51 protein-coding genes (1 of these 51 cut by a window edge) are annotated in these 57,671 nt (G+C 63.5%); 22 read left to right on the top strand and 29 right to left on the bottom strand.

What is annotated here, in order from left to right:
• Positions 1-301 precede the first annotated feature (301 nt).
• From CLU92_RS13360 to CLU92_RS13375, 4 genes are all read left to right on the top strand, one after another.
• Complete coding sequence (locus CLU92_RS13360) at positions 302-1,108, top strand: Crp/Fnr family transcriptional regulator (protein WP_101482271.1); 807 nt, start codon at positions 302-304, stop codon at positions 1,106-1,108.
• Between the two features lie 241 nt (positions 1,109-1,349).
• A complete protein-coding gene (gene hemP / locus CLU92_RS13365) occupies positions 1,350-1,547 on the top strand; it encodes a hemin uptake protein HemP (protein ID WP_101482272.1) in 198 nt (65 codons plus the stop codon).
• Between the two features lie 86 nt (positions 1,548-1,633).
• Positions 1,634-1,960, top strand: coding sequence for a hypothetical protein (locus CLU92_RS13370; RefSeq protein ID WP_101482273.1), 327 nt, complete (start codon positions 1,634-1,636; stop codon positions 1,958-1,960).
• A 29-nt stretch (positions 1,961-1,989) separates the two neighbouring features.
• Complete coding sequence (locus CLU92_RS13375) at positions 1,990-3,216, top strand: DUF2325 domain-containing protein (RefSeq protein WP_101482274.1); 1,227 nt, start codon at positions 1,990-1,992, stop codon at positions 3,214-3,216.
• Between the two features lie 32 nt (positions 3,217-3,248).
• Here CLU92_RS13375 and CLU92_RS13380 read toward each other — a convergent pair whose 3' ends face one another.
• The 6 genes from CLU92_RS13380 to CLU92_RS13405 form a co-directional block, all read right to left on the bottom strand.
• Positions 3,249-3,800, bottom strand: a complete 552-nt coding sequence (locus CLU92_RS13380; protein WP_101482275.1) for a glutathione peroxidase — start codon at positions 3,798-3,800, stop codon at positions 3,249-3,251.
• A 73-nt stretch (positions 3,801-3,873) separates the two neighbouring features.
• Complete coding sequence (locus CLU92_RS13385; RefSeq protein ID WP_101482276.1) at positions 3,874-5,238, bottom strand: sulfite reductase subunit alpha; 1,365 nt, start codon at positions 5,236-5,238, stop codon at positions 3,874-3,876.
• A gap of 12 nt (positions 5,239-5,250) precedes the next feature.
• Entirely contained in the window at positions 5,251-6,291 is a 1,041-nt protein-coding gene (locus tag CLU92_RS13390) for an FAD:protein FMN transferase (protein ID WP_101482277.1), read from the bottom strand.
• 29 nt (positions 6,292-6,320) lie between these two features.
• Positions 6,321-7,145, bottom strand: coding sequence for a DUF4198 domain-containing protein (locus tag CLU92_RS13395; protein WP_101482278.1), 825 nt, complete (start codon positions 7,143-7,145; stop codon positions 6,321-6,323).
• Between the two features lie 12 nt (positions 7,146-7,157).
• Positions 7,158-7,673 (bottom strand): DUF2271 domain-containing protein, encoded by a 516-nt coding sequence (locus CLU92_RS13400; protein ID WP_101482279.1) that lies wholly within the window; start codon positions 7,671-7,673, stop codon positions 7,158-7,160.
• Between the two features lie 31 nt (positions 7,674-7,704).
• Positions 7,705-8,358: a PepSY-associated TM helix domain-containing protein gene (locus CLU92_RS13405; protein ID WP_101482280.1), complete on the bottom strand. Its 654-nt coding sequence runs from the start codon at positions 8,356-8,358 to the stop codon at positions 7,705-7,707.
• Positions 8,359-8,621: 263 nt separating this feature from the next.
• On the opposite strand from CLU92_RS13405, the gene CLU92_RS13410 reads away from it, so the two are divergent.
• Both CLU92_RS13410 and CLU92_RS13415 read left to right on the top strand, forming a co-directional pair.
• Positions 8,622-9,119 carry a pyridoxamine 5'-phosphate oxidase family protein gene (locus tag CLU92_RS13410; protein ID WP_101482281.1) on the top strand — a complete coding sequence of 166 codons (498 nt, stop codon included), beginning with the start codon at positions 8,622-8,624 and terminating at the stop codon, positions 9,117-9,119.
• 87 nt (positions 9,120-9,206) lie between these two features.
• Positions 9,207-9,809: a DUF2239 family protein gene (locus CLU92_RS13415; RefSeq protein WP_101482282.1), complete on the top strand. Its 603-nt coding sequence runs from the start codon at positions 9,207-9,209 to the stop codon at positions 9,807-9,809.
• Between the two features lie 9 nt (positions 9,810-9,818).
• Here the strand turns inward: CLU92_RS13415 and CLU92_RS13420 are convergent, their stop codons facing one another.
• From CLU92_RS13420 to CLU92_RS13480, 13 genes are all read right to left on the bottom strand, one after another.
• Entirely contained in the window at positions 9,819-10,172 is a 354-nt protein-coding gene (locus tag CLU92_RS13420; RefSeq protein WP_101482283.1) for a hypothetical protein, read from the bottom strand.
• Positions 10,173-10,278: 106 nt separating this feature from the next.
• Positions 10,279-10,650 carry a KGG domain-containing protein gene (locus tag CLU92_RS13425; RefSeq protein WP_101482284.1) on the bottom strand — a complete coding sequence of 124 codons (372 nt, stop codon included), beginning with the start codon at positions 10,648-10,650 and terminating at the stop codon, positions 10,279-10,281.
• Positions 10,651-10,844: 194 nt separating this feature from the next.
• Entirely contained in the window at positions 10,845-11,519 is a 675-nt protein-coding gene (pdeM, locus tag CLU92_RS13430) for a ligase-associated DNA damage response endonuclease PdeM (protein ID WP_101482285.1), read from the bottom strand.
• A complete protein-coding gene (locus CLU92_RS13435) occupies positions 11,516-13,981 on the bottom strand; it encodes a ligase-associated DNA damage response DEXH box helicase (RefSeq protein ID WP_101482286.1) in 2,466 nt (821 codons plus the stop codon). Before CLU92_RS13435 ends, pdeM begins: the two co-directional genes overlap by 4 nt.
• Positions 13,982-13,988: 7 nt before the next feature.
• Complete coding sequence (locus CLU92_RS13440; protein WP_101482287.1) at positions 13,989-15,620, bottom strand: ATP-dependent DNA ligase; 1,632 nt, start codon at positions 15,618-15,620, stop codon at positions 13,989-13,991.
• Complete coding sequence (locus tag CLU92_RS13445) at positions 15,613-16,653, bottom strand: ligase-associated DNA damage response exonuclease (protein WP_101482288.1); 1,041 nt, start codon at positions 16,651-16,653, stop codon at positions 15,613-15,615. The genes CLU92_RS13440 and CLU92_RS13445 overlap by 8 nt, the downstream gene beginning before the upstream one ends.
• A 92-nt stretch (positions 16,654-16,745) precedes the next feature.
• Entirely contained in the window at positions 16,746-18,434 is a 1,689-nt protein-coding gene (locus CLU92_RS13450; RefSeq protein ID WP_257561082.1) for an ATP-dependent DNA helicase RecQ, read from the bottom strand.
• Positions 18,435-18,537: 103 nt separating this feature from the next.
• Positions 18,538-18,936, bottom strand: coding sequence for an MAPEG family protein (locus CLU92_RS13455; protein WP_101482289.1), 399 nt, complete (start codon positions 18,934-18,936; stop codon positions 18,538-18,540).
• A gap of 37 nt (positions 18,937-18,973) precedes the next feature.
• Positions 18,974-22,378 (bottom strand): PAS domain S-box protein, encoded by a 3,405-nt coding sequence (locus CLU92_RS13460; RefSeq protein WP_101482290.1) that lies wholly within the window; start codon positions 22,376-22,378, stop codon positions 18,974-18,976.
• Positions 22,375-23,499, bottom strand: coding sequence for a hybrid sensor histidine kinase/response regulator (locus CLU92_RS13465; protein WP_101484673.1), 1,125 nt, complete (start codon positions 23,497-23,499; stop codon positions 22,375-22,377). The genes CLU92_RS13460 and CLU92_RS13465 overlap by 4 nt, the downstream gene beginning before the upstream one ends.
• Positions 23,500-23,605: 106 nt before the next feature.
• A complete protein-coding gene (locus CLU92_RS13470; RefSeq protein ID WP_101482291.1) occupies positions 23,606-24,214 on the bottom strand; it encodes a chemotaxis protein CheB in 609 nt (202 codons plus the stop codon).
• Position 24,215: 1 nt separating this feature from the next.
• Entirely contained in the window at positions 24,216-25,061 is an 846-nt protein-coding gene (locus CLU92_RS13475; RefSeq protein ID WP_166674712.1) for a protein-glutamate O-methyltransferase CheR, read from the bottom strand.
• Positions 25,062-25,189: 128 nt separating this feature from the next.
• Positions 25,190-26,176, bottom strand: coding sequence for an aldo/keto reductase (locus tag CLU92_RS13480; protein ID WP_101482292.1), 987 nt, complete (start codon positions 26,174-26,176; stop codon positions 25,190-25,192).
• Positions 26,177-26,262: 86 nt separating this feature from the next.
• Here CLU92_RS13480 and CLU92_RS13485 point away from each other — a divergent pair, with 86 nt between their 5' ends.
• Both CLU92_RS13485 and CLU92_RS13490 read left to right on the top strand, forming a co-directional pair.
• Entirely contained in the window at positions 26,263-27,153 is an 891-nt protein-coding gene (locus CLU92_RS13485; protein WP_243857972.1) for a LysR family transcriptional regulator, read from the top strand.
• Between the two features lie 67 nt (positions 27,154-27,220).
• The gene (locus tag CLU92_RS13490; RefSeq protein WP_101484676.1) at positions 27,221-27,730 is read left to right on the top strand and encodes a GAF domain-containing protein; all 510 of its coding nucleotides are present in this window, start codon (positions 27,221-27,223) and stop codon (positions 27,728-27,730) included.
• Between the two features lie 4 nt (positions 27,731-27,734).
• Here the strand turns inward: CLU92_RS13490 and CLU92_RS13495 are convergent, their stop codons facing one another.
• Positions 27,735-28,322 (bottom strand): O-methyltransferase, encoded by a 588-nt coding sequence (locus CLU92_RS13495; RefSeq protein WP_101482293.1) that lies wholly within the window; start codon positions 28,320-28,322, stop codon positions 27,735-27,737.
• Between the two features lie 38 nt (positions 28,323-28,360).
• Positions 28,361-29,254, bottom strand: coding sequence for a DMT family transporter (locus CLU92_RS13500; protein ID WP_101482294.1), 894 nt, complete (start codon positions 29,252-29,254; stop codon positions 28,361-28,363).
• Between the two features lie 96 nt (positions 29,255-29,350).
• Between CLU92_RS13500 and CLU92_RS13505 the strand changes: the two genes are divergently transcribed.
• Both CLU92_RS13505 and CLU92_RS13510 read left to right on the top strand, forming a co-directional pair.
• Positions 29,351-30,130 carry a helix-turn-helix transcriptional regulator gene (locus CLU92_RS13505; RefSeq protein ID WP_101482295.1) on the top strand — a complete coding sequence of 260 codons (780 nt, stop codon included), beginning with the start codon at positions 29,351-29,353 and terminating at the stop codon, positions 30,128-30,130.
• An 81-nt stretch (positions 30,131-30,211) separates the two neighbouring features.
• Positions 30,212-32,674 carry a tetratricopeptide repeat protein gene (locus CLU92_RS13510; RefSeq protein ID WP_101482296.1) on the top strand — a complete coding sequence of 821 codons (2,463 nt, stop codon included), beginning with the start codon at positions 30,212-30,214 and terminating at the stop codon, positions 32,672-32,674.
• 137 nt (positions 32,675-32,811) lie between these two features.
• Here the strand turns inward: CLU92_RS13510 and CLU92_RS13515 are convergent, their stop codons facing one another.
• From CLU92_RS13515 to CLU92_RS13530, 4 genes are all read right to left on the bottom strand, one after another.
• Positions 32,812-33,144, bottom strand: a complete 333-nt coding sequence (locus CLU92_RS13515) for a hypothetical protein (RefSeq protein WP_180338515.1) — start codon at positions 33,142-33,144, stop codon at positions 32,812-32,814.
• Positions 33,145-33,277: 133 nt separating this feature from the next.
• On the bottom strand, positions 33,278-33,802 hold the full coding sequence (locus CLU92_RS13520; RefSeq protein ID WP_101482297.1) for a hypothetical protein: 525 nt from the start codon (positions 33,800-33,802) through the stop codon (positions 33,278-33,280).
• Positions 33,803-33,804: 2 nt separating this feature from the next.
• The gene (gene map, locus CLU92_RS13525) at positions 33,805-34,608 is read right to left on the bottom strand and encodes a type I methionyl aminopeptidase (RefSeq protein WP_101482298.1); all 804 of its coding nucleotides are present in this window, start codon (positions 34,606-34,608) and stop codon (positions 33,805-33,807) included.
• Positions 34,609-34,622: 14 nt separating this feature from the next.
• Positions 34,623-35,222, bottom strand: coding sequence for a TetR/AcrR family transcriptional regulator (locus CLU92_RS13530; RefSeq protein WP_101482299.1), 600 nt, complete (start codon positions 35,220-35,222; stop codon positions 34,623-34,625).
• A 112-nt stretch (positions 35,223-35,334) separates the two neighbouring features.
• Between CLU92_RS13530 and CLU92_RS13535 the strand changes: the two genes are divergently transcribed.
• A complete protein-coding gene (locus CLU92_RS13535) occupies positions 35,335-36,849 on the top strand; it encodes an AMP nucleosidase (protein WP_101482300.1) in 1,515 nt (504 codons plus the stop codon).
• 65 nt (positions 36,850-36,914) lie between these two features.
• Here the strand turns inward: CLU92_RS13535 and CLU92_RS13540 are convergent, their stop codons facing one another.
• A complete protein-coding gene (locus CLU92_RS13540; protein ID WP_101482301.1) occupies positions 36,915-37,385 on the bottom strand; it encodes a DUF1854 domain-containing protein in 471 nt (156 codons plus the stop codon).
• 2 nt (positions 37,386-37,387) lie between these two features.
• The gene (locus CLU92_RS13545) at positions 37,388-39,658 is read right to left on the bottom strand and encodes an ABC transporter ATP-binding protein (RefSeq protein ID WP_101482302.1); all 2,271 of its coding nucleotides are present in this window, start codon (positions 39,656-39,658) and stop codon (positions 37,388-37,390) included.
• A gap of 512 nt (positions 39,659-40,170) precedes the next feature.
• Between CLU92_RS13545 and cphA (CLU92_RS13550) the strand changes: the two genes are divergently transcribed.
• The 9 genes from cphA (CLU92_RS13550) to CLU92_RS13590 all read left to right on the top strand — a co-directional run bounded on the left by cphA (CLU92_RS13550) (position 40,171) and on the right by CLU92_RS13590 (position 54,844).
• Positions 40,171-42,348 carry a cyanophycin synthetase gene (gene cphA, locus CLU92_RS13550; protein ID WP_101482303.1) on the top strand — a complete coding sequence of 726 codons (2,178 nt, stop codon included), beginning with the start codon at positions 40,171-40,173 and terminating at the stop codon, positions 42,346-42,348.
• Between the two features lie 65 nt (positions 42,349-42,413).
• Positions 42,414-44,984: a cyanophycin synthetase gene (gene cphA, locus CLU92_RS13555; RefSeq protein ID WP_101482304.1), complete on the top strand. Its 2,571-nt coding sequence runs from the start codon at positions 42,414-42,416 to the stop codon at positions 44,982-44,984.
• A gap of 151 nt (positions 44,985-45,135) precedes the next feature.
• A complete protein-coding gene (locus tag CLU92_RS13560; protein WP_143452608.1) occupies positions 45,136-45,402 on the top strand; it encodes a hypothetical protein in 267 nt (88 codons plus the stop codon).
• 63 nt (positions 45,403-45,465) lie between these two features.
• Positions 45,466-46,365 (top strand): MurR/RpiR family transcriptional regulator, encoded by a 900-nt coding sequence (locus CLU92_RS13565; protein WP_101482306.1) that lies wholly within the window; start codon positions 45,466-45,468, stop codon positions 46,363-46,365.
• 79 nt (positions 46,366-46,444) lie between these two features.
• A complete protein-coding gene (locus CLU92_RS13570) occupies positions 46,445-47,767 on the top strand; it encodes an aspartate aminotransferase family protein (protein WP_101482307.1) in 1,323 nt (440 codons plus the stop codon).
• Positions 47,768-47,967: 200 nt separating this feature from the next.
• The gene (locus CLU92_RS13575; protein WP_101482308.1) at positions 47,968-50,202 is read left to right on the top strand and encodes a serine/threonine-protein kinase; all 2,235 of its coding nucleotides are present in this window, start codon (positions 47,968-47,970) and stop codon (positions 50,200-50,202) included.
• Positions 50,199-50,756, top strand: a complete 558-nt coding sequence (locus CLU92_RS13580) for a hypothetical protein (protein WP_101482309.1) — start codon at positions 50,199-50,201, stop codon at positions 50,754-50,756. The genes CLU92_RS13575 and CLU92_RS13580 overlap by 4 nt, the downstream gene beginning before the upstream one ends.
• A 357-nt stretch (positions 50,757-51,113) precedes the next feature.
• Positions 51,114-53,804, top strand: coding sequence for a DNA mismatch repair protein MutS (gene mutS / locus CLU92_RS13585; RefSeq protein WP_101482310.1), 2,691 nt, complete (start codon positions 51,114-51,116; stop codon positions 53,802-53,804).
• Positions 53,801-54,844 carry a hypothetical protein gene (locus CLU92_RS13590; RefSeq protein ID WP_101482311.1) on the top strand — a complete coding sequence of 348 codons (1,044 nt, stop codon included), beginning with the start codon at positions 53,801-53,803 and terminating at the stop codon, positions 54,842-54,844. Before mutS ends, CLU92_RS13590 begins: the two co-directional genes overlap by 4 nt.
• Positions 54,845-55,036: 192 nt before the next feature.
• Here the strand turns inward: CLU92_RS13590 and CLU92_RS13595 are convergent, their stop codons facing one another.
• The gene (locus CLU92_RS13595) at positions 55,037-55,582 is read right to left on the bottom strand and encodes a peptidylprolyl isomerase (RefSeq protein ID WP_099762773.1); all 546 of its coding nucleotides are present in this window, start codon (positions 55,580-55,582) and stop codon (positions 55,037-55,039) included.
• A gap of 93 nt (positions 55,583-55,675) precedes the next feature.
• Here CLU92_RS13595 and CLU92_RS13600 point away from each other — a divergent pair, with 93 nt between their 5' ends.
• The gene (locus CLU92_RS13600; RefSeq protein WP_101482312.1) at positions 55,676-56,797 is read left to right on the top strand and encodes a cupin domain-containing protein; all 1,122 of its coding nucleotides are present in this window, start codon (positions 55,676-55,678) and stop codon (positions 56,795-56,797) included.
• Between the two features lie 353 nt (positions 56,798-57,150).
• Entirely contained in the window at positions 57,151-57,405 is a 255-nt protein-coding gene (locus CLU92_RS13605; RefSeq protein WP_096237298.1) for a hypothetical protein, read from the top strand.
• 169 nt (positions 57,406-57,574) lie between these two features.
• Here the strand turns inward: CLU92_RS13605 and bamC are convergent, their stop codons facing one another.
• A protein-coding gene (gene bamC, locus CLU92_RS13610) for an outer membrane protein assembly factor BamC (protein ID WP_101482313.1) crosses the window boundary here: on the bottom strand, positions 57,575-57,671 show its final stretch. It continues 1,097 nt past the right edge of the window; the window shows 97 of its 1,194 coding nt (coding positions 1,098-1,194); its start codon lies off the right edge, out of view — the gene reads right to left on this strand; it ends in the stop codon at positions 57,575-57,577.

Below are 57,671 nucleotides of genomic sequence, written 5' to 3' on the forward strand. Positions count from 1 at the left end.
CAATCCTACATCAACTGCCACAGCTCCTACTGCCATATTCAGCCACCGCTGATATTAATTGCAGACGGTTGTTAGCATACTGAAACCAGTCATCAAGTTGCTGGGAAGTTATTTCATCACACAGCAAGTCTTCAGCGAATCGAGATTCACACGCCTGGACGCGCGCCGCCCTTTCCCTGCCCGCCGTCCTGTGCACCTTGTCATTCAACTCTGAACTACCTGTCACCAGGAGATGAACATGCTGTCCACGCAAACGCCTGAAACCCGCGCTGCCGCTCCATCACTGCCCCCCTCCTCTTCAATGGAAGCGGGGCGCCAGCGCCAGGGTCGGCTATGGTCGAACCTGAAGGAGGTGTGCGACCTGCTGCATATCTCCAGCGCCTGCACCATCGCCGCCGATGAACTGCTGTTCCAGCATGTGCAATTCAAGACTGGCCAGCGCGTGCACACCATCGGCCAGCCCTTCGACACTCTGTACATCGTCAATTCGGGCTTCCTGAAAACCGTACTCATCGACGAATTTGGCAATGAGCAGGTCCTCAGCTTTCCCATGAAGGGCGACATGCTGGGCGTCGACGGCATCCACTCGCGCCAGTACTCCTCGGAAGCAGTGGCCCTGTCCGACTGCGATCTGATCCTGCTGCCGTTCAAGAAATTGACGGCGCTGGGCAGAGTCCACCTGGAACTGGAAAATGTCATGTATGGCGTAATGAGCCGGGAACTGGTGCGCGAGCAAGCGATGATCGGCATGCTGGGCGCCCTCAGCGCAGAAGCCCGCGTGGCGCGCTTCCTCGTCTCGCTGGCCGAGCGCTTCGCGCAGATGGGCTACTCGAGCAAGCTGTTCAACCTGCGCATGACGCGCCATGAAATCGGCAGCTACCTGGGCCTGACCCTGGAAACGGTCAGCCGCACCCTGTCTGCCTTCAATGAAATCGGCCTGATCTCGGTCGACCAGCGCACCATCGGCATCAAGGACCCGGATGCCTTGAAAACCCTGCGCCGCCTGCCGCCCTCGCGCTCACGGGCCAAGCAGCTGGCCTCCGCCAAACTCAAGGCCAACACCACCGCAGCGGCCACCGCCTCCGCGCAATTGCTGGCCACCATTTAACGCCATCCCCACTCCTTCAAGCTTGGCACAGGCTTGACCCGGTCAAGGCGCGCACCGCCTTACCGGGTCTTTTTTGCTGCCGCGCCGCGCCTGCGGCCGCCTTTGCCCAGCGCTAACCTCCTCGCTGCCATCCCATCGTAAAAAAAGCGCGGATTGCACATAAATAAGCCTTGCTTTTCGGGCCACATTCAACAATAATGCAAATACGAATCATTCTCAACTGAGACAAAGAAAGCCCAACATGCAAAGCTCAAAACCAGCCTTGATCCAGGATGCCGCTAGCGCCCACGTCCGCCCTCCCGTCAGCACGGCGCAAGCGGCGCGGCGCATCACCAGCGAAGCGCTGCTGCAGCAGGGCCGCGAAGTGGAAATTGAGCACAGCGGCAAGATCTATCGCCTGCGCGTCACCCAATTGAACAAGCTGATCCTGACTGCCTGAAGCAGCACGGCAGCCAGTCACCATACTCGCCAGCCAGTCGCGCTCCGTGCGCGTAGCCAGCCAAACCACCCGCACAGGAGTGTTTGATGGCGAACGACCGACCTTCCCCGATGTTTCCTTCCCCGCAAGGCCAACAGCCTGAATTGCTGCTGTCGGCCGTGCTGCACCTGATGTCGCACTACCATGCGGGCACTCCATGCGAGAAACTGGCGGGCGTCATCGAACGCCATCTGCAAGTGCTGTCCAGCTCACCCGGCCTGGGTCCCGTGCTGCAAGCGACCTGCCAGCAACTGTCGCAGCAATGGGCCACCCTGGTGGCGCTGCACCGACCTGCACCGCCGAGTACCACTTTGTTTGAGCGCCTGGCACGCATGCTGAGCGCCAAGCGCCCTGCCTCGCCCCTGCCGCAATAAATCCCCCCACCGCCCAACAGGATATCGCCATGTGTGACAAAGACCAGTCCCTGCCCGTCATCAGCAATTGTGCCCCCGCCGACGTGGAATCGGCCGCCCTCGCTTCGCGTCGCCGCCGGCTGTGGGAACTCTCACACACCTGCCATTGCCCGCTGGTCGGCGTGGGCTTGCCGCTGGGATACCTGCGCAAGCTGGTGGGCAAGATGACGGGCGGGCGCGTGCTGGCCGACGACTACGAAGTCCATGTGGGTGCCGTGACGGAATGTGGCGCGCGCAACCGCCTGTCCGAAGCCCTGCAAAAGGAACTCGAACGCCGCTACGCCCCCGTGATCCTGCGCTTTCGCGGCGCCAAGACGACGCAGCAGGTGGCCGAACTGTGGCGCACGGCCGTCGCCAACGGCGACGTGTCGGGCGCCTTCTGGGCCGGCCTGACGCATCCGCGCTGCGACGCGGAACTGGAAGAGCAGATGTGCCGCGACCTGCACATGATCCAGCACCAGGCGGGCGCTTGCGTGCGGGCCGACATGGGAAAATTTACCGCCTTGCAGGAAGAAAATGCGCGCCTGGCACACGAACTAGCCAAGCTGCAACAGCGCAGCCAGACCGCACTGATGGAAAAAACGGGCGAACTGGAACGCCAGGAAGCCGTGCTACTGCGCGCGCGGGCGGAATCGATCGGCAAGGACAGCGTGATCGAGGGCTTGCGCTTTGACCTGGCGCAATTGCAGGCCGCCATCCCGGCGCTGGAATCGCGCACGCGCCTGGTCGAACGCCTGGCGCAAATGGATGAGCGCGAAAAAGAATTGCGCCAGCAAATCGCGGAATTGAAGCAGGCCCAGCCACGTCCAAGCGCCGCCCTGCCGGCACCGGCACCGAAGCTGGAAGTGCCGATGGGCGGCAAGCTGAAAATGCCGATCCGCCTGGTCGATCAAAGCGTCTTGTGCGTGGGCGGGCGCAGCGGCAATGTCGCCACCTACCGCGCCCTGATCGAGCGGGTCGGCGCGCAGTTCGCCCACCACGACGGCGGCCTGGAAGACAATGCCAACCTGCTCGATTCGAGCCTGGCGGCAGCCGACCTGGTGATTTGCCAGACCGGCTGCATCAGCCACAGCGCCTACTGGCGCGTGAAGGATTACTGCAAGCGCACGGGCAAGCGCTGCGTCTTCATCGACAACCCCAGCATCTCCAGCCTGGCGCGCGGCTTGCAGGAAGTGAGCGGCGAAATGGAACCAGCCACGCTGAACACGGCCGAGTAACAAAAGCGGCGCGGCAAGCGCCGCCGACACGCTCAGGCCTGCAGCTCGCGCGCGATGGCCTCGCGCAAGATCGCATCGTCGACCGTGGTATCGGGCGCAAAACGTCCCACCACCCTGCCATCCTTGCTGATCAAAAACTTCTCGAAATTCCACAGCACGTCGCTGGGCTGCTCCTGCGTGATGCCGTAACCGGCCAGCTTGGCGCGGAAATCGCTGCCCGGCGTTTCCTGCGCCCGCGGCTGCTCCTGCACCAGGCGCTGGTACAGCGGATGCTGGCCCGGCCCCTTGACGACGATTTTTTCAAACAGGGGAAATTGCACGCCGTAGGTGCCACGGCAAAAGTCGGCGATTTCGGCATTGCTGCCTGGTTCCTGTGCGCCGAATTCATTCGCGGGGAAACCGGCCACCACCAGGCCCTCGGCCTGCTTGTCGGCGTAGAGTTTTTCCAGTCCTTCGTACTGCGGCGTCAAGCCGCAGGCGGAGGCAACGTTGACCACTAGCACTACCTTGCCGCGATACGCGTCCAGGCTGCCAGGTTCGCCATTGATCTGGCGCAAGGGAATGTCGTAAATACTGTCGCTCATGATGCCTCCCTGGATGAATCAGTGAAACAGCCATGATAGCCGCCCGCGCGCGAACGCGCTGGCGGCGCAGGAATCAATACACGTCGCGCCGGTAGCGCCCTGCTGCCGCCAGTGCGTCGAGCGCGGGCCGGCCCAGCATTTCTTGCAGCGCCTGATCGACGCCGCCCGCCATGCCGGCCAGGCTGCCGCAAATATAGATGGCCGCGCCCTGCTCCAGCCACAGCCTGACTTCATCGGCATTGCCGCGCAGGCGGTCCTGCACGTACATCCGCTCGGGCTGGTCGCGCGAAAACGCCAGGTCCAGGCGCGGCAGGTCGCCACTGGCGTGCCAACCTTCAATTTCTTCACGGTAATGGAAATCGCGGGCCGCATTGCGTTCCCCAAAGATCAGCCAATTGCGCCGCTGCCCTGCCAGCACGCGGCTCTTCAGGTGGCCGCGCAGGCCGGCGATGCCGCTGCCGTTGCCAATCAGAATCAAAGGCCGTTGGGCATTGTCTTCCAGGCGAAAACGTTTGTGCTGGCGCAAGCGCAGCTGCACCACGTCGCCGACAGCCGCCTGCGCCGTCAGCCAGCCAGAGGCCAGTCCCAGGCTGCCGTCGGGATGCGCATGCTGGCGCACCAGCAAGTGCACGCTGCCATCATGCGGAATCGATGCGATCGAATATTCGCGCGGTTGCGCGGGGTCGAGCGGCGCGGCCACCTGCACCAGGTCGCCCGACTGCCAGTCAGGCAAGGCACCCGCCACGGGCGCCAGTTCCACATGGTAGATGGCGCCGCCCGCGCTGCCAGGATTAAGCAAATGCCGGCCCGTCAGGCGCCAGTCGCCGAAGGCGGGCGCGCTCCAGTCCGGTGCGTCGCTGGTACCGGCCAAATGGCTCAGATGCTGGAACCATTGCTCGATGGCGGCGCTGGCGCTGCGGTCTACCTCGATGCGCTCGAACAGGCGCGCGGCGCCCTGCGCGGCCAGCCAGGCATCGAGCGCGCGGCCGAAGCCGCAAAACTGACCATAGCTGCGGTCGCCCAGGGCAAGCACGGCGTAATGCAATTGCGCCAGCGCCAGGTCGCCCGTCATCAGCCGGCCCATGAAGGCGGCCGCATTGTCGGGCGCATCACCCTCGCCATACGTGCTGACCAGGAACAGGGCCCGTTCCGCCTGTTGCAGATCAACGGCTGTGAGTTCGGCCAGCGCGCACAGGCGCACGGGGATACCGGCCAGCTGCAGGCTCTGCGCCGTTTGCGTGGCCAGTTCCTCGGCATTGCCCGTCTGGCTCGCATACGCCACCAGCCAGGCGGGGCTATTCGCCAGCGCTGCCTTGGCGGCGTCGGACGCGCGGCGCTTGGCGCGCGCGCGCAGCCAGGGCGCCAGACACACGCCCGCGTAGCTGAGGGACAGGGCGACCAGCAAGGCCAGCCGAGTCGTATCGTGCGTAAAAATCATGGAATTAATGGTTCATTCGTCGAGCATGGCCAGCATCTGGCTGCTCAGCGTTTCGTGGTAGCCATGGCCGTCGCGTTGCAGGAAGCGCGCGGCCAGGCCCTGCTCTTCGGCCAGCGCCATGCCGGCATCCACACCCAGTACGGTCAGGGCCGTCGACCAGGCGTCGGCTGCCATGCACTCGGCGTGCACGACGGTGACGGAAGCGAGTTGATTGGCGATTGGCATGCCTCTGCGCGGATCAATGGTGTGCGAGAAACGAACTGTGCCGTCTTCAAAGAAACGCCGGTAGTCGCCCGAAGTGGCCACGGACAAGCCGTGCAGCGCCAGCAGCATTTCTGCCGGATGCTGTGTATTATCGGCACTATCGGCGGCGCCATCGACCTGTTCCAGCACCACCCACCACGGCTGGCCGTCCGGCTTGCTGCCGGCGCCGCGCAGCTCGCCGCCCACTTCCACCAGGTAATGGTGGATGCCCTGGCCGTCCAGGTAGCGGGCCAGGCGGTCCACGCCATAGCCCTTGGCCACGGCGGACAAATCCAGTTGCAAGCCGCCCGGCTGGCGCGCGCGGCGGGCCGGCAAGTCCAGCTCCAGGCGGCGGCGCTGGCGCTGCGACAGCAACAGGGCCACGGTATCGTCTTTCGGCGGCAGGAAGCCGGGCTCATCGTAGCGGTTGCGGGGACCGAAGCCCCACAGGTTGACGAGGGCGCCCGCGCAAGGGTCGTACGCGCCGCCGGATACCTGCGACACATGCATGGCAAAGCCCAGCACCTCGCAAAAGGCGGCGGGCAGGCTGTGCCAGCTACCAGGCTCGGCCCGGTTGAAGCGGCCCAGGTCGGACTCGTCGCTCCAGTGGCTCATTTGCGCCACGACCAGGTCCAACTGCTGCTGCAAGCCCTGCTGCAAGTCGGCGCTGCCCACGCGCCCCGGCATGGCGGCCTCCAGCAGGCGCACCGACCAGCTGGTACCCATGGACAGGCCGCGCAAGTCCCGGACCACGGCGCCCGGCGGCGCGGCCTGATCGGAAATATGCTGGGGGAGCAGGACCCGGCGCATTGGCACTCTCGTTGCTGAAAATGCGCCGCTTACTGCGGCAGCACTTCCACCGTGGCCGCGTAGGTCATGCGGCGTTCCGGCATCGCCGGCGGCTGGCCAGCCACGGCCGGTGCGGCCGCTGGCCAGGTGCTGCTCAGGTAATACATGCCTGCCGCCGGCACCGTAAACGTGATTTCGCCCTTGGCATCCGTGCTCTGGCGAATTTCCCCCAGCACGCCACGGTAGCGCACGCCACCGGGCACGAGGCTGAACGCCTGGTTGGCTGCCGGCTTGCCGTCGACCAGGAAGCGCCACGTGGCTTTCTCGCCCGCGCGCAAGTCATTCGGATGGGTCACTGGCACGAATTCCAGGCCCACGCCTGTCGGCTTGAACACTTCCGTGCTGGTTTCGCCATTGCTGAAGAAGGTTTCCAGGCGGCTTGCCGTGCGTGTGACTTTCACGTCCTGCGCATCGGCCGGCATGTCTTTCTTGAAGGTTTCCTCATTGCCACGGAAACGTTTCTGTTCACCATTTTGCTTGTAGCTGGCCATCACGTTTTGCGACACGATGGCCGCTTTATACGTGCCCGGCTTTTCCATCTTCACGTCGAAGACACTGCGCAAGCGGCCCGTGACGGTGTTCGCCGGCGTTACTTTCGCGCCATCCGGACCGATGACTTGCAGCGCGTCCAGGCGCAGCGGCTGGTGGTCGATCTCGAACAGGCCATCGGAGACGGCCGCATCCACCGTCACCCAGGCATCCTTGCTTTCCACCATCGTGCTCGAAGGCACCATCCAGCCGCGGTGGGCGTGGGCGTTCATGGCCAGGCCGGCAAGGGCCAGGGCGATCAGCGGTTTATTGAGTTGCTTCAACATGGTAGAGGCGCCTTAAGGTTTGAGTTGGACGACGACATTGCCGAGTTCTTCCTTGCCTTTGGCAGGAACGGACTGGGCCGATTTCAGCGGCCACTGGAACGGCACGCGCACCAGTTCGCGTCCGCCCGCTTCGCGCGCCGCTTCCACCACCACCTGGTATTCGCCAGCCGGCAGCTTGTCGAGCAAGGCCTTGGCGCCCGGGAAGGTCAGGGTATGTTCGCCTGGCGCGCGCGTGGCGCCGCCGACGCCGTCTACGGGCATGGAAAGATCGCGGCCGCTCTTGCGCCACCATTGGCGCATATCCTTCAGCCATTTTTCTCCCGCCTTGTCCTTCTTTTTCACGTCATACAGCACAGTCAGGTTGCCGACGACCTTTTGATCGGCCGTTTCCAGCCACGCCGCCACGTACGGACGGTGATATTCCGCCACGTTCAATTGCGGGATTTCAAGCTTGAGGGCCAGATCAGCCGCCATCGCCGAAGTGCCGATCAGGGGAAGGCCAAGCGCCAGGGAGTAGCGTAATTTCATGGTGTGCCTGTAAAAAGAAAAGTAAAAACGATCAGTGAATAAACAGCAAGGCGATCGCGCAAGGTATCAAGATACCGAGGCCAACCATCGGCCAGGTAAATGGGCGGTTGGCAGCGTGGAATTTCAAAATCAATAAACCCGTCAGGCAAAACACGATGCAGGCGCCGGCAAAAATATCGATGAACCAGTTCCAGGCCACGCCCGTGTTGCGGCCCTTGTGCACATCGTTGAGCCAGGATACCCAACCCCGGTCCGTCAACTCATATTCGGCAGCGCCGTCTTCCAGGCCGATGCGCACCCAGGCATCGCCACCCGCCTTGGGCAACGGCAGGTAGACTTCATCGACGTTCCATTCGGCTGGACGGCCGCCCGCATTGAGCGACCATTGCTGCTTCAACCAAGTTTCGGCGGCGGCCGGCATGGGCGCGTTGGCACCATCATGCTGGGCAGCATACGCGGCCAGTTCGGTGACCAATGGCGCTGGCAGCTGCGCCTTCTGGCGCGTGATCGACGGCTTGGCTTCGATCTGGCTGGCGTGGTTCAGGGTGATGCCGGTGATAGAGAACAGAAACATGCCCAACAGGCAAAGTGCCGAGCTGATCCAGTGCCATTGATGCAAATTCTTCAGCCAGACGGCGCGGCCGGCATTGCTTCTGGCCTTGTCTGCGGTGCCCGCCTTACCCATCGAGGGCTCCCGGCAAGGAGCGAGCCAGGTGGCGCGACAAGTCAGTGTGCTTCATTCCCATCCTTCAATCAAAGTTCATGCTCATGGCTTCAAACAAATGATAATGATTATCATTTATTAAGTCAATACATGGGCGCACCGGCCGGGCCAGCGTTTTGTAACAGCTTTGAAACAAAGCACCCCTGCTACGTAAGCTGCCGCACAGAGCCATATGCAGCATCCACCTATGCTGTTGTTCAGGACAACCATCAAGGGAGCACCCCATGCAATCGTATTCCAGCGAACAACTGGCCAGCATCGCGGCCAGGATCAAGGACGTCAAATTCGGCATGCTGACCACCAGCGACGACATGCGCACCCTCACCAGCCGGCCTTTGACGCAGCAGCAGGTGGATAAAGACGGGCAGATCTGGTTTTTTGTCTCGGACGAGGCTGCTTACACGCGCGATTTACTGAACAATCCGCAAGTCAATGTCAGCTTTGTCGACACCGGCGACAGCGTGTACGTATCCGTCTGCGGCCATGCACAGCTGCTGAAGGACCGCGCCAAGGCGGAGGAATTGTGGAATCCGCTGATAAAAACCTGGTTCCCGGGTGGGCTCGACGATCCGAAACTGTCGCTGATCAAGGTGACCATCCAGTCAGCCGAGTATTGGGATAGCAGCGCCAGCAAGATGATGCAATTCTATGAAATGGCCAAGGCCGCCATCACGGGCGAGCCGCCGAAAGACTTGGGTGAACACGGCCGGGTCGACCTGTAGCACGCCCCCATATTTTACCCGGGTGATATTGACTTTTAATTTAACCCGGGTAAAATTGCCTGCCTAATGACTCATTGGAGGCAAGACATGCACACACCCACCCAGCTCACCGCCTTTGCGGGTCCACACAAAGTTGCCTCCGGCACATTGCATGCCATAGCGCAAACATTGAAGGAACTGGTGACGCGCGATCCCGCTGCGCAAATCCTGATATTCGACGATACGAGCGGCAGTCAGGTGGACCTGAACCTGCACGGCAGCCTGACCGAGGTGCTGCAACGCCTTCCACGCGAACCCGCGCCGGCACCGAGAGAAGACGCGCCACCACCCGCGCGCACGGCAGGCCGCCCGAAGCTCGGCGTGGTGGCGCGCGAAATCACCCTGCTGCCCCGTCACTGGGAATGGCTGGCGACACAGCCGGGCGGCGCCTCGGTGGCCTTGCGCAAGCTGGTGGAACACGCGCAGCGGGGCAACAGGGAGCACGATGAACAACGCCAGGCGCGCGAAGCGGCCTATAAAGTCATGAGCGCGCTGGCCGGCGATGCGCCTGGATTCGAAGAAGCCAGCCGCGCCCTGTTCGCCGGCAAGCAGCCAGCATTTCTTGGCTGCATACAGGAATGGCCTGCCGACGTGCGCGAACACGTCTTGCAGCTAGCCCAAGGTGGATGGTCCGGGAGTGAAGAACGATAGGCGACCCGGTCAGACGCCCGTGCTGCCCGTGGTGTCAGGCGCATCGTCAGCGCTCTGCCGGTTCTGCCCGGCGGCGCCGGACTGACGATGGGGCAAGCGGTCAGCGCGACGTACTTCGCCGATGGAAAACAGATCGTCGCCGATATCGAGGCCTTGCTCGCTATCGACCAGCACAAAACTCTCGGCCGACTCGGCCGTGCTTTGCTTGCTGCCTGCCGTGGACGGCGTGCCACCCTGGCTATTGCCGGGCTGCGGCGTAGTGGAGTTGCCCATCATCTTCTCCCTGATCGTGAATGCGAGTTGATCGCGGATTAACTGCACCTTGGCCGTGGCCGGCGGCGCAGCTTTTTCATCATAGTCCATGCCTGCTGCATTGCATCAAAATTTTGCTACTGCGGACTAGCGCCGCGACTGGCCAGCGGCAATGCGCGATTCCCGCTGGCCAGACCTGCCTTGCTACCGCTGCCGCCTACTTGTTGCGCGAACCGGACGAGCCCGCCCCTGAACCTGGACCTGCGCTTTGCTTGTTGCCACTGTCGCGCTTGCTATCCTGCTTCATGCCGGAATTCTCACGCCCACCGCTGGAGCTGGCGGCACTTTGCCTGCTGGCATCGTTTTTGTGGCTCTGGCTGCCCGCGCGGCGCGCTTCTTCCGACGTGAATTCATGGGCCGTGCCCTTTTCATGCGCGGCACGTCCGCCTTCGCTGGCGATTTCGCGCTGCTGGGCGGGGTCCATGGAAGCGAAGCCACGTTTGCTGGTATCGCTTTGCTTGTTGCCAGCGCTGCTGCCGCTGCTACTGGTTTTATTACCCTGCTGTTTATTGTCGCTCGATGTGGCCATGATGATCTCCTTGATCGATGGAATGAGAAAACAGTGCAAACTATGCAATTCTTCCCCTTCGCACGGCAAGGGAACCATCATCTTAGTGCGCACATGGGGCGCAAGAAATAGGAGGATGGCAGGAGCGCATGTAGGATGAGTCCCGCCCACGGTAGCGCAGTTACTTTCAGTTTTCCACCAAAAGTACCAGACACTCAGCAGTTAGCGGGTATTGGGAAAATCGCCGCGTCCGCCGTCACATACACGCGCTCGCCAGCGGCTGGCTGCACCGCATGGCCGCCCGTAAAGGCGCCAAACGATGGCAAAATGGCACGCTGCCGGCCCAGCAGGAAACATGGCAGGCGCAAGCCGTTCCTGTCCGCGCGCAAGTGAAACACGGGATGCACGTGACCAGCCAGCACATAGCCAGGCGCGACGGTGTCCGGGTGATGGCAGAAGGAAAGATTGCCCACGCTGTGCGGTTCGTCCACCAGGCTGATACCCAGTGCGCTGGCCGGATCGCCCGCATGCGCATCGTGGTTGCCACGCACCACCGTCAGGCGCACATCCGGATGGCGCGTGCGCCAGGCCAGCATGGCCGCCACGGTGGCGTCCGCATGCGCGGCGCGCGCGTGCAGGAAGTCGCCGAGAAAGACGATTTCCTCGCAAACATGGCTGGCCAGCAAGGCGTCCAGCGCCAGCAGGTTTTGCGTGGTGGTGCCGCGCGGCACGGGCACGCCCAGCGCGCGAAACGCGGCCGCCTTGCCGAAATGGATGTCGGCGATAATCAGCATCTTGCGCGCCGGCCAATACACGGCCTTGTCCGCCAGCAGCCACACCAGCTCGCCAGCCAGTTCCACCACGCAATGCGCTGCGCGCTGGCCATTCATGCGGCCGCCTTTTCCAGCGCGCTCACCAGGCGCGCCACCCGGTCCGACAGTTTTTCCGTCGTCAGCTGTTCGCGGAAACGCTCGACCATGAGACCGAAGGCAAACGGCGAGGCGCGCTCCAAAGGCTGCAGGCTGATGCGCCGGCCGTGCAGCTCGCGCAAGGTGGCGCGCAAGCGCGTCAGTTCCAGTTCCTGCTCCAGCACTTCGCGCTGCGCCTGCGTGAGCAGCAAATTGGCCGCGTCGTGCTTGCGGAACACTTCAAAGAAGAGCGAGGACGACGCTTGCAGCTGGCGCGCGCTTTTCGGCTGTCCCGGATAGCCCTGGAACACGAGGCCGGCGATGCGGGCAATTTCGCGGAAGCGCCGCTGCGACATTTCCGTCGCGTTCAGGCTGGCCAGCACGTCCTCGAGCAAGTTGTCCGTGCTGAACAGGGGCACATCGGCGCCGCTGGCGGCCGTCAACAGCGGCGCAAATGCGATATCGTCCCCGCCCAGCAATTCAAAGCCGTAATCGTTGACGGCAATCGACAAGGTTGCCGGCTGCACGCGCGCGATGCGGTAGGCCAGCAGGGAAGCGAGGCCCAGGTGCACCGAGCGGCCCGCAAACGGATACACGAACAGATGCTGGCCTTCGCGGCTGGACAAGGTTTCCAGCAACAGGCTGGCGCGCGTGGGCAGGCTGGACCATGTCTGCTGGATGGCCAGCAGCGGCGCCAGCGCGCGCATTTCCGGCCCGCTGGCACGGCCTTCCTGCGCCAGCTGCAACTGGTCCAGCACGGCATGCGCCAGTTCCGACGACAGCGGCATCTTGCCGCCCTGCCAGCGCGGCACGGCGCCCCGGCTGCCTGTTGCGCGCCGCACATACGCCGTCATCTCGTGCACGCGCACGAATTCCAGGATGCGCCCGCCAAACAAAAAATGGTCGCCCTGCTTCAGGCGCGCAATGAACGATTCCTCGATGCTGCCGATGCGGGCGCCGCCCAGGAATTTGACCTGGATCGCCGCTTCCGAGACGATGGTGCCGATGCTCATGCGGTGGCGCCGCGCCAGGGCTGCATCCGGCACGCGGTACACACCGTCTTCATCGGGCAGCACTCTCCGGTATTCCGGATACACGGTCAGGCTTTGCCCGCCGCGGGCGACGAAATCGAGCGCCCATTGCCACTCGTCCGGCGTCAGGTGGCGGTAGGACCAGGCCCCGCGCACTTCGTCGTACAGGGCCGGCGACTCGAAGCCGCCGCCCAGGGCGATCGTCACCAGGTGCTGCACCAGCACGTCGAGCGGCTTGTCCGGCACGGGGCGTGCTTCCAGGTGGCCCTGCGCCAAGGCAGCGCGGGCAGCGGCCGCTTCCAGCAGTTCCAGGCTGTTGGTGGGCACCAGGGTGACGCGCGAAATACGTCCCGGCGCGTGGCCGCTGCGCCCGGCCCGCTGCACCAGGCGCGCGATGCCCTTCGCGCTGCCCACCTGCAGCACCCGCTCGACGGGCAGGAAATCGACGCCCAGGTCCAGGCTGGACGTGCATACGACGGCTTTCAGTTCGCCCGTTTTCAAATGCTGCTCGACCCACTCGCGCACTTCGCGGTCCAGCGAACCATGGTGCAGGGCGATCAATCCTGCCCAGTCCGGCCGCGCATCGAGCAGGTGCTGGTACCACAGCTCGGCCTGCGAACGCGTATTTGTAAACACCAGGGTGGTGGCGCTGCCCTCGATCTCGGCAATCAAAGGCTGCAGCATCTGGATGCCCAAATGCCCGCCCCAGGGAAAGCGCGTGGGGTTCACAGGAATCAGGCTGTCGACGAGGATGCGCTTCTTGACTTTACCTTCCACCAGCACGCCGGCGCTTTCCTCGCCCAGCAAGACATCCTGCGCCTGCTGCAGATTGCCCAGGGTGGCCGACAAGCCCCACGTCATCAGGTTTTCCTGCCAGCGGCGCAAGCGGGCCAGCGCCAGTTGCACCTGCACGCCGCGCTTGCTGCCCATCAATTCATGCCACTCATCGACGATCACGGTTTCCAGCAGGCTGAAGCGTGCCTGGGCGTCCATCTGGCTCAGCATCAGCGACAGGCTTTCCGGCGTGGTGACGAGCACCTCGGGCCAGGCTTTCGCCTGCCGCGCCCGCTGGGCGGCGCTGGTATCTCCCGTGCGCGCCTCGATGCGCCAGCCGGGAGCGAGATCCACGCCCGAGGCTTGCAATGCGCGCACGGTGTCGGCCGCCAGCGCCCGCATGGGCGTGATCCACAGCACGCGCAAACCCTGTTTTCGACTCTTGCGCTCCATCCGCCCCGCGCGTAGCAAGGCGCCGAACCAGACGGCATACGTCTTGCCGGACCCCGTGCTGGCATGCAGCAGGCCGGAGCGACCCTGTGCGGCGGTGCGCCAGACGGCGCGCTGGAAGGGAAAGATCGTCCAGCCGCGCCCGGCAAACCAGGCATCGATGCGCTGCGCCAGCGTGCTTTTGCTCATCGCTTGCTCATGCAGCGGTCGCCAGCATGGCCTTCAGGGTGGCCAGGGTGTCCGCGTCGGCGATGGCCTTGTCTACACGCCGGCGCAGGATGCGGGGAAAGCGCACGGCGATGCCCGCCTTGTGGCGGCTGGAGGCGGCGATGCCTTCGAAACCGATCTCGAACACCATGGTTGGCTGCACGCTGCGCACGGGGCCGAATTTTTCTATGGTGGTCTTGCGGATGGCCGCGTCGACTTGGCCAATTTCCGCATCCGTCAGGCCCGAGTACGCCTTGGCGAAGGGCACCAGCTTGCGTTCCTCGCCATGCTCGCCATCCCAGACGGCGAACGTGTAGTCCGTGTACAGCGACGCGCGCCGGCCGTGGCCCGCCTGGGCGTAGATCAACACGGCGTCGATGGCATACGGGGCTATCTTCCATTTCCACCAGGTGCCCACGTTTTTCGTGCGGCCTACGCCATATGCGGCCGAGACGGCCTTGAGCATCAAGCCTTCCACGCCGCGCGCCCGCGATTCGCTGCGGATGGCCGCCAGCGCGTCCCAGCTTGCCGCGGCGATGCGCGGCGACAGACGCAGCGTCGGCGCACCCACCTGCGCCACCAAGGTTTCCAGCAACGCACGCCGTTCCAACTGGGGCAGCTGGCGGACATCCACGCCATCCATTTCCAGCACATCGTAGGCGACGAGCACGGCCGGCAATTCGGCCAGCAGCTTGGCAGGCAGCGTCTTGCGGCCCATGCGTTGTTGCAAATCGGAAAATGGCGCCGGCACGTCGCCCGCCTGCCAGATGAGGATTTCGCCATCGAGCACCGTACCCTCCGGCAAGGCCAGCTGCGCCAATTCAGGAAACCGCTCCGTGATCAATTCTTCGCCGCGCGACCACAGCCAGTTGACGCCATCGCGGCGCAGCAGCTGGGCGCGCATGCCGTCGTATTTCCATTCGACCAGCCAGTCGGCAAGGTCGCCCAGTGTCTCCGGTGGCGCCTGCAAGGGGTGTGCCAGGAAGAAGGGGTAAGGCTGGCCGCCGCGCAACGCATGTTCGTCATCCGACTGCGCGCCGGTCAGCTTGAGGAAGCCCGCGCCCGTGGGGCTGACCTTGCCATCGGTCCAGCCCATCAGGCGCTGCGCGATCAGCTTGCTGTCCACGGCGGCGATGCTGGCGAGCGCGCGCGTCACCAGCAGTTTTGAGACTCCCACGCGAAAGCCGCCGCCGATCAGCTTGATCAATAGAAAACGTTCGCGCGTTTCCAGCTCGTCCCAGTACGCCAGCAGGGCCGCGCGGATGGTCTCGGGCGCCGCGCCGCGCAAGGGCGCGATGCGCTGCTCGACCCACTCGGCCAGGCCGATGTCGCTGCGCCTGGCGGGCGCGGGCAGGATCAGGGCGATGGTTTCGGCCAGGTCGCCCACGGCATGGTAGGCCTCGTCGAACAGCCAGGCGTCGAGGCCCGCGCGTTCGGTCGCGTATTCGCGCAGCAACTTGGTGGGCATGGCCTGGCGCGGCTTGCCGCCGGCCAGGAAGTACACGGCCCAGGCCGCATTCTCGGGTGATGCGTCCCGAAAATAGGCTTGCAGCGCCGCCAGCTTGCGGCTGGTGGACGTGGTTTCATCGAGTTCCGCGTACAGCCGGGCAAATTCACGCATGGGTGACGTCCTCCGCCGCCGTGGAAGCACCAGGCGCACTGTCATCGGCTTCGTCATCGCCATACTCCGTCTCAAAGCCGCCCGCCTGCCAGCCATTCTGCTGCAGCCAGCGCACCATCACGGGTATCGAGCCGTGCGTGACGATGATGCGTTCGGCCTGCGTGGCCTGGATGGCTTGCATCAGGCCTGGCCAGTCGGCATGGTCGGACAGCACGAAACCCCGGTCCACGCCGCGCCGCCGGCGCGCTCCGCGCAGCAGCATCCAGCCGCTGGCGAACGCATCGCTGTAGTCGCCGAAGCGCTTCATCCACGGCGAGCCGGCGGCCGACGGCGGCGCGATCACCATGGCCATCTTCAAGGCCGCCTTGTCGTTGGCATCGCCCACCATCACGGTGGCCGGCAAGGCCACACCGGACTCGCGATAGACCTGCGTCAATGCCTGCGCCGCGCCATGGCAGATAATGGGACCGATGGTGGCGTCCAGACCCGCCAGGATGCGCTGCGCCTTGCCAAAGGCATAGCAGAACAGCACGCTGGTGCGTCCTTCGGCCGCATTCCTGCGCCACCACTGGTTTATGTCGTCATGGATTTCCTGCGGCGCCTGCCAGCGGTAGATGGGCAGGCCGAAGGTTGATTCCGTGATAAACGTATCGCAGCGCACGGGCTCGAACGGTGCGCAGGTAGGATCGGGCTGCAGCTTGTAGTCGCCGGACGCCACCCAGACCTGGCCGCCGTGCTGCATGCGCACCTGGGCAGAACCGAGCACGTGGCCGGCCGGATGCAGCGAAACCTGCACGCCGTGGTGTTCGATGGTCTCGCCATACGCGAGACCCTGGATGGAAACGGCGCCCAGGCGCGCCTGCAGCACCTTGACGCCGTCGCTGGCGCACAGGTAATGCCGGTGGCCCACGCGCGCATGGTCGGCATGCGCATGCGTGATGATGGCGCGCTCGACAGGGCGCCACGGGTCGATGTAGAACTGCCCCGGCACGCAATACAAGCCTTCCTTGCGCACCACTACCATGTCCGCCATGCCCAGCTCCCTACGTTAAAAAAAAACCGCGTTGGAATGGGCTGATTCTAGCGCTCTTTCGCTCGATCACTGTTCGACAGCGCACAATGGATTCAAGCCGGCGCGACAAACTCGGCCATGAAGGTGCGCGTGGTGTTTTCCGGAAACGCAATCGTGACCTGGTCGCCCGCCACCAACAGGACGGTGCCGACCTGGTAACGGGGCACGCGCACGCGGCTGCCCACGGCGATCAGGGGCGACGTCGACTGCGCCTGAGCAGGCGCAGGCGGCAACTCGTCCAGGGTGATGGGTGCGGCCAGCGCGGGCGGCGACTGGCAATTATCGCAAGTGCAACAGCGCTTGAAATCATCCGCATCACCAAAATACTCGAGCAGCAATTTCCAGCGGCAAAAGCCGCTTTGTGCATACGCCACCATCTGCTCGAGCGCCTGCCTGTCGCGCTCCTGCTTGTCGACATAGATGTGCGCCAGTTGAGCGTATGACAGCGACTTGGCCGTGGGCGCTTTCAGGCTGTAGCCCAGCTTGCGGTCCTGGCGCAGCAACTTGCCGTCTTTCAACAGTTTCAGGCAGACCTTCAAGTGGCCATCGGAAAACTCCGGCAAGCCCGATGCCAGCGCAGCAAAAGCGAAGGTGGCCGGCAGCTCTTGCGCTGCCGCGACGATGGCGGCCAGTTCGCCTTCCGTGGGATAGTGCTTGGCCAGGAAGAATTGCTGGACCCGCTTGTCTTGCTGGAAGTACAGCAAGGTACAGTCGGCGGGCAAGCCATCTCGCCCCGCCCGGCCCGATTCCTGGTAGTACGCTTCCAGATTGGCCGGCACCTGCAAATGGATCACGAAGCGCGTGTCGGGCTTGTCGATGCCCATGCCGAAGGCGTTGGTGGCCACCATGATGCGGCGTTCGCCGCCCATGAACAAGTCCTGGTGGAGCTGGCGCTCGCGCGCCGCCAGCTTGCCGTGGTAGCACGTGACGCTCTCGCCCACATCCTCCAGCCGCGCCGTCAGATCCTCGACGGCCTTGACGGTGGCCGCATACACGATGCCCACGCCGGGTGTCTCGCGCAGCAGACGCAAGACTTCATCCTGTTTTTCTCCGGCATTGGTGACCTGGATCACGCGGTAGCGCAAATTGGCGCGGTAGATGCCCGTATTGATGATCTGCAGCTTGCGCGCTTCCAGTTGCGCGTCGATATCGGCCATCACTTCCCCTGTGGCCGTGGCCGTCAACGCCAGCACGGGCGGGCGGCCCAGCGCGCGCAGGACGGCGGCAATTTCCAGGTAGGCGGGACGGAAGTCGTGGCCCCACCGGGAAATGCAATGGGCTTCATCGATGACGACCAGGCTGGGCGGCGCGGCGCCCAGCAGGGACAGGAAGGCGGGATTGGTGAGACGTTCCGGTGTGCAAAAGATGATGAGCCGGCCACCCTGGGCTATGCGGGCGATGGCGGCATCGTCCTCGGCGCGCGACAGGCTGCTGTTGAGCTGCACGGCCGTGATGCCCAACTGCTGCAGCTTTTCCAGCTGGTCTTTCATCAGCGAGATCAGCGGCGACACCACCAGGGTCGCGCCGGGCAACAGCGCGGCGGGCAGCTGGTAGCACAGCGATTTGCCGCTGCCGGTGGGCATGATGGCCAGGGTGTCCCGCCCGGCCAGCACGCTGTCGATCACTTCCTGCTGGCCCGCGCGCAGCCGCGCCACGCCAAATACGGAGCGCAGCAGGCGCTGGATCTTGCGCTGCCGGGCGCTGCCCGACTCTTGCGTTGCGGAAGTGGTGCTCGTCATCATGGTCCGGTCCCTGACATGCCGGCGCCAGCCGCCAGCTTGCCCTCACTTTATGGCCGGGCCCGGCGCACCGCCATAGGACGGCTGCTACAGCCCGCGTAGGACTTCAGGAAGCGAACAGGATGGCCCAGAAGACCATCAGCAAGCCGGCAATCGACACGCACCACACCAGCGTGCGCACGACGGGCACGCCAAACGCGTACAGGGGCAGGTAGAGCACGCGGGCGGCAAGGTACAAAGCCGCGCCGTACAGTGTCAGCGCGCTTTCCTGCGCCGTGACATGGGCGATCAGCACGGCGGCAGCAAACAGGGGCAGGGTTTCAAACAGGTTCGCCTGGGCCCGCTGCAAGCGGCCCGTGATCTTGCCCACGGGAGGCCCGTCGCCGTCGCGCGCGCTCACGTTATACGCCGTGCCGGTTTCGCGCGTGCGGAACAGCGCGGGCAGCAGGATTTGCACCAGCGCCAGCACCAGAGTACAGCCCAGCATGGTCAGTTCAGGAGTCATGTGTGTCTCTGCAGGTAAGACAGGCAGGCCGTGCCCGTCAGGGTTGGTCGAGTGCTGCTTGTAATTCCGTCAAATCATAGGGTTTGCGCAAGACACTGGCGGAAAAGCCCAATTCATCCATTGACTCCTTGCCATAGCCCGTGGAAAAGATGATGCGCATGCCCGGCTTATCGCGCAGCACCATGCGTGCCAGCGCGATGCCGGACATGCCGGGCAAGCTGACATCGGTAAACAGGATATCGAAGTCTTGCTCGTTGAGCAATTCCCACGCCGCCTCGCCATCGGAGACGCCGCTGACCGTGTGGCCCAGCATGCCCACCAGCTCGCACACCATCAGCTGGGAATCGAGATTGTCTTCCACCACGAGTATTTTCATCGATGTCGGCATGTCACCCTGCGGTACCAAAGCGTGGCCCGTCAAATCGAGCCCTGGCGTGCCGCTCCCCAGCACGCTGGCCGCCGTGCTGCCGTTTGCCGCAGAGCTGGCCACCGGCGCGCCGGACCGTTCAAACTGGCGCGCACGCATTTGCTGCTGGCGGTTGGCCAGCACATGGCGCAGTTTGCGCGCCAGCTCTTCGCGCCGGTAAGGCTTGCTGAGCAATTCCACCCCCGCGTCGAGCCTGCCCTCGTGCACGATGATGTCTTGCGCATAGCCCGAGGTGAACAATACGGCGATGTCGGGCTGCAACTCGCGCGCCTGGCGCGCCATTTCCGTGCTGCTGACGGGACCCGGCATGATCACGTCCGTAAACAGCAAGTCGATCTGCGCACCGCTGTGCAGCACGGCCAGCGCGCTTTCGCCATCCTCGGCTTTCAGCACCGTATAGCCGAGCGCGCCCAGCATGTCGACCACGGTGGTGCGCACGCCCACGTCGTCTTCCACCACCAGCACCGTTTCCGTGCCGCCCGTGACGACGCCGCTCAATTCCAGTTCCTCGTCCGCTTCGGCCATGAGGGAGCGGGGCAAATAGATTTTGACTCCCGTGCCCACGCCAGGTTCACTGTAAATGCGAATATGGCCGCGGCTTTGCGTGACGAAACCATATGCCATCGACAGGCCCAGGCCCGTGCCCGCGCCTTCCGGCTTGGTGGTAAAAAACGGCTCGAACGCGCGCTGCAGCACGGGACCGCTCATGCCGCGGCCTGTGTCCGTCACCGACAACATCACGTACTGGCCCGCCGGTACGTCAACAAGCTTGTGTACATACTGTTCGTCGAGCACCACATTGCCCAGCTCGATGGTCAGCTTGCCCACGCCATCCATGGCGTCGCGCGCATTGATGGCCAGGTTGAGGATGACGTTCTCGATCTGGCTGCGGTCGACCAGGGTATTCCACAGCCCGCCGCCGCCCACCAGCACGATGTCGATCGCTTCGCCCAGGGCGCGCCGCAGCAGCGCATCCATGTTGCGCACCACGCGCGCCAGGTCGGCCACCACGGGTTTCAAAGGTTGACGCCGCGCAAACGCCAACAGGTGCGACGACAGCTTGGCACCCCGCTCGACGGCGGCAATCGCCGTGTCCAGGCGCTGGCGCATCAAGCCATCCGTGCCCGTCAGGTGCTGCAGCAAATGCAAATTACCGGAGATGATTTGCAGCACATTGTTGAAATCGTGCGCGATGCCGCCCGTCAACTGGCCCACGGCTTCCATCTTTTGCGCCTGGCGCAAGGCATCTTCCGCCTTGGTGCGCTCACCCACTTCCTGTTCGACACGGTGTTCCAGCGTTTCGTTCAACTCATGCAACGCCTTTTCCACGCGGCGCCGGTCCGTGATGTCCGTCTTGACGGCGATCAAGGAGCGCGTTTGCCCCTGCTCGTCCAGCAGGCGGCTGACATTGCTCGACACCCACACTTGCGAGCCGTCGGGCTTCAAATAGCGCTTTTCCAGCGAGAACGACTCGCCCGTTTCCACCAGGCGCTGGAACAGCACGCTGTTGCCAGGCACGTCCGCCGGATGCATGATGTCGTTCATGTTTAGGCTCAGCAGCTCTTCTGCGGAACGCCCCAGCATGCGGCACAGGGCCCCGTTGATGCGCTGGAAACTGCCATCGAGGCCCAGCTCGGACAAGCCCACGGAGGCCTGGCCGAAAATGGCCGACATGCGCTCCTGGCTGGCGTTGAGTTCATCCTCGATCTGGCGCCGCTCCGTCACATCGAACGACACGCCCACGTAGCGGCGCTGGCCCGGCACGCGGCCGGCCACCACCTCGCCCTGGCGCGCAATCCAGCGCAACGCACCATCGGCAGGGCGGCGGATGCGATATTCCACGTATTCGAGAGGATTGGGCGCCAGATCAAGCTTGCTGGGTCCGACCTTTTGCTGGTCGCGCGCATCGACCAGGCTCACCAGCAGGCGTTCCGTCACGTCCTCCTCGTCGGCAAGGCCCCACAGGCGGCGGAAGGTAGGCGACACCAGCATCGCGCCCGTCTCGGGGAACCATTCGAAGGTACCGATGCCGCCCGCCTGCTGGGCCAGGCGCAGCCGTTCCTCGGCTTCCATACGCTCGGTGACATCGATGCCCTCGACGAGGATGCCCGTCACCACGCCCTCGTCATCCTTGATGGGCTGGTAGATGAAATCGATCTGGCGCTGGCCCGTGCGCCCGTCCGCCGTCTGCAAATCCACCTTCACCTGCCGCCCTTCGTAGGGCTCGCCCGTGCGGTAGACCTGGTCGAGCAGTTCGATGAAGCCCTGCGACTTGACTTCGGGCAAGGCCGATTCGACGGTTTTTCCCAGCAGGTCCAGTTCGAGGCGCCCCACCAGGCGCAGATAATGTTCATTCGCCAATTCAAACACGTGCTGCGGCCCGCGTAGCAGGGCCATGAAACTGGGCGCCTGCTGGAACAGGGCGCGCAGCAGCGCGCGCTCCTCGCCCAGGCGGCGGTTGGCCGCGCGCACGGCCTCGCTCTCCGTCTGCAAGGTGGTGTTGAGTTGGCCCAGCTCGGCAGTGGCCAGCTTCAGCTGGCGCCCCTCTTCCATGCGCGCCGTCAATTCCAGCGCCGTGCACAGCACGCCGTCCACCTGGCCCTCGGCGCCATGCACGGGCGCATAAAACAGGTCGAAGCAAACATCCGTCGCTTTTCCATCACGCAACAGCGGCAAACAGCGCTCGCGGTGCACCTGCGTCTCGCCACGCAGTCCCGCTTCGAGGATGCGCGCGTTCCAGTCCCAGATTTCGGGCCAGACGGCGGGCACCGTGCCGCCCAGCGCCGCCGGATGGCGCTCCCCGGCGATCTGGATGTAGTCGTCGTTGTAAATCATGACGTGCTGCGGCCCCCACATCAGCACCATCGCCATCGGCGAATTGAGCATGATGTCGACGCTGGTGCGCAAATTGGCCGGCCAGTCTTCAAGCGCGCCCAGGCTGGTGGCGGACCAGTCATGCTGGCGCACCAGCTCGCCCATACTGCCGCCGCCGCGCGGCCAGGCTGGCGCGCTCATGTGGCCAGTCCCGCTTGCACGCGCACCTGGCACTGGCGCGGGATGCGCACCGTCGCCACCGTGCCCTGCGTGGCCGTCGAACTGAGCTCGACAGTGCCACCATGCGCCTTGACGAACATGTTCACCGTGTACAGGCCCAGTCCCAGGCCCTGCCCCGTCCTGCGCTTCTCGCCCGCTTGCTGGAACGGTTCGAACAGGGTCGGCAGCAAGGCGGCGGGAATCACGCCACGATTGGCAATGCGCAACTCAATACTGTCGGCGGCGCGCCCATCTATCGACAGCTGCACCGGCGTGCCCGCCTCGCCATGGGTGAGGGCATTGCACAAGAGATTCGAAATGACTTGCGATAGCAAGCCGGCATCGCATTGGCCGTGCAGCTCGCCAACACTGCTGACTTCGACAAGCGGGGCCTGGCCGGCCGTCTCGAATTCCTCGACGATGGCGCGCGCCAGCACCTGGTAGTCGTGCGTGCTGCTGCGCAACTCCATCGTGCCGGAACGGATGCGCGCCAGGTCCAGCAGCTGGTCGACCATGCGCGCCATGCGCTTGGCGCTGCTTTCGATGCGCTGCGCCGTGACGATGACCTTCGGGTGGTCGCTCATCATCGGCAACAACATGGCGCCATTCATTACCACCGACAGGGGGGTGCGCAAGTCGTGGCCCAGCACGGCCGTGAACAGTTCATTGAGGTGCAGCGCATGCTTGAGTTCGTCGAGCTGGGCCGCCAATTCGCGTTTCTGCTGGTACAGCTGCACCAGCACCGCCACCTTGCTTTGCAAGGCTTTCACGTCGATGGGCTTGTACAGGAAATCGACGGCACCCGCCTCGTAGCCACGGAAACTGTAGCTCGGTTCGCGCGATGCGGCCGTGAGGAAAATCAAGGGGATGCCGCGCGTGCGTTCGCTGCCGCGTATCAGTTCGGCCAATTCAAAACCATCCATCTGCGGCATTTGCACGTCGATCAGGGCAAGTGCAACTTCATGCGTCAACAGCAATTCCAGCGCCTGCGCGCCCGAATCTGCTTTCAGGATGACAATACCGGGCCTTGCCAGCACGGCTTCGGCGGCGACCAGGTTTTGCGCAATGTCGTCAACGACGAGGATATGGATAGGGGCGGTCACGGAATCATCTTCAGGCATCGCAACGGCAAGATGCCATCGTGTTTCGATATAGACATCAACATTGTTTCACTTTTCACATATATTACACGCACTGCTCCACTCCCACTCACTTGTGTTCGCCATCAACGAGCAAGGCCAGGCTGGCGGCCATCTGCGGCAAATCGAGCACCCGGTCGGCGCCGGCCCGCTTGAGCGCGGCGGCCGGCATGATGCCACAACTGGCCCGCTGCGGATCTTGCACCCAGGTGCTGCCGCCCAGCTGCCGCACGCGCGCCAGTCCCGCCGCGCCATCGGCCGAAGCACCCGTCAGGATGATGGCCAGCATGGCGCGCCGGTAGGCATAGGCAGCCGTTTCCAGCAAGACATCGATGGACGGGCGCGAAAAATACACGGGTTCTTCCTGCGACAGGGAAAAACAGCCATCGGGTTCGATTTGCAGGTGGTAGTCGGGCGGGGCAAAATACACAGTGCCGCCTTGCAGGGGCTCCTTGTCTTGCGCTTCGCGCAAGGGCAGCGCACAGCGCTCCGCATACAGCTGTGGCAAGCGGCTGGAGCGGCCGGGCGCCAGGTGCAGCACCACCACCACGGCCGCGCCGCAGGTGGCGGGCAAGGCGCGCAGCACGGTGCCCAGCGCTTCCACGCCACCGGCGGAGGCACCTATGGCGATCAGGCGCAGGCCGGCAGGGGGTGGCGCCACTTCGCAGGTCGGCAACATATCAGGCACGCTGGAAGATGCGTTCAGCCGGGCTCAGCTCGTTGAAGCTGGACGCATGGCGGCTAAAGTGCAGGCTTTCCTTCATGCCCAGGCCCAGGAAACCCCGGTTCACCAGCGCTTCGTGGAACAGGCCCAGGCTGCGGTCTTGCAAGTCTTTATTGAAGTAAATCATGACGTTGCGGCAGGAAACCATGTGCACCTCCGAAAAAACGCTGTCCGTCGCCAGGCTATGGTCGGCAAAGACGAACTGGCGCCGCAGGCGCCGGTCAAAGATGGCGCCCTTGTAGGCTGCCGTGTAATAGTCGGACAGGGAGCGCTTGCCGCCCGCCATCTGGTAATTTTCGCTGAACTGGGCGATACGCTCGACCGGATAGATACCCGCTTCGGCAGCGGCCAGCGCCTCGACATTGATATCGGTCGCATAAATCATGCTGCGCTCCAACAAGCCTTCCTCTTCCAGCAAGATGGCCAGCGACCAGACCTCTTCGCCGCTGCTGCAACCGGCCACCCAGATCTTGATGGAGGGATAGGTGTGCAGGACGGGCACGACTTTTTCGCGCAAGGCGCGGAAATACGCGGGATCGCGGAACATCTCGCTCACTTGCACCGTGAAAAACTGCAGCATCTGCGCGAACATGGCCGGCTCGTGCAAGATGCGGTCCTGCAACTGCGACAGGCTGGCACAGCCGAAGCGCTCCATGGCCTGGCGCATGCGCCGGCGCAGCGACGCCACCGAATAATCGCGGAAATCGTGCTGATATCTCAACAAGATTCCTTCAAGCAATAACTTCAGTTCGATATCGAAAATATCATCGTCTAGCAATTTGACATCCACCCTTCTATGCATGCTGCATCCCCTGCCGCGCACCACTTCGCGGGTACACGAGGCCAGCCGAAATGCTAGCAGATCGCCAGCGATTATCCCGCAGGCAAAGTGTCAGTTTTGTACGCTGGCGTACACTCCCGCGCCTTTTTTCAAGCATCCACGCCCTTCATGCCCTCGTCCGTATAACGCGCGCCCGCCGCCATGCCCAAGGGAAAGGCGGCGTTCATCGCCGCCAGTTCGGCCCCGTCCAGCTGCACGGCCAGCGCGCCGAGGTTGTCGTGCAGATAGGCGGTGCGCTTGGTGCCGGGAATGGGGATGATGTCGTCCCCCTGGGCCAGCAGCCAGGCCAGCGCCAGCTGGGCCGGCGTGCAGCCTTTTGCGTACGCGATGTCCCTGACCTGCGCGACGATGGCCTGATTGCGCGCCAGGTTGTCGGCGGCAAAGCGGGGATTACACTGGCGAAAGTCGCCTGCATCGAGACTGGCCGCATCGACAATGGCGCCCGTCAGGAAACCGCGCCCCAGCGGGCTGTAGGCAAAAAAACTGGCGCCCACGTCGCGGCAGGCGGCCAGTACGCCCTGCTCCGGCTCGCGCGTCCACAGCGAGTATTCGCTCTGCACTGCGGCCACGGGGCAAATCGCCGCCGCGCGCCGCAAGGTGGCGGCGCTCACTTCGCACAGGCCCACGGCGCGAATCTTGCCCTCTTGCCGCAGTTGCGCCAGCGCCCCCATCGAGTCTTCCAGCGGGGTATCGAGGTTCAGCCGGTGCAGATAGAACAGATCGATGGCCTCCACGCCCAGGCGCGCCAGCGACGCTACGCACGCCCGACGAATATAGGCGGGCGAGTTGTCCACGCGGCGCGCATAACTGCCCGCCTCGCGCGCCAGGCCGCACTTGGTGGCGACCAGGGCTTGCCCGCGGTGCTTGCTCAAAAAACGTCCCAGCAACTGCTCATTGTGGCCAAAGCCGTAGGCATCGGCCGTGTCGAACAGGGTCACGCCCGCCGCCAGGGCCGCTTCCAGCGTGGCCAGCGACTGCGCCTCGTCCGTGGCGCCATAGAATTCCGACATGCCCATGCAGCCCAGGCCAAGTGCCGAGCTGCTCAAGCCGCTATTGCCGATGCGTCGTTGTTGCATGTTGATCTCCCTCAAGTGTCAAGGCAGCCAGTCTGCGCCGCGCAGGCCCTGCAAGGGAATGCGCAATTTCGTGATACCTTTCTGGTATGAGAGCCCTCGATACCCATGCCCTGACCCTGTTTTGCGCCGTCGCGCGCTGCCTGAACTTCCGCCAGGCGGCGGAACAGCTGCACATGACCCAGCCGCCCCTGTCGCGCGCCATCAGGCTGCTGGAAGACCGGCTGGGCACGCGATTGTTCGAGCGCGACACCCAGGGCGTGGCCCTGACGCCGGCGGGCCGCACCCTGCTGCCGCAGGCGCTGCACATCCTCGATCTGCTTGATATCGCGCAAACGTCGCTGCGGCAAGACAGCGCTCCCGCACGCCTGCGCCTGGGCCTGACCAGCTCGGTGGAAGCGGGCCTGTTCCGCCCTCTGCTGGCGGCATTGGGCAAGCAATTGGGCACCATGCGTCTGGAACTGACGGCGGCGCCCTCGCCGCGCCTGGTGGCTGCCGTGCGCAAGGGCCAGCTCGATGCGGCCCTGCTCGCCCTGCCCAGCGCCACCTTCGAGCTGGCCGTGCAGCCGCTGGCGCGCCAGCCCATGATGCTGGCCCTGCCCGCCGGCCACCGCCTGGCGAAGAAGCGCAAGGTCAGCCTGGACGACATCGCGGCAGAATCGATTTACTGGTTCGAACGGGCGCGCCAACCCGCCTTTTTCGACCATTGCCAGGAAATTTTTCGCCGGCATGGCTTCTCGCCCGCCTTCGTGCGCGAAGCCGTGGACCACCATGTGCTGCTCAGCGACGTGGCGGCCGGCAAGGGCATGGCGTTGCTGGCCGACTCGTTCCGCGCGCTGCGCCTCGCTGGCGTGGCCTACCGGCAATTGGTGGAAGGAGAGGAATTGGCGGCCGGCATCGGCCTGGCCTGGCGACAGGAACACGTCCATGCGGCCCTGCCCCTGCTGCGCCAGCTGGCGCTGGAGCATTTGAAAAAGTGAGGGCTGCACGCGGATGCGCCAGACGCGCTACCATGACGCCTTCCCCATTTTGTGCGCCACCACGACCATGACGTTTACCATCAGCGACGCCGCCTACGGCACCGATACCCCCGCAGCCAAACTAGCCATGTATGCGGACCTGCGCTCGCAGCTGCAAGGCTTGCTGTCGGGCGAAACCGATTTCATCGCCAATACGGCCAACTTCAGCGCGCTGGTCTTCAACACGATGCCGGGCCTCAACTGGGCCGGCTTTTATTTCCTCAAGGGTGAGGAACTGGTGCTGGGGCCGTTCCAGGGCAAGCCGGCCTGCATCCGTATCAAAAAGGGCCGCGGCGTGTGCGGCACCACCGTGGTCGAAGGCAAGTCCATCGTCGTGCAGGATGTGCACGCGTTTCCCGGCCACATCGCCTGCGACGTGAATTCCCGCTCGGAACTGGTGGTGCCCGTCTTTGCGAACGACCAGATCATCGGCGTGTTCGACCTTGACAGCCCGTTGACGGGACGCTTTGACGATGTCGACGCGCAAGGCGTCGAATCGCTGGTGCGCGTGCTCGAAGCGGCGATCGTCGCCGGGTGAATAGCTAGTTGCCTGCCTTGACGGCGATGAATTCGCCCTTGCCGACAGTCGCCAGGCACGTCGTGTAGCGGCTGTCGGCGCGGATGGCGTCAAGGAAGCCCGCCATGTCCGCGTAATGCGAACTGGCGTTGTCGACGACCAGCATGCCGCCGGCCGCCAGCGCGCGGTCCAGCTGCGGCCACCATAGGGCGTATTGCTGGCGCGCGGAATCGAGAAAGATGAAATCATATGCGCCATCGAGCGCATCGCGCAGCACGTCGCCCGCGTCGGCCAGCAACTGTTTGACCACGCCCTGCAATTGCGCGCGCACAAAGTTGGCATGCGCCATGTCGAACTTGTCCTGCGCCTTTTCCACCGTTACCACGCTGCCACCCAGCGAACGCGCCGCGCGCGCCAGCCACAGGGTCGAGTAACCGTTCGAGGTGCCGATTTCCAGCACCCGGCGCGCACCACGCGCGTGCACCAGCACGGCCAGCAGCTCGCCCGTGTCGCGCGTGATGTTGAGCATGCGCCTGGCGCGCTCCCCGTGCAAGGCGTCGTTGCTGCTACCGAATGCTTCGAGCTCGCTCAACAGAGTGTCGATGCCATGCATGCTGCCTCCTTGTTCAAAGCATCAGCATAGCAAAAAAACTAGACGCTGGCGCGGCGGCGCAGGGGGCGTTTCAGGGTTTGCACCATCACCACGCCCAGCAAGGTCACGCCGCCGCCGATCACGTCGTAGCTGTGCAGGGTTTCCCCCAGGAACATCATGGCGATGATCACCGTGAACACGGGTAACAGATTCATCAATGTCGTGGCGCGGCTGGGACCCAGCTTGGCCAGGCCATGCATCCACAAAAACGGCGCGATGATGGAGGCTGGGATGCCGGCAAACAGCACCAGCGGCAAGCCGGCGCTGGTGACGGGCGGCGCGGACTGGCTCAGGTAATACACGAACAGCACGGGCACGGCGCACCAGACCTGGATCAGCAGCGAATGCCAGTTATCCATGGGAATCTTCCAGCGCTTGAGCAGCACGCCGTAACCGGCATACGACAGGCAGGCCAGCAGCATCAGGGCATCGCCCGTGGCCGCGCCATGGGAGATCAGGGCTGCCGGGTCGCCATGGCTGAGCAGATAGCCGAGTCCCAGCAGCGACACCAGGCCGCCAAACACGCCGCCCACGGTGGGCGCCTCTTTCAACAGCAGCACGGACAGGCCCACGGCCAGCAGCGGCATCATGGACGCCAATATGCCCATATTGGTGGCCGTCGTCGTTTGCGCAGCGATATACGCGAGGCACTGGTACATGACCATGCCCAGCATGCCCAACACAAATAGTTTCCCAAGATACGGTTGCACCACGGCCCGCTGCTTCCACACGGCGCGGCCAAAGACCCCCGCCAGCAGCACGCCGGCCAGCAGCCAGCGATAAAACGAGATAGCGGCCGGGTCGATCACGCCCACGGCCAGCTTGCTGACGATGGTATTGATGGCCCAGATCAGCACGGCGATGACGGGAAGCAGATAATGCTTGGCTTGCATGCGAGAAACTCCATTATTCAATGACTGCCATTTTCGCATGGTCCGATTCCATGGATATAATGCATACCGGACAAACGATGCGATGAACAGGACAATATGGCCAGCAACCAGCATTTCCCCGCCGTTTCCGACACCCTGCCCTACCCCGTATACTTTCGCCTCGACGATTATCACGCGCACCAGCAATTCGATTACCAGAGCCATCCCTGGGGCCAGCTCACGTATTGCTCCACGGGCGTGATGGAAATCATGGTGGCGGGCCAGCGCTACCTGTCGCCGCCCCAGTACGCCGTATGGATACCGCCCGAGACCTTGCACGACGGCTATATTCGCCAGGATGTGGTGTTTCACTCGGCCTACATCGATGCCAGCCTGTGCGCGCAACTGCCGGCGCAGCCGTGCGCGCTGGTGCTGAGTCCCTTGCTGAAAGCCATCCTCGGCGACTTTGCCGCACGGGGCGTCACCACGCCCGCCACTCTGGCCGACCAGCGCCTGGCGCAAGTGCTGGTCGACCAGTTGCAGCTGGCGCCGTGCAGCCGCAACTATCTGCCGGGCAGCGACGAGCCCGTCATCGCGGCGCTGCTGGCGGCCCTGCAGGCAGATCCCGGCAGTAACCGCTCACTGGCCGAGTGGGCCGCGCGATTGCATGTCACCGAGCGCACGCTGGCGCGCCGCTGCCAGCGCGAACTGGGCATGCCGTTCGGCGAATGGCGCCAGCGCCAGCGTTTCCTGGCTGCCCTGCCCCTGCTGGAACAGGGAGAAACCGTGCAGACCATCGCGCTGGAACTGGGCTACAGCACGGCTTCCGCCTTCATCGCCATGTTTCGCCGCCAGAGCGGCGGCACGCCGGACCAGTTCCGCCGCGGCCTGCGCTGAAAAAGCGCGTCCGCTTTGTCATGGTTTGTCATATGGGGATGCTAAAATTAAAACATCTTTCCAGAGAGCAAAAGGACGCGCATGAACCCCAGCACCGAGACGGCCACCGATACCCAAGGCAGCGAGGACATGCCCCAGGCATCAGCAACGGCCGTGACGGCGCCAGCGCCCACCCGCCTGGACAAGGAGGAGATTCCCACCGTCCTGGGCAAGCTGCGCACCCTGGTGCAGGACAAGACGCGTTTCGAGCCGCAGGACATCACCCCCTTGAGCGAGGAAGATGTGCTGCAGGATTTTTCCTTGCAAGCGAACTACGCGCTCGAAGCGCGCTTCGAGCAGCGCGTCATCAATGGCTATTTCACTCCATCGGGCAATGACTGCCACTGTGCTTCCCACGAGGTGGGAGCACTCGCCCACGCGCAGGAAAAGGAACGCCTGCGCCGCGCGGCGGCAAAGCTCGACAATGCCTTGCGCCAGGCGGGCCATGCCTACAATGGCGTCGAGGCGGGCGTCTACCTGCCGCATGCCGTCAAGTACTGGCACCTGGACACCTGCAGCAACTGCCATGGAAAAGGCCGCATCAGCTGCCATACCTGCCACGGTTTGACCACGGAAACCTGCTGGAGCTGCCACGGCGGGCGCACCGTCAGCTGTGACGGCTATGGCTGCTACGGCAGCGGCAAGGTGTCTTGCTCGTATTGCAGCGGCAGCGGCACCGTTTCCGAGCAAGTCACCGATTACGTGACGGTGCAAGTGCCCACTACCACCTACAGCAACGGCAGCTCGCACACCAGCTACCACAGCGAAACGCGCACGCAATACCGCACCGAGCATCGCAATTGCTATCATTGCAGCTACGGCAAGGTCACGTGCAATAGCTGCCACGGTTCCGGCAACATCAATTGCGGCACCTGCCGCGCCAGCGGCAGCGTGACTTGCCGTACCTGCAGCGGCGTGGGCGACTTGCGCTGCAATCCCTGCGACGGTTCCGCCAAGGTGGGCAAGGCGGCCTGGGTCGACGTGCACGTGGCGCCCGGCTACAGCGTCAGCCTGCCCAAGCAGGCCCCCGACGATGCGCGCCGCATCCGCGACAAGGAGAGCGTGCACTCACTGGCGGCCATTGCCAGCAGCATGGCCCTGGCGAAAGTGAGCATTTACAACGAAGACCAGCCGCAGGAAGTCGACGCACTGTACGGGGGCAAGCTGCGCATCGTGCGCCTGGATGCATCTTGCAACGCAGAAAAACATCACCTGGTGGCGTATGGCACGGACTTGCGCTGGCTGACGCTGGACGACATCGTGGAAAAGTTGCTGCGCGGCGACCTCAAGGCCCTCAGCGACGCGCTGGCCGGCAGCGCCGACGACGGCCTGTTCTCGGCCCACGTGCAAGGGCTATTGACGCCACTGCGCGACGTGGCCGCCTCGGAACTGAATGCGGATGTGATCGAGTCTGTCCTCAGCGGCGACGCGGACCACGCGCACGTCGATGTCGTCTCCGCCGAGTACGCGCAGAATGTGCGCACCTGCGTGCTGGGCGCCCTGCGCCAGGTCTACACGCGCCTGGCGAAGCAGTTCTGGTGGAAAAGCGCGCTGGTCGCCTTGGCCGCCGCCATCGCCACCTGGTACTTCGCCGGGCGCGGTGCCGCCGCCGTCGCAGGCTTGCTCGTCACGGGCGCCGGCTACTGGCTGTTCAACCGCAAGGTAAAAAACGTACTGAGCGAAGCGCTGGGCGGCCAGCAGCAAGCCGAACGCGCCATGGGCATCGCCGGCAAGGGCCGCCGCAACCAGCTGGCGCAAGTGCTGATCCTCGCCCCCGCCAGCCTGGCCGTGCTGGCCGCCAGCTATGGCTTGCCCGTGCGCGTGCGCCCCGCTCCGCCGCCGCAGCAGGCGGCCATGGCGTCGGCGCCCGTCGCACCCCATGCGCCGGCCGCCGTGCCGCAGGACGCAAGCAGCGCCAAGGCCGTCAAGCTGTATGAAAATGGCGACAAGGTGCAGGCGCTGGCCATGCTGGATAGCCTGGTCGGCAAGGGCGATGCGGGCGCGTATGGTTTATATGGCTGGATGCTGCTGATGGGCGAAGGCAAGCCCGGCCCCGTTACAGCGCCAACGGCGCAGCAACGCGAAGCGCGGCAGGTAGCCGCCAAGCCCCTGATCGGCAAGGGCCTGGTGAAGAACGACAGCTATGCGCTGACGGCGAAAGGCGTGATGCTGGCCGAAGGCTGGCAGGAAGCGCGCAACATGGCGCGCGGGCTGGACCTGCTGAAACAGGCCGCGAACAAGGGCAATGCGCAAGCCATGCATTTGCTGGGCCTGTACAACGTGCGCGGCTACCAGATTCCCGTCAACCACAAGGAAGCGCGCAAATGGTTCACCCTGGCCGCCGACAAGGGCAGCGCGGGCGATATCTACAATCTTGGCCTGATGGACTGGGAAGGCGCGGGCTTGAAACGCCCCGACCGCGCCAGCGCCATGCAGCGCTGGAAGATCGCCGCCGCCATGGGCGAGGAGCGCGCGATCAAGGCGGTAGCCCAGGGACAGCCTTAAGCAGCACCTGAGAAAAAGCCCATGGCGTTGTTGCATTGCCTGGCCGTACGTTCGTACTGCCTGCGGCAACGCGCCTAGCCCTGAGCATTTTTCAGGCGCTCCAACAGAATGGCGGCAAGAACCGCCGCTTCCGATTTTTATGCTGCCGCCAGCGCCTGCAAGGCCATCGGGTTCGGCGTCGGCTCGCCGATTCTCGTCAGCAGGTTGCGGTCCGTGTGGTGGAACGGTTCATCCTTGCCACGGATCAGCATGGCCGTATCTTCGTCGTAGCCCCAGGTGCCATCGGCGTGGAAATCGACCTTGATGCGGTATTCGACGGTGGTGAACGCGTGTTCAAGGAAGGGGTTCGAACAGATGCCGTAGGCCGTCGAATCGCGCTTGGCCACCAGTTCGAAACTGGTGGCGTCCACTGTCGTCGTGCCGGACGCCAAGGCGATCTGGCCGTGCGTGCCCGTCCTGATGCCGGCCATGCCGGTCAAGACTCCCAGGTTGTGTGCACGCCGGCGGACGGCTCGGTATGGATATCTTCGGGAAAATCGCTCTTGCGTCAATCTTTAAAATGGGGCAACTGTATTTGCCGCCATTGCAAGACGCAGGCTACAGTCAGGGAAAGAGCGCGATGTGGCCCTCGATGAACAGCAAGGCTGCTGTCGCCAGCGCAGGACGCTGCGCTTCAAACACGGCTGCATCGTGCGTCTGCAGCAGGTTGGCGGCCACCTCGGGCAGGTCCAATGCACCGGCGATGAATGCCGCCACCGCTTCGACATTCGCGTACAGGGCGCTGTCGAAGCCTTCCCAGTCCACATAGGCCAGCCACTCGGCCAGCATCACCACGCCGGCGACAGGCGGCGACAGGGCCGCGATGCGCCCGGCGCGCAGCACACTGTCCGTGCCGATCTGCTCCTGCTGCTGCACGGCCAGCGCCACGTGCTGCAGCGCGTCATCCGGGTCGCGCCGGTACTTGTTCAGCAGGCGCTGCGTCAGCGTGTAGCGCTCGGCGTCGATGCCGCGCAAGGCAGCCGCCACCTCGTCATCATGCAGTGCCAGGTGGCGCGCCGCGCAAGCCGCATCCACGCCGGCTTTCGCGGCGACGATCTCGATGAGCTGCTGCCGGCGCGCGTCATCCATGCCTACACCAGCGGGTCGGTCAAACCGGTCAGGGTGAAGATTTCAAAGCCCGTTTCCGTCACGGCCAGCGAGTGCTCGAACTGCGCCGACAACGAACGGTCTTTCGTCACCGTCGTCCATTTGTCCGGCAAGACCTTGACCTGGTAGCTGCCCACGTTAAGCATCGGCTCGATGGTAAAGATCATGCCCGGTTCGAGCACGATGCCCGTGCCGGCGCGGCCATAGTGCAGCACCTGCGGCGTGTCGTGGAAGACCTGGCCTACGCCATGGCCGCAGAAGTCGCGCACGGAGGAAAAGCCCTGCGCCTTGGCCACCGCCTCGATGGCGGCGCCCACGTCGCCCAAGGTCGCACCAGGGCGCACGGTGTGGATGCCGGCCATCATGGCTTCATACGCCGTGTTGACGAGGCGGTTGGCCAGGATGGAGACGGCGCCGACCTTGAAGGTGCGGCTGGTATCGCCAAACCAGCCCTGGAACTTCGGCGTTACGTCGATATTGAGGATGTCGCCCACTTTCAGGATTTTCGTTTCCGACGGGATGCCGTGCGTGACCACGTGATTGACGGAGATGCAGCTGGCGTGCTTGTAGCCGTGGTAATCGATGGTGCCGGGGATGGCGCCGGCGGCGCGCATGAATTCTTCGCACAGGGCGTCAAGCTTGGCCGTCGACACGCCAGGTTTGACGAACGGCGTAATGTAGTCGAGCGTGTCGGCGGCGATGCGGCCGGCCGCGCGCATGCCGATGAAACCTTCTTCGTCATGCAGGGGGATTTTCTTGCCGTGTTCAAGCTGGGTGGAATAGCGCATGGAGTTCTTCTTTGTTAGTGTGATGTGGTGTGTGAGGCCCAGCCGCGCACGGCATCGTGCGAGGCGCGCAGCATGGCGTCGACGCTGGCCGGTATCGGCCGCTCCTGGGTCAGGTAAGGCTTGACGACGGCCACGGGGGCGTCGATCAGCACGAACTTGAGCAGCATATGGTCCAGGTCCAGCTCCGTGGTGGCGGGCATGGCTTCGGCGCAGCGGACAAAGCAGGCGTCGAGCGCAGCCTGCTCTTCCTCGACGGCGGCGGCCAGCTCCTCGCTGAGGCCACCGTTGAAATCGGGACTGTCCGCGCATTGCAGCAGGAAGCGCGCATACACGGGCTTGCGCCGGCACCAGTCCAGCAAGCCATGCACGCCGGCCCAGGTGTCGCCGCCGAGCCAGCGGCTGGCCACTTCCTCGCGGAAATCGCTTTTCACGCGCAGCCAGGCGCGCGCCAGGATGGCGTTGCGCGAGTCGAAGCGGTGATACACAGAGCCGATGGGCGCGCCGGCCTTGACGGCGATGGCGGCCATCGACACGGCGCCCACGCCGCACTGGGCGGCGACGGCAATCGCGCTGTCGATAAAGTTGTTTTCGTTGAATTTTGCAAGTCTGACCATTCAAATAGAATACAGATTCTATTTGAATCCGTCAAGCGGCCCAAGATGCACCCACAAGAGTTGCCGCGCTGCCTTACAATGATATGCACGAACCGCTACAAGGAGAATCAGCTTGCTTACGCCCCCCTTCATCGCCTCCTCACGCTTCGACGATCCACGCCTGGCATTGGAACAAGTGCAAGCCATTTACCGCAGCAGCATCGAACACTTGCGCGATGCGCTGCAGCGTTTTGTCGCCGGCGAAGACATGCACGAGCGCGTGCGCGCCTGCTACCCCTTCGTGCGCATCCAGACGGACACCGTGGCGCGCGCCGACTCGCCGCTGGCTTACGGCTTTGTCGCCGGTCCCGGCGTGTTTGAAACCACGCTGACGCGCCCCGACCTGTTCGGCGACTATTACCTCGACCAGTTCACCCTGCTGCTGAAAAATCATAACAGCGGCCAGAAGGTGCACCTGGAAGTGGGCGTGAGCGCCCAGCCGATCCCCGTGCACTTCTCGTTCGCCGAGCATGACCATATCGAAGGCAATATGGATGCGGGCCGCCGCCTGGCCATGCGCGACCTGTTCGACCTGCCCGACCTGTCGGCCATGGACGACGGCATCGCCAACGGCACGCACGAACCGGCGCATGGCGAAGCGCAGCCGCTGGCCCTGTTCACGGGTCCGCGCGTCGATTACTCGCTGCAGCGCCTGCGCCACTACAGCGGCACCTCGCCGCAGCATTTCCAGAACTTCGTCCTGTTTACCAATTACCAGTTCTACATCGACGAATTCATCCGCCTGGGGCACGCCATGATGGACCGTGCGCCCGACGCGCAAGCGCCGTCGGACGACGACGGCTACATCGCCTTTGTCGAACCGGGCAACGTGGTCACGCGCCGCGTGGGACAGACGGTGGAAAGCGAGGATGCGCTGGGCGCCGCGCCGCCACGTCTGCCGCAGATGCCGGCCTATCATTTGCTGCGCGCCGACGGCAGCGGCATCACCATGGTCAATATCGGCGTGGGACCGGCCAATGCCAAGACCATCACCGACCACATCGCCGTGCTGCGCCCGCACGCCTGGCTGATGCTGGGCCATTGCGCGGGCTTGCGCACCACGCAAAGCCTGGGCGACTACGTGCTGGCGCATGCCTATGTGCGCGAAGACCATGTGCTCGACGAAGACTTGCCGCTGTGGGTGCCGATACCGCCGCTCGCGGAGATCCAGCAGGCGCTGCAAACGGCCGTGGCGGAAATCACCCAGCTGACGGGTCATGACTTGAAACACATCATGCGCACGGGGACCGTGGCCAGCACGGACAATCGCAACTGGGAACTGCTGCCGCAGCGCACGCCGGAGCGCCGTTTCAGCCAGAGCCGCGCCATCGCACTGGACATGGAAAGCGCGACGATTGCCGCCAACGGCTTCCGCTTCCGCGTCCCGTACGGCACCCTGCTGTGCGTCAGCGACAAGCCGCTGCACGGCGAAATCAAGTTGCCCGGCATGGCCAACCACTTCTACCGCGAACGGGTAGACCAGCATTTGCGCATCGGCATCCGCGCCGTGGAACTGCTGCGCCGCCAGGGCGTGGACAGGCTGCACAGCCGCAAACTGCGCAGCTTTGCAGAGGTGGCGTTCCAATAAAAAAACGGCGCCTGCAGTTACTGCAGGCGCCGCTCTTCCTTCCCTTGCGCTTCAGTTGCCGCCGCTTACAGGAAGCGGTCGAGTATCTTCCGCGTCGTCTTGTCGATATTGAACATGTCGCGTATCAAAAAGTGGATGCCGTGGTTGTCGGCGATCAGCAGCGACGTGGCGCCGATGCGGCGGATGTCTTCCTCCCCCTTGAGCACGAACTGCGTCTCGCCCCGGTCCGTATCGACATGCCAGGTGCACGGCGTGGCGAAGCTGCTGACGCTTTTCACGCGCGCGATCTCGGGCATGAATTCGCGCCCTTCCAGCTCCTCCTGCAGCAGGCTGCGCGCCGGCTCGGGCAAGTCGTCGAGGCGATCGATCCACGCCACTTCCTTGCCATTGCCCAGCACCAGCGAAATGCCTTCGTCGGGCGACTGGATGGGGAAGGCGCGCACGGGCGCCACGCCTTCAAAGACCTGGCCGTCCGCGTCCGTCATCACCAGCTTGCCGAAAGTGTCGCGGCTTAATGTAAAAGTTGTACTGGCCATGCTTATTCCTTGTCATCCAGGGCGAGTTCGTTGTTGCGCGCCTGTGCTTCGTAGAGGCGGAAATAGGCGCCCTCTTTCGCCATCAGTTCATCGTGACTGCCCACTTCGACGACCTGACCGCGGTCCAGCACCACCAGGCGGTCGGCCCGGTGCAGGGTCGACAGACGGTGGGCGATGGCGATCGTCGTGCGGCCCTGCACCAGGTTGTCCAGCGCTTTCTGGATTTCTTTTTCCGTTTCCGAATCGACCGACGATGTCGCTTCATCCATGATCAGGATGCGCGGGTCGATCAGCAGGGCGCGAGCGATCGAAATGCGCTGGCGCTCGCCGCCGGACAGGCCCTGGCCACGTTCGCCCACCATCGAATCGTAGCCTTGCGGCAGGCGCAGGATGAATTCGTGGGCATGCGCGGCGCGCGCTGCGGCAATGATGTCCTGGCGCGACGCGTGCGGCTTGCCGTAGGCGATATTTTCCGCGATGGTGCCGAAGAACAGAAATGGTTCCTGCAGCACCAGGCCGATATTGCGGCGGTAGTCGGACACGGCGAACGAACGGATATCGACGCCGTCGAGCAAAATCGCGCCTTCCGACACGTCATAGAAGCGGCAGATCAGATTGACCAGGGTACTCTTGCCCGAACCGCTGTGGCCCACCAGGCCGATCATCTCGCCCGCCTTAATGTTCAGGGTGATGCCGCGGTTGACGGCACGGTTGCCGTAGCGGAAACCGACTTCGCGCAAATCAATCCTGCCTTCGATCTTATCCAGTTTCACCGGTTGCGCCGGTTCCGGCACGCTCGACACGTGGTCGAGGATGTCGAAGATGCGCTTGGCGGCGGACGCCGATTTCTGCGTCACGGAGACGATGCGGCTCATGGAATCGAGGCGGCCATAGAAGCGCGTGCTGTAGGCGATGAAGGCGGTCAGCACGCCGACGGTGATTTCGCCGCGCGACAATTGCCAGATGCCGAAGCACCAGATGACCAGCAAGCCCATCTCCGTCAGGAAGGACACGGTGGGCGAGAACAGCGACCAGACCTTGTTCAATTTATCGTTGACAGCCAGGTTGTGCGCGTTGGCGTCGCGGAAGCGTGCCGCTTCGCGTTTTTCCTGCGCAAACGCCTTGACAACGCGGATGCCCGGTATCGTATCGGCCAGCACGTTGGTCACTTCGCTCCACACGCGGTCGATCTTTTCAAAGCCCGTGCGCAAGCGGTCGCGCACCAGGTGGATCATCCAGGCGATGAAGGGCAAGGGCGCCAGGGTCATGATGGCCAGCCAGGGGTTCATCGACCACAAAATGACACCCGTCATGATGATCATCAGCACGTCGGAGGCGAAATCGAGCAAATGCAGCGAGAGGAAGACGCAAATGCGGTCGCTGCCGCTGCCGATGCGCGACATCAGGTCGCCCGTGCGCTTGCCGCCGAAAAATTCCAGCGACAGTTTCATCAGGTGTTCATACGTGGCCGAGCGCAAGTCAGCGCCCATGCGTTCGGACACCAGGGCCAGCACATAAGTCTTGCCCCAGCCCAGCAGCCAGGCCAGCAGGGCCGAGCCCAGCAAGCCGCTCATGTAGTACACCACCAGCCACGGGTCGATATGCTTGCCGTTTTGATACGGGATCAGCACATTGTCCATCAGCGGCGCCGTCAGGTAAGGCGGAATCATGTGCGCGGCAGTGCTCAGCAACATCAGCATGAAGCCCAGGGCCAGCTGGCCACGGTAGGGATGGGCAAAGCGCCACAGACGGAACAGGGTCCAGGTCGATGGCGGCGTGTACAGCACCTTGGCGCAGATCGGGCATTCTTCCTGCTCGGGCTCCAGAGGCGCCTTGCAGCTGGGACACACTTCCTGCTCCGCTTCCAGCACGGGCTGGCCCGTCAGGTGGCTGTCGAGGCGCTCGACGAACTGTTCCAGCACGCGGATCGCGTGCAGGTTCTGTCCCAAAGTGAAGCGCCACGAGGCCAGGCGGCCGTGGTCGTCGAACAATTCCAGGTGCCCGACACCGGCGTGGTCGTGGTGCGTCAGGCGCAATCCAGGGCGGAAAGACCAGCTTTTCCAGGCGGTATCGCCCGGTGAACGGGCCAGCAAACGCTTCTCGGTGACAACAATTATGCCTTTTGTGAAACGTAATCGCGCATCGAGGTCAACCTCAACGCTACTTAAAACGTTCTCCCCTGGAGAAAGGTTGCTCTCCACCTCCGCCAGCCAGTGTTCCGGCAGCGAGGTGAGGGGAATAGTTGTTGCAGGAACACTCAGTTCAGTTGTCATCGTAAAGCATACTCCGGCTCGAGGCCAAGCCCTTCAGGGCGGGATTTTGGGGATGGGGCAGACGCCCGATCAATGTTTGTGTACTGCGCGATGGCGAGGTAGATGCACCAGTGGCAATTTCCTGTATTGTATCGAATGGATGCCTGCCGGTAAGGATTGGATGGCAAAACGGAGCAAAAAATGACTGGCCGTCGCAGGAAGTGCCAGGCAGGCGCGGCGCTTTTGCAACGCGGCCCGAGTACAGGGGCAAGTATACAACAGCTCGTTGTTGCGCAAATGCTCCAGCTTGGCCCGGAGTCGGTATCTTTATAACAAGTAAGGCAACAATTAGTAACAATTAGAATGACAACACCAGCAGAATACGAGAAGCAAACGCGACAAAAGACCGCTAAAAGTGGCACACTGCGCATACCCGGGATAAAGAACCAAGCAAGAGCCTGAAAAGACTCTGTAGAGCCAACATAAAGTATCTGGCGCCCAGACGCCTGGCTTGTTATCAAGAAACCACTTACATGATCAAGAAGAAGAACATCGAATTTGCCCGCGTCACCCACTTGCGCGGCCCCAACATCTGGACGTATCGCCCGGTGATTGAAGCCTGGGTCGACATCGGCGAACTGGAAGATTATCCATCCAATACCCTGCCCGGCCTGTACGAGCGCCTGGTAGCGTGGCTGCCCGGCATGATCGAGCACCGCTGCGGCGTGGGCGAACGGGGCGGCTTTTTCGAGCGCCTGCGCGAAGGCACGTGGTCGGCCCACATCCTCGAACACGTGGTGCTGGAACTGCAAAACCTGGCAGGCATGCGCACGGGCTTCGGCCAGACGCGCTCGACCAGCCAGCGCGGCGTCTACAAGATGGCCTTCCGCACGCGCGAAGAACACGTGGGCCGCGCCGCCCTGGCCGCCGCGCGCGAACTGCTGATGGCCGCCATCAACGATGAAGCCTACGACCTGGAAGCGGCCTTGGCGCCCCTGCGCGACATGGTCGACTCGCGCTGCCTGGGCCCGAGCACGGCCAGCATCGTCGATGCGGCCACCGAGCGCCGCATCCCTTCGCTGCGCCTGAATGACGGCAACCTGGTGCAACTGGGCCACGGCGCCGCGCAGCGCCGCATCTGGACGGCCGAAACGGACCGCACCAGCGCGATCGCCGAAGGCATCGCCAGCGACAAGGACCTGACCAAATTCCTGCTCAAATCGTGCGGCGTGCGCGTGCCCGAAGGCAGCCTGGTGCGCAGCGCCGAGGCGGCCTGGGAAGAAGCGCAAGACATCGGCGTGCCTGTCGTGGTGAAGCCGTATGACGGCAACCATGGCCGCGGCGTGTCGCTCAACCTGATGACAGAAGCCGACGTGAAAGCGGCCTACGAACTGGCCGCGCGCAAGGGCGACAGCTCGGCCGTGCTGGTGGAAAGCTTCATCACGGGCGACGAACACCGTCTGCTCGTCGTCGGCAACAAGCTGATCGCGGCCGCCAAGGGCGAGTCCCTGTGGGTCGATGGCGACGGCGTCTCCAGCGTACTGGAACTGGTGAACACGCAGATCAATATCGATCCGCGCCGCGGCGAAGGCGAAGACTTCCCGCTGGGCACCGTCAAGCCGCATGAATCGGGCGAAATCGTGCTGGAGCTGCAACGCCAGGGCATGACCGCCCTGTCCGTGCCGCAGGCGGGCCAGAAAGTGCTGATCCAGCCGAACGGCAACGTGGCCATCGACGTCACGGACGACGTGCACCCCTCCGTCGTGCATGCAGCCCTGCTGGCTGCCAGAGTCGTGGGCCTGGATATCGCCGGCATCGACCTGGTCACCACCGACATCACGCGTCCGCTGGAAGAGCAGCGCGGCGCCATCATCGAAGTCAATGCCAGCCCTGGCTTGCTGGCGCACATCAAGCCGGGCGTGGGTCAGCCCCGCCCTGTGGGCGCGGCCATCGTCGATCACCTGTTCGCGCCCGAGGAAACGGGCCGCATTCCGCTGATCGGCGTGACGGGCACGCGCGGCGCCAGCCTGATCGTGCGCATGCTGTGCAAACTGCTCAACCTGTCGGGCCTGCACACGGGCGCCGTCTGCAGCGAAGGCATGTACCTGGACCAGCGCCGTGTCGTCAGCAGCGATTGCGTGAACTGGGACGCGGGCCAGCGCCTGCTGCTTAACCGCACCGTGCAGACGGCCCTGTTCGAGAGCAATCCGCGCATGATCCTGGCCGAAGGCCTGGCCTACGACAAATGCCAGATCGGCATCGTCACCGACATGGGCAGCCTCGATAGCGTCAAGGATTTCGACGTGCTCGACGAAGCAGGCCTGTACAAGGCAGTGCGCAGCCAGGTCGACGTGGTCGTGCCAACGGGCGTGGCCGTGCTCAATGCCGCCAACGCGCACGTGCTGGAACTGGCCGAACTGTGCGACGGCAGCGTGACCCTGTATGCGCAGGATGGCAGTTTGCCGGCCATCGCGGCGCAGCTGGCCGCCGGCCAGCGTGCCGTGTTCGTGCGCGGCAACCACATCGTGCTGGCCGAAGGCGGCAGCGAAACGGTCTTGCTGTGCCTGGACTTGCTGAAACCGGCCACGGCCGGCAATGTCGATAGCGTGCTGGCCGTCGCGGCGGCCGCCTGGGCCCTGAACCTGCCCGTCGACCTGATCTGCGCGGGCTTACGCACCTTCGACGCGGCACCCGGCTGCATCGGAAATTAAGACAGCACTCAAGCCCGGCCAGGACGGCCGGGCCCACAAGAACACAACAGGATTACGGTTTAATTATGGAAGTATCTCGCGTACGGGCCTTGCGGGGCCCTAACCTCTGGAGCCACGACACTGCCGTGGAAGCCATTGTTTCCTGCACCACGCAGGAACTCGACATCGCCCAGCTGCCAGGCTTCGAAGCCCGCCTGCGCGCGCGCTTTCCGCAACTGAGCCCGCTGCAACCGCTGGGCAACTACAACGCCGCGCCGATGGCGCAGGTGCTGGAACTGGCGGCGCTGGGCCTGCAGGCGCAAGCCGGCTGCCCCGTCACCTTCAGCCGCACCACGCCGACCCTGGAAACGGGTATCTTCCAGGTCGTCGTCGAATACTCGGAAGAAGCCGTCGGCCGCCTGGCCCTGGAACTGGCGCAACAGCTGTGCCGCGCAGCGCTCGACGATGCACCGTTCGACCTGGCCGGCGCCCTGCACCAGTTACAGGAACTCGATGAAGACGTGCGCCTGGGCCCCTCCACCGGCGCCATCGTCAACGCCGCCGTGGCCCGCAACATCCCGTTCCGCCGCCTGACCGAAGGCAGCCTCGTGACGTTCGGCTGGGGCAGCAAGCAGCGCAAGATCCAGGCTGCCGAAATGGACGGTACCAGCGCCATTGCCGAAGCCATCGCGCAAGACAAGGAACTGACGAAAAAACTGCTCGATTCGGCCGGCGTGCCGGTGCCGCAAGGCCGAGTCGCCGTCGACGCCGACGACGCCTGGGCTGCCGCCTGCGAGATCGGCTTGCCGGTCGTCGTCAAGCCGAAGGATGGCAACCAGGGCAAGGGCGTGACCGTCAATGTCACCACGCGCGAACAACTGACGGCCGGCTTCCTCGCGGCGCAGGAATTCCGCGACGACATCCTCGTCGAGCGCTATCTGCCGGGCCACGATTTCCGCTTGCTCGTCATCGGCAACAAGATGGTGGCAGCAGCCCGCCGCGACCCGCCGCAAGTCGTGGGCGACGGCCAGCACACGGTGCGCGAACTGGTTGACCAGGTCAACCTGGACCCGCGCCGCGGCAGCGGCCACGCCACCTCGCTGACGAAAATCCGCTTCGACGACATCGCCCTGGCCAGCCTGGCCAAGCAGGGCTATGTGGCCGAATCCGTGCCGCCCGTGGGCCAGCGTGTGATTTTGCGCAACAACGCCAACCTGTCGACGGGCGGCTCGGCCACCGACGTCACCGTCGACGTGCACCCGGAAGTGGCGGCACGCGCTGTCGCGGCCGCGCACATGGTGGGCCTGGACATCTGCGGCGTGGACGTGGTTTCCGAAAGCATCTTGAAACCGCTGGAAGAGCAGAACGCCGGCATCGTAGAGGTGAACGCCGCGCCGGGCCTGCGCATGCACCTGGCGCCGTCGTTCGGCAAGCCGCGCCCCGTGGGTGAAGCCATCATCGCCGCCATGTTCGCCGAGGGCGACGATGGCCGCATCCCCGTCGTTGCCGTTACGGGCACCAACGGCAAGACCACCACCGTGCGCCTGATCGCCCACCTGCTCACCACCTCCGGCCTGCGCACGGGCATGACCAACACCGATGGCGTGTACATCGAAGGACGCCAGATCGACAGCGGCGACTGCAGCGGTCCGCGCAGCGCGCGCAACGTGCTGCTGCACCCTGACGTGGACGCGGCCGTGTTCGAGACGGCGCGCGGCGGCATGCTGCGCGAAGGCCTGGCGTTTGACCGCTGCCAGGTCGCCGTGGTGACGAATATCGGCGCGGGCGACCACCTGGGACTGAACTACATCACCACCGTGGAAGACCTGGCGGTGCTGAAAAGGGTGATCGTGCAGAACGTGGCCGACAGCGGCGTAGCCGTCCTGAACGCCACCGACCCTGCCGTGGCGCGCATGGCCAAGAATTGCAGCGGCACGGTGACCTTCTTCGCCGCCGACAAGACGCACCCCGTGATGGCCACGCACCGCGCGCAAGGCAACCGCGTGGTGTACGTGGAAGACGGCAAACTGGTCGCCGCCCAAGGCAAGGAACGCCATGAAATCGCCCTGTCGCAAGTGCCGATCACGCGCAACGGCGCCATCGGCTTCCAGGTCGACAACGTCATGGCTTCTCTGGCCGCCGCCTGGGCCGTCGGCCTGGACTGGAAAACCATCGCGCTGGGCCTGAAAACCTTTGCCAATGAAGCCGACAATGCGCCGGGCCGCTTCAATGTGTTTGACTACAAGGGCGCCACCCTGATCGCCGACTACGGCCACAATCCGGACGCCATCCTGGCGCTGGTGCAAGCCGTCGAAAGCATGCCGGCCAAGCGCCGCCTTGTCGTCATCAGCGGCGCCGGCGACCGCCGCGACGAAGACATCCGCCAGCAGACGGAAATCCTCGGCGCCGCCTTCGACGACGTGCTGCTGTACCAGGACCAATGCCAGCGCGGCCGCGCCGACGGCGAAGTGGTGGCCTTGCTGCGCCAGGGCTTGAACGGCGCCAAGCGCACCAGCCATATCGATGAAATCAACGGCGAATTCGTCGCCATCGACAAGGCCCTGGCGCGCTTGAACGAAGGCGATCTGTGCCTGATCCTGATCGACCAGGTGGAAGAAGCGCTGGCGCACATCGCCAAGCGCGTCGCCGAAGCGTAAGCGCAGCCTCACGGCATGCAAGGGCGGCCTGCGGGCCGCCCTTTTTATTGCCTTGTGAAATCTATCCGACAGTGGAGTGATCTGGCACAAAGTGGCGCCGCCGGCGCGCTTTTATGCTGGCAACCTGACTAGCGAACCCGGCGGGGACAGCATGCGCGATGCACAGCAGGTCGATGCACAGTTATTTCAACCCGACATCCCGGTGCGGCTTGCCATGCGCACGGCGGCACTGGTCGAGCATGCACTGGCCTTGCAGGAAATGGCTGGCACGGGCGCCGCCGCCCTGTTCCTGCATTGCCACGACGTGCCGCTGCCCACCGCCTTGCGCGTGCTGACGACGGGACCGCGCCGCCAACCGGCCGGGCCGCACCTGTTTGCCCGCCTGCGTCCGCGCACGGCTGCCCTGGTGCAAGGCTAGCAGCTACCGGCGCGCTGACGAATCCTGTACCATCGCCGCAAGCTATTAATCTGAGGCACGACGATGCAGGCAGCGACACCCCACGACCCCTATGCGGCACTGATGGCCCTGATCAAGGCGCGCCATGCGGAGCTGAGTCCGCAATTCCAGGCCGGCGCCCGCTACCTGGCCGACCATCCGGACGAGGTGGCCGTGTCATCGATGCGCAGCATTGCCGCGCGTGCCCAGGTGCAGTCGGCCGCCCTGGTACGCCTGGCGCAGCAACTGGGATTTGCCGGCTGGCCGGAACTCAAAGCCATCTTCGTGGAGCGCCTGCGCGCGGGGCCAAGCGGTTACGCGGCAAAGGCCGGTGCGCTGGCCGGCAAAGAAGGGAAAGTGCGCGACCTGGTCACCGAAGTGTTCACGGTGCAGCAGCGCAACCTGGCCGCCACGGAAAGCGCCAACCACGCCGCACTGGACGCGGCCGCCAATCTGCTGCAGGCGGCGCCCCGCGTGCACGTGGCCGGCTTTCGCGCCGCCCACCCCATCGCGTATACCCTGCACTACCTGTACCGGCTGCTGCGCCCCAGCGTACAGCTGCTGAGCGGCCAGGGCGGCACCCTGGAAATGGACTTGCGCGCCCTGCAGGCGGGTGAAGCCGTCGTCGTCGTCAGCTTCGCGCCGTATTCCAGTGAAGCGCTGCTGGTGGCGCAGATGGCGCGCCAGGCCGGCTGCCAGGTGGTCGCCATCAGCGACAGCGCCATGTCGCCGCTGGCCCTGCAGGCCGACGCCAGCATCGTCATCGCCGTCGACAGCCCCTCGTTCTTCCCCTCCATCGTGGCCGGCGTCGCGGCCGTGGAAAGCCTGGTGGAATTGCTGGTGTCGCGCGGCGGGCCGGATGCCGTCACGGCCATCGGCGCGGCGGAAAGCCAGTTGCGGGCGCTGGGTGCTTACGCAAAAACATCAAATGATGTAATTTCATAAAAAATACATCGAACGTTGCAATTCGGTGCGGCGCATCCTATAATCGGCCCTCTCCCCTTGCCGATAAGAAAGCGATGCCATGAGCCATGTCTTCCACCGCAGCTTGAGTAGCAGCTATCCCGTCGCCATTGGCGGCGATGGCCCTTACCTGATCGATGCGGATGGCAAGCGCTACCTGGACGCCTGCGGCGGCGCGGCCGTGTCTTGCCTCGGCCATTCGGATGCAGCCGTCATCGCCGCCGTGCAGCAGCAGATTGCCAGCATGGCGTACGCACACAGCTCCTTCTTTACCAGCGAACCGATGGAGCAGCTGGCAGATTTCCTCGTCGCCCGGGCACCAGCCGACATCGACAGCGTGTATTTCGTCTCGGGCGGCTCGGAAGCGGTGGAAAGCGCGCTCAAACTGGCGCGCCAGTATTTCGTCGAGCGGGGCCAGCCGCAACGCCGCCACATCATCGCGCGCCGCCAGAGCTACCACGGCAACACCCTGGGCGCCCTGGCCACGGGTGGCAACGCCTGGCGCCGCCAGCAGTTCGAGCCGCTGCTAGTCGACGTGATGCATGTGTCGCCATGCTACGCCTGGCGCGACCAGCGAGCCCATGAAACGGATGCTGACTACGTTGCGCGCCTGGGCCAGGAACTGGAAGACAATATCGCCGCACTGGGCGCGGACAAGGTCATGGCCTTCATCGCCGAACCCGTCGTCGGCGCCACGGCCGGCGCCCTACCCGCCGTCACCGGCTACTTCCAGCGCATGCGCGAGATCTGCCAGCGCCACGGCATACTCCTGATCCTCGACGAAGTCATGTGCGGCATGGGACGCACGGGCAGCCTGTTCGCCTGCGAGCAGGAAGGCATCACGGCCGACCTGATCTGCGTCGCCAAGGGCCTGGGCGCCGGCTACCAGCCCATCGGCGCCGTCATGGTATCCAAAGACATCCGCGACACCCTCCGCGCCGGCACGGGCTTCTTCCAGCACGGCCACACCTATATCGGCCACGCCACCGCCTGCGCCGCCGCCCTGGCTGTGCAGCGGCAAATCGAGGAACGCGATTTGCTGGCCAACGTGCGCGCCATGGGCGACTTGCTGCAAGAGCGGTTGCGCCAGCGCTTCGACGACCATGCGCACGTGGGCGACATCCGTGGCCGCGGCCTGTTCCTGGGCCTGGAACTGGTGCAGGAGCGCGCCAGCAAGCAGCCATTCGACCCGGCCCGCCGCCTGCATGCGCGCATCAAGGCGCACGCCATGCAAGACGGACTGATGTGCTACCCCATGGGCGGCACCATCGACGGCCAGCACGGCGACCACATCCTGCTGGCGCCGCCCTACATCATCAACGCCAGCCATGTCGATGAAATCGTCGACAAGCTGGGAGCGGCCATCGATGCCTGCGTGGCATAGCCGCGCATGCCTGCGGCAGAAGCGCGCTAAGGACTCTGCCACCAACTTTTGTTCACTCCTTGTCAATATTAATTGACTTATTCTAAACAATAGTTTTAAATCAGGAAGTTACTCAAAATCAATCATCTTGAGCATGCAGCCATCGCATTGAGCCTCTCGATGCTGGATGCCCACGCTGATGCACTCTGAAGCCAAGGTATATGGAACTGCTCGACCCCCTGCGTCAGACCCAGTCGCAAGACGACACTATCAGCGGGCACTACGAAGTGCGCCGCTTGCTGGGCGAAGGCGGTTTCGGCCATGTATTCGAAGCCTGGGATGCCAAGCTGTGCCGTAGTGTGGCGCTGAAGCGGCTGAAACCGCAAGCTGACGTGCTGCATCCGGAAAAACTCATCAATGAAGCGCGCCTGGCTGCCTCGCTCAAGCATGCCGCCTTCGTGCGCATCTTCGCCATCGAGGGCCAGGGCACGAGCCAGTCCATCGTCATGGAACTGGTCGAAGGCCAGACCTTGGGCCAGTTCATGCACAGCGGCAAGGCTGACCTGCAAGCGGCGCTCGACATCGCCTACCAGATCGCCGACGCCATGGACGAGGCGCACGCCATGGACCTCGTGCACGGCGACCTGAAACCGTCGAACCTGATGCTGGAAGCGGATGGCAAGGTACGCATCCTCGACTTCGGCCTGGCCCGCCACATCGACCCGCAAGCGACCCAAACGACCACCCTGTGCGATCTGCAGGGCACGATCGCCTACATGTCGCCCGAACGCCTGATGGGCCGCCTGCCCGACACGCGCGGCGACGTCTACGCGCTGGGCGCCATGCTGTACGAAATGCTGGCCGGCCAGCGCCACTTCGCCCACCTGAACGGCCTGGCCCTGGCCGCCGCCCACATGCAGGCGACGGAAGCGTGGCCCGATCTGCCCGACTCCGTCCCGCCCGCCATCAACGCCCTAGTGCGCGCGATGACGGCGCACGACCCGGCCGAACGGCCACGCACCATGCGCGATGTGCGCGAGGCGATCGGAAGGCGAGACGGGGAAGCAGCGACATTGACGCCACCGATCGTAGCGGTGCCATCAGTAGAGGTGGCACCCACGTTGTCCATTCGCCTGCCGATACCGCGCAAGCGCACCTTGCAAACGGGTGCAGCGGTCGTCCTGCTGACGGTGGTAGCGGCTTGGCAATGGCCAACTATAGTGCCCACTTTAAAGTCTTTTGTCACCGGAGAAGAAGCGCCGGATCCATATTCCGAAATTGCCAGCATCGCGTCTGGAATGAAGGCGTTGCGTGCATTTGATCGTGATAGCAGCCAAAAGCAGGCGATCGAAGATTTCAGCACCGTACTTAAACACAATCCTGAACATGCAGCTGCCAATGCAGGCCTGTCGCTGGCTTTCACGCTACGCTATATGGGTACCAGCCGCGACGAAACCTGGTTGCAACGCGCGGATGTCGCTGCGAAACAGGCATTGACTACAGACGACCAATTAGCTTTGGCCCATGTGGCGCAGGCATGGGTTCTTGAACACCATGGCGAACGTGCGCAAGCACTGCAAGAGATCACCACCGCATTGAATCTGGACCCAAGCAATGCACTCGGCATGTACGGCAAGGCGCGCTTGCTTATCCAAGCACAAAAATTTGACTTGGCGCGGGAGGTAATCGATAAGGCTCTCACACTTTATCCCAAAGATACCCCTTTCATTTCGATGCTGGGCAGAATGCACTACAACCTCGGCAATTACACCGAAGCTGAAAAACTGTTTCGAACGGTGATAGAGATGACTCCTCAGGTGGCGGAGACATATGCCCAGCTCAGCGCCACGCTTGAACGCCTGAATCGTAGCGATGAGGCCCTGCATGTTCTGCAACAGGGACTGCAAGTGCATCCCGACTGGGAGCTATACACCAACCTGGGCAACGCTCTGTTTAATCGGGGCGACTATCTGGGGGCGGTACAGGCATTTAAAAATGCCGTATCGGAAAACAAAGGCAATCCTGGCAACTACCTGCTATGGGCAAACCTGGCAGATGCTCAACGCTGGGTTCCCGGCCAGCTTGAGTTGTCGCGCGACTCATATCGTCGTGCGATCACTTTGATTAAAGTCGTCCTGAAACGCATGCCTGACGACCCGAAAGCCCACTCGCGCCTCGCGCTGTATTCAGCCTATGCGGGCTTGCGAGACGATGCGCTGGAGCACTTAGCACAAGCAATCCGGCTTGCTCCCACCTTGCCAGATACGTTTTTCAGGGCGACGCTAACCTATGAGCTGACAGGTAGGCGCAACGAAGCGATCGCAACACTAAGACAGGCCATAGCGCTTGGCTACCCTCTCAACCTGATCGAATCTTCCCCTGATCTGTTGACACTCCGGCGAGATGCTCGCTACCAGAAGCTACTTATTGACATGGAAAGAAAGCAGAAAACATGACGTACGAAAAACCCTGGATGAAGTTATCTATCCACTTTGATGCAGACCAGATCACCAACCAACTCGACTATGCATTTACGTCCTGCGACGGCAGCGCTGACCCGCGCCACGGCCCCTACATGGGTGGAGTACACTTCCAGCAGGGCCAACACGTTTATCTGGAAGTCAATTGCTGTGGCAGCAAAGACAGTGGTTTCACATCCTTCCAGATTGTTGATTGTTGCCTAATCAGCGTACCTCAGCTGACCCAAATCGGCCCCGATGTCCCTACACGCTACTCCCTGCCATCACCCTTCCTGCAATCGATCGGCGCCACGTATCAGGTGCCATTGGATTTCGAGTCCCATTTATTACCGCCTGATCCAGCCCTGCCCGATCTACGCCGCATTCGCCAAGAGTGGAAACACAATCTTGACGTCGGCCAGAGCAAGGGTCGCTGGGAACTCTCGTTCGTATTGACAGTACGCATCATCCGCGGCGAACAAGACTTGCCAGAATTGCGCGTATTCAGTTTTGATCCTGAGGCTTCGGTAGGTGGGCGAGTCGAGATGTAATCTCTACAGTCCCAGACAAACGATTTGCCTCCAGCCGTGAGTGAATATCGAATAACGGCAATTCAGGTTCAGAAAATCTGGGGCGTACGACGGCAACAGCTACTGGACCTAAGCCTGAAGCCCGTCAATATGCAAACTTTCAGTTCTACCATCAGCTAGATACCCGAAGCCGCGCCCCCTCCACCGGCGCGGCTTTTTCACATCCGCACGCAATACGCCGCCCCGCCTGCCGAAAGCGGTAAAATGACGGCCTTGGACTCAAGCCTCGCCTGGCAGCGCGGCCTTGAACGCACACAGCACCACCCACAGCCCGGCAGGCACGCCTTTCCCTGCCGCCGGACCAACGACAAAGAACACATGACCACCGTCCCCAAAGAAATCAACGCCGCCGCGGCAAAGAAAAATTCGGCTGAAAAGCTCACGCCGATGATGCAACAATATTTAGGCATCAAGGAAAATCACCCGACGATGCTGGTCTTCTACCGCATGGGCGATTTCTACGAGCTGTTTTTCGAGGATGCGGAAAAAGCGTCGCGCCTGCTGGGTATTACCCTGACGGCGCGCGGCGTGGCCAGTGGCAATCCCATCAAGATGTGCGGCGTGCCGTTTCATTCGCTGGACGGTTACCTGGCCAAGCTGGTCAAGCTGGGCGAGTCGGTGGCCATTTGCGAACAGATCGGCGACCCGGCCACCAGCAAGGGTCCCGTCGAGCGCAAGGTCATGCGCGTGGTCACGCCGGGCACCCTGACCGATGCGGACTTGCTGCCAGAAAAGGCCGAGCGCCCGCTGCTGGCCATGTGCAGCATCACGCAACGCAAGACGGTGACGACGGGCCTGGCCTGGCTGTCGCTGGCCAGCGGTGCACTAAAACTGATGGAGTTTTCCGGCGACAGCAGCACCGTGGCCGCGCGCCTGCAGCAGGAACTGGAACGCATCGTGCCGGCTGAAATCCTGAGCGGCGACAATGGCAACCTGTTCGACGACTACGCGGGCACGCACATCAACCGCGTGCCGGACTGGCATTTCGACGTGGTCGGCGGCCACAAGGCCCTGCTCGACCAGCTGGGCGTAGCGACACTCACCGGTTTTGGCGCCGATGGCCTCGGCGCCGCGTTTGGCGCGGCCGGCGCGCTGCTGCGCTATGCGCAGTCGACGCAGGGACGGGGCTTGCAGCACGTGCGCTCCCTGACGACGGAAACGGAAAGCGAATTCATCGGCCTGGACGCGGCCACGCGGCGCAACCTGGAATTGACGGAAACCATCCGCGGCCAGGAATCGCCAACCTTGTTTTCCCTGCTCGACCATTGCCGCACGGCCATGGGTTCGCGCATGCTGCGCCACTGGCTGCACCATGCGCGGCGCGACCAGAACGTGGCGCGCGCGCGCCATGAAGCGATCGCCGCGCTGGCGCAAAGCGAAGCGGCGGGGCCGCTGGCCTCTACCCTGGCGCAAGTGCCCGACATCGAACGCATCACCACGCGCATCGCGCTGCTGTCGGCGCGTCCGCGCGACCTGGCCGCCCTGCGCGACGGCTTGCTGCAACTGCCGGCCCTGCGCGGCGACGTAGTCCGTTGTTATGGCCCTGGCCAGGGCGGCGAAACAGGCTTGCTGGCCGCCATCCACGCGGCCCTGGCGACACCGACCGCCTGCCTGGACTTGCTGGTGCGCGCGGTGGCGCAGGAGCCGGCCGCCATGGTGCGCGACGGCGGCGTGTTTGCCACCGGCTTCGACGCCGAACTGGACGAACTGCGCGCCCTGTCGGAAAACGCGGGCCAGTTCCTGCTCGACCTGGAAACGCGCGAACGGGCGCGCACGGGCATCGCCAATCTGCGCGTCGAATACAACAAGGTGCACGGCTTCTATATTGAAGTCACGCACGGCCAGACGGACAAGGTGCCGGACGACTACCGCCGCCGCCAGACCCTGAAAAACGCCGAGCGCTACATCACGCCGGAACTGAAAGTGTTCGAAGACAAGGCCCTGTCTGCGCAAGACAAGGCCCTGGTGCGCGAAAAACTGCTGTACGACCTGCTGCTGGCCGAGCTGGCGCCGCATATCGGCACCCTGCAGACGATTTCGCAGGGCCTGGCCCAGCTCGACACCCTGAACGCGCTGACGGAACACGCGCAGCAGCACAACTGGGCCGCGCCGCAACTGGTCGACGAGCCGTGCATCAACATCGTCGAAGGCCGCCACCCCGTGGTGGAAAAGCAGATCGAGCGCTTCATCGCCAACGATTGCCGCCTCGTCAACGAGCGCCGGCTGCTGCTGATTACCGGCCCGAACATGGGCGGTAAATCGACCTTCATGCGCCAGGTGGCATTGATCACCCTGCTGGCCTACGTGGGCAGCTACGTGCCGGCAGCATCCGCCACCATCGGCCCCATCGACCGCATCTTCACGCGTATCGGCGCCACAGACGACCTGGCGGGCGGACGCTCGACCTTCATGGTGGAAATGACGGAATCGGCCGCCATTTTGAACGGCGCCACCGAGCACTCGCTGGTGCTGATGGATGAAGTGGGTCGCGGCACCTCCACCTTCGACGGCCTGGCGCTGGCGTGGGCCATCGCGCGCCATCTGATCGACAGCAGCCGCAGTTTCACCCTGTTTGCCACGCACTACTTTGAGCTGACGCAACTGCCGGACAGTCACCCGAGCGCCGCCAACGTGCATTTGTCGGCCGTCGAACACAAGGACAGCATCGTCTTCCTGCACGCCGTGCAAGCCGGTCCCGCCTCGCAAAGCTATGGCTTGCAGGTGGCGCAACTGGCCGGTGTGCCGCAGCCCGTGATCAAGGCGGCGCGCAAGCACCTGGCGCGCCTGGAAGCGCAGGCGCTGGACGCCACGCCGCAGCGCGACCTGTTCGCCGCGCCGGCAGCCGATCCGTATGCGCAAGAGGAAGAAGAGGAAGCCGCGCCACTGGCCGCGCTGAACGCGGCGCAGCAAGCCTTGCTCGACGCCATCGCCGACCTCGATCCCGATGCGCTCACGCCGCGCGACGCGCTGGAACAGTTGTATCAGTTGAAACGGCTGGCCGCCGCATGACCATACGGCGCAGCATCGCCAGCCTGCGCCTGCTGGCTGCCGGCCTGCTGGTCGCCAGCCTGCCATGGCAAGCGGCGCTGGCCGCACCAAGCGAGCAGGCCGGCTTCGAGTTTGCCGTGCTGGGCCATTCCTTCAATGCGGGGCCGGACGATGGCCCCCTGAAAAAAGCCATCGCCGACACCAGCGCCTTCAATGCCTCCTTCGTGGTGGCCACCGGCATCAAGGCCGCCAGCGAATCGTGCAGCGACAAGCTGTACAGCCAGCGCAAGGACGTGCTGGACGCGAGCGGCCCGCCCCTGATCGTCTCGCTGTCTGCCAGCGACTGGGCCAACTGCCGCAATTCGCGCGGCAGGGTCAACGCCATCGAGCGCCTGAACCGCCTGCGCGACGTGTATTTCGCCGACGACCAGAGCCTGGGCCAGCGCAAGCTGACCCTGTCACGGCTGTCATCGACGGCGAAGTTCCGCAGCTATGCGGAAAACGCCCACTGGGAATACGGCGGCGTGCTGTTTGCCACCATCAACTTGCCCGCGAATAACAACCATTTCCTGCCGGAAGCGGGACGCAACAGCGAATTCGAAGACCGCCTGGTCGCCAACCGCTCCTGGCTGCAGCGCCTGTTCGCCATGGCGCAGCGCAAGCAGCTCGACGGCATCGTGCTGTTTTCCGATGGCGACGTGGGCGTGCTGGACGAAGACGACAATTCGCTGCTGCCCAGCTTCAGTTCGAAACAGGACGGCTTTGCCGGACCGCGCAAGCAGATCCGCACCCTGGCGAAAAAGTTCAGCGGCAAGGTCTTATTGGTCGATACGCAGCGCGATGGCGACGCGGACGGCAAGGAAGGCAAGAGCAAGAAGGCCGCAGCCAGAGCAGGCGGGCCGAAAATCAGATGGAAAGGCAACCTGGGCCACGTCAGCATCGACAACGACTGGTCCGCCATCGCCGTACGGCCCGGCAAGACGCCCTTCTTTGAGGTACGTCAACGGGCCGTCAGGCCATCGGCGCAGGCAAGAGCCAAGGCGTCGACTGTGCGCCGATAAACGTGCGCCGCAATAGATAAAGGCCGACGCAAAGTCAGCCTTTATCTATCCAACTACAGACGTCACGACGCCTGACAAAACCGTAGCGAGCGGCAGTGATTTGTGGCCGAGAAGCGCAACCGTACTCTAGTACGGTGAGCATCGCCGGCCGCAAAGCGCGCCGCGCAGTAGGTTTGGTCAGGCGTCATCAGATCAGTGGATAGGGTGGGTGCGGAAGTGGTCGCCCTCGTCGCCTTCATCATCTTCATCGCCATGGTCATGGCCGTGTGCGCCATGCACGTGGCCATGGGCGATTTCTTCGTCGGTGGCTTCGCGCACGTCAGCGACGGTCAGCGAGAAGCGCAGCGCGATGCCGGCCAGTGGATGGTTGCCGTCCAGCACGACTTTGTCGTCGGCGATATCGGTCACCGTGAAGATCATCGCTTCTTCGTCCGGCGAATCGCTTTCCGGCATGCCTTCGAACTGCATGCCCACTTCCAGCGGCTCAGGCAGGCGATTGCGTGGCTCGACCTTGACCAGGGCTGGATCATATTCACCGAAAGCATCATCCGGTTCGATCTGGATCGTGTTGGAATAGCCAACTTCCTTGCCGTCGAGCTCTTCTTCGATCTTCGGCAGGGTGTTTTCATAATCACCATGCAGGTAGACCATAGGCTGGCGGCCGTCTTCGATCAGATTGTCTTGCGCGTCTGACAGTTTGTAGTTGACAGTCACGACCGTATTTTTGGCAATCTTCATTATGCTTCCTTTCATTGTATAAGCTGGCAAATTATACCTTCACGCCGCCAACGGCAGGCGCATTCCTGCATTTCCGGTTGTTATAATGGGCGCATGAAAAAATTAACTCTCCTCGGCGATATCACGCCGGCGCAATTCCTGCGCGACTACTGGCATAAAAAACCCTTGCTGATCCGTCAAGCCGTGCCTGGCTTCAAGGCACTGTTCGATTTCAAGGCCCTGGCCGAGCTGGCCACCCTGGACCACGTCGAATCGCGCCTGGTCAGCCATGCGGATGGCCACTGGAACATGCAGCAAGGTCCGTTGACCAGCCTGCCATCGCTGAAACAGAAGGAATGGACGCTGCTGGTGCAGGGCGCCAACCTGCACAGCGCCAAGGCCGACGCCCTGCTGCGCCAGTTCCGCTTCCTGCCGGACGCGCGCCTGGATGACCTGATGGTCAGCTTCGCCACCGATGGCGGCGGCGTGGGCCCGCATTTCGATTCCTACGACGTGTTCCTGCTGCAAGGCCAGGGCAAGCGCCACTGGCGCATCGGCGCGCAGAAGGACCTGAGCCTGATCGACGGCTTGCCGCTGAAAATCCTCAGCAACTTCACGCCTGACGAAGAATTCACCCTGGAACCGGGCGACATGCTGTACCTGCCGCCCCACTACGCGCACGACGGCGTGGCCATCGGCGACTGCCAGACGTATTCGATCGGCTTCCGCTCGCCAACCTTCCAGGAACTGGGCGAGGCTTTCCTGCAATTCATGGCCGACTCGATCGACTTGCCGGGCATCTACAGCGATCCCGACTTGAAAGCGTCGGGCAAACCGGCAGAAATCCCCCGTGAAATGCTCAGCACCATCACGGAAGAAATGAACAAGGTACGCTTCACGGAAGAAGACGTGACCATTTTCCTGGGCGAACACCTGTCGGAACCGAAGCACAATGTGTTTTTCACGCCGCTGTCCAAGCCGCTGACTGTAGGCCGCTTCGCGGACGCCGCACAGAAAAAGGGCGTCGTGTTGTCGCGCAAGACGCTGATGCTGTATCGTGGCAAGAATGTCTTCATCAATGGTGAATCGTTTGCCATAGGCAAGGCCGACAAAGCGGCCCTGGAAACCCTGGCCAACGAACGCGCGCTCGATGGCACCGCCGTGGCCCAGGCTTCCGATGATGTGATGGATGCGCTATATACCTGGTATCAGGATGGCTGGATCGAACTGGCCTGAATGATGGTGGCGTAGCAAAGTGGTATGGCACGAGCAGAAATGACAGCATCTGCGCTAGCGCAATGAAACATATTATTTTTATATCGTTTTGTCGTGCTTTCGCAAATCGCTTACACTTGCTTGCAATTTGCTTCGGCAAATATTGCGATATCACAAAATAGTTGCGAATTTGCCTCTTGCTCCTATTGCGACGCACCAAAAATCGCTATAATATTCGGTTAGGAAGTTTCCGTTGTCTGGCAGGCACCACCTGGTACGAAAAGCCTTCGAAGACGACCTAACGAGCGATAATTACCGGTAATTATTCATCGCAACAATATTGATTTATTTTTTGAAATAATTAAGGAAAACAAATGAAAAAATCCCTGCTGATCGCCTCCCTGATGGTTGTTGCTCTGGCTGCTTGCAGCAAAAAAGAAGAAGCTCCTGCACCAGCACCAGTAGTTGAAACCCCAGCAGCTGCACCAGTAGTTGAAGCTGCTCCAGCTGCTGCTGCTGACGCTGCTGCTTCGGCCGCTACCGACGCTGCTGCTGCTGCTTCGGCTGCCGCTTCGGCCGCTACCGACGCTGCTTCGGCTGCTTCGGCTGCTGCATCGGCTGCTAAGTAATTTAGCACCCAGCACTAGAGAAAGCCGGCCTTCGGGCCGGTTTTTTTACGTCCGGCGTTTTATCCGCAGGATAAAACGCCGGACACAGGCATTAAAAAGGCTGGCCCCGTTTCCCGGGCCAGCCTTTTTAATGCGCGGCAGGTTTTACGACCTGCCGCTATCACCCTGCTTATTTCAACTGATCGTTCAGCAGACCCAGGATCTTCTCGGCCACTGGCGAGACGTCCGGCTGGCCTTCGTTGCTGAGGATGCTGACCAGGCTGGTC

It is taken from the genome of Janthinobacterium sp. 61 (genome assembly GCF_002846335.1).
Taxonomy (GTDB): domain Bacteria; phylum Pseudomonadota; class Gammaproteobacteria; order Burkholderiales; family Burkholderiaceae_D; genus Janthinobacterium.

Excerpts from the sequence above, each read along its gene's own strand:
- CLU92_RS13360 (WP_101482271.1), top strand. The coding sequence starts at position 302 with ATGGAAGCGGGGCGCCAGCGCCAGGGTCGGCTATGGTCGAACCTGAAG.
- hemP (WP_101482272.1), top strand. The coding sequence starts at position 1,350 with ATGCAAAGCTCAAAACCAGCCTTGATCCAGGATGCCGCTAGCGCCCAC.
- CLU92_RS13370 (WP_101482273.1), top strand. The coding sequence starts at position 1,634 with ATGGCGAACGACCGACCTTCCCCGATGTTTCCTTCCCCGCAAGGCCAA.
- CLU92_RS13375 (WP_101482274.1), top strand. The coding sequence starts at position 1,990 with ATGTGTGACAAAGACCAGTCCCTGCCCGTCATCAGCAATTGTGCCCCC.
- CLU92_RS13380 (WP_101482275.1), bottom strand. The coding sequence starts at position 3,800 with ATGAGCGACAGTATTTACGACATTCCCTTGCGCCAGATCAATGGCGAA.
- CLU92_RS13385 (WP_101482276.1), bottom strand. The coding sequence starts at position 5,238 with ATGATTTTTACGCACGATACGACTCGGCTGGCCTTGCTGGTCGCCCTG.
- CLU92_RS13390 (WP_101482277.1), bottom strand. The coding sequence starts at position 6,291 with ATGCGCCGGGTCCTGCTCCCCCAGCATATTTCCGATCAGGCCGCGCCG.
- CLU92_RS13395 (WP_101482278.1), bottom strand. The coding sequence starts at position 7,145 with ATGTTGAAGCAACTCAATAAACCGCTGATCGCCCTGGCCCTTGCCGGC.
- CLU92_RS13400 (WP_101482279.1), bottom strand. The coding sequence starts at position 7,673 with ATGAAATTACGCTACTCCCTGGCGCTTGGCCTTCCCCTGATCGGCACT.
- CLU92_RS13405 (WP_101482280.1), bottom strand. The coding sequence starts at position 8,358 with ATGGGTAAGGCGGGCACCGCAGACAAGGCCAGAAGCAATGCCGGCCGC.
- CLU92_RS13410 (WP_101482281.1), top strand. The coding sequence starts at position 8,622 with ATGCAATCGTATTCCAGCGAACAACTGGCCAGCATCGCGGCCAGGATC.
- CLU92_RS13415 (WP_101482282.1), top strand. The coding sequence starts at position 9,207 with ATGCACACACCCACCCAGCTCACCGCCTTTGCGGGTCCACACAAAGTT.
- CLU92_RS13420 (WP_101482283.1), bottom strand. The coding sequence starts at position 10,172 with ATGGACTATGATGAAAAAGCTGCGCCGCCGGCCACGGCCAAGGTGCAG.
- CLU92_RS13425 (WP_101482284.1), bottom strand. The coding sequence starts at position 10,650 with ATGGCCACATCGAGCGACAATAAACAGCAGGGTAATAAAACCAGTAGC.
- pdeM (WP_101482285.1), bottom strand. The coding sequence starts at position 11,519 with ATGAATGGCCAGCGCGCAGCGCATTGCGTGGTGGAACTGGCTGGCGAG.
- CLU92_RS13435 (WP_101482286.1), bottom strand. The coding sequence starts at position 13,981 with ATGAGCAAAAGCACGCTGGCGCAGCGCATCGATGCCTGGTTTGCCGGG.
- CLU92_RS13440 (WP_101482287.1), bottom strand. The coding sequence starts at position 15,620 with ATGCGTGAATTTGCCCGGCTGTACGCGGAACTCGATGAAACCACGTCC.
- CLU92_RS13445 (WP_101482288.1), bottom strand. The coding sequence starts at position 16,653 with ATGGCGGACATGGTAGTGGTGCGCAAGGAAGGCTTGTATTGCGTGCCG.
- CLU92_RS13450 (WP_257561082.1), bottom strand. The coding sequence starts at position 18,434 with ATGATGACGAGCACCACTTCCGCAACGCAAGAGTCGGGCAGCGCCCGG.
- CLU92_RS13455 (WP_101482289.1), bottom strand. The coding sequence starts at position 18,936 with ATGACTCCTGAACTGACCATGCTGGGCTGTACTCTGGTGCTGGCGCTG.
- CLU92_RS13460 (WP_101482290.1), bottom strand. The coding sequence starts at position 22,378 with ATGAGCGCGCCAGCCTGGCCGCGCGGCGGCGGCAGTATGGGCGAGCTG.
- CLU92_RS13470 (WP_101482291.1), bottom strand. The coding sequence starts at position 24,214 with ATGTTGCCGACCTGCGAAGTGGCGCCACCCCCTGCCGGCCTGCGCCTG.
- CLU92_RS13475 (WP_166674712.1), bottom strand. The coding sequence starts at position 25,061 with ATGCATAGAAGGGTGGATGTCAAATTGCTAGACGATGATATTTTCGAT.
- CLU92_RS13480 (WP_101482292.1), bottom strand. The coding sequence starts at position 26,176 with ATGCAACAACGACGCATCGGCAATAGCGGCTTGAGCAGCTCGGCACTT.
- CLU92_RS13485 (WP_243857972.1), top strand. The coding sequence starts at position 26,263 with ATGAGAGCCCTCGATACCCATGCCCTGACCCTGTTTTGCGCCGTCGCG.
- CLU92_RS13490 (WP_101484676.1), top strand. The coding sequence starts at position 27,221 with ATGACGTTTACCATCAGCGACGCCGCCTACGGCACCGATACCCCCGCA.
- CLU92_RS13495 (WP_101482293.1), bottom strand. The coding sequence starts at position 28,322 with ATGCATGGCATCGACACTCTGTTGAGCGAGCTCGAAGCATTCGGTAGC.
- CLU92_RS13500 (WP_101482294.1), bottom strand. The coding sequence starts at position 29,254 with ATGCAAGCCAAGCATTATCTGCTTCCCGTCATCGCCGTGCTGATCTGG.
- CLU92_RS13505 (WP_101482295.1), top strand. The coding sequence starts at position 29,351 with ATGGCCAGCAACCAGCATTTCCCCGCCGTTTCCGACACCCTGCCCTAC.
- CLU92_RS13510 (WP_101482296.1), top strand. The coding sequence starts at position 30,212 with ATGAACCCCAGCACCGAGACGGCCACCGATACCCAAGGCAGCGAGGAC.
- CLU92_RS13515 (WP_180338515.1), bottom strand. The coding sequence starts at position 33,144 with ATGGCCGGCATCAGGACGGGCACGCACGGCCAGATCGCCTTGGCGTCC.
- CLU92_RS13520 (WP_101482297.1), bottom strand. The coding sequence starts at position 33,802 with ATGGATGACGCGCGCCGGCAGCAGCTCATCGAGATCGTCGCCGCGAAA.
- map (WP_101482298.1), bottom strand. The coding sequence starts at position 34,608 with ATGCGCTATTCCACCCAGCTTGAACACGGCAAGAAAATCCCCCTGCAT.
- CLU92_RS13530 (WP_101482299.1), bottom strand. The coding sequence starts at position 35,222 with ATGGTCAGACTTGCAAAATTCAACGAAAACAACTTTATCGACAGCGCG.
- CLU92_RS13540 (WP_101482301.1), bottom strand. The coding sequence starts at position 37,385 with ATGGCCAGTACAACTTTTACATTAAGCCGCGACACTTTCGGCAAGCTG.
- CLU92_RS13545 (WP_101482302.1), bottom strand. The coding sequence starts at position 39,658 with ATGACAACTGAACTGAGTGTTCCTGCAACAACTATTCCCCTCACCTCG.
- cphA (WP_101482303.1), top strand. The coding sequence starts at position 40,171 with ATGATCAAGAAGAAGAACATCGAATTTGCCCGCGTCACCCACTTGCGC.
- cphA (WP_101482304.1), top strand. The coding sequence starts at position 42,414 with ATGGAAGTATCTCGCGTACGGGCCTTGCGGGGCCCTAACCTCTGGAGC.
- CLU92_RS13560 (WP_143452608.1), top strand. The coding sequence starts at position 45,136 with ATGCGCGATGCACAGCAGGTCGATGCACAGTTATTTCAACCCGACATC.
- CLU92_RS13565 (WP_101482306.1), top strand. The coding sequence starts at position 45,466 with ATGCAGGCAGCGACACCCCACGACCCCTATGCGGCACTGATGGCCCTG.
- CLU92_RS13570 (WP_101482307.1), top strand. The coding sequence starts at position 46,445 with ATGAGCCATGTCTTCCACCGCAGCTTGAGTAGCAGCTATCCCGTCGCC.
- CLU92_RS13575 (WP_101482308.1), top strand. The coding sequence starts at position 47,968 with ATGGAACTGCTCGACCCCCTGCGTCAGACCCAGTCGCAAGACGACACT.
- CLU92_RS13580 (WP_101482309.1), top strand. The coding sequence starts at position 50,199 with ATGACGTACGAAAAACCCTGGATGAAGTTATCTATCCACTTTGATGCA.
- mutS (WP_101482310.1), top strand. The coding sequence starts at position 51,114 with ATGACCACCGTCCCCAAAGAAATCAACGCCGCCGCGGCAAAGAAAAAT.
- CLU92_RS13590 (WP_101482311.1), top strand. The coding sequence starts at position 53,801 with ATGACCATACGGCGCAGCATCGCCAGCCTGCGCCTGCTGGCTGCCGGC.
- CLU92_RS13595 (WP_099762773.1), bottom strand. The coding sequence starts at position 55,582 with ATGAAGATTGCCAAAAATACGGTCGTGACTGTCAACTACAAACTGTCA.
- CLU92_RS13600 (WP_101482312.1), top strand. The coding sequence starts at position 55,676 with ATGAAAAAATTAACTCTCCTCGGCGATATCACGCCGGCGCAATTCCTG.
- CLU92_RS13605 (WP_096237298.1), top strand. The coding sequence starts at position 57,151 with ATGAAAAAATCCCTGCTGATCGCCTCCCTGATGGTTGTTGCTCTGGCT.